The 57,671-nt window shown below is 43.0% G+C and carries 48 protein-coding genes (2 of these 48 cut by a window edge); 36 read left to right on the plus strand and 12 right to left on the minus strand.

Going from position 1 to position 57,671, the window contains the following annotated elements:
• From MKY44_RS13995 to MKY44_RS14020, 6 genes are all read left to right on the plus strand, one after another.
• On the plus strand, nucleotides 1-24 hold the 3' portion of the coding sequence (locus MKY44_RS13995) for a sensor histidine kinase (RefSeq protein WP_341007543.1). Its footprint begins 1,446 nt before the window's first position; only the last 24 of its 1,470 coding nucleotides appear in the window; its start codon lies beyond the left edge, outside the window; the stop codon is at nucleotides 22-24.
• A 6-nt stretch (nucleotides 25-30) separates the two neighbouring features.
• Nucleotides 31-723 (plus strand): response regulator transcription factor, encoded by a 693-nt coding sequence (locus MKY44_RS14000; protein ID WP_047843050.1) that lies wholly within the window; start codon nucleotides 31-33, stop codon nucleotides 721-723.
• A 119-nt stretch (nucleotides 724-842) separates the two neighbouring features.
• A complete protein-coding gene (locus MKY44_RS14005; RefSeq protein ID WP_341007544.1) occupies nucleotides 843-2,351 on the plus strand; it encodes an S-layer homology domain-containing protein in 1,509 nt (502 codons plus the stop codon).
• 10 nt (nucleotides 2,352-2,361) lie between these two features.
• A complete protein-coding gene (locus MKY44_RS14010) occupies nucleotides 2,362-3,066 on the plus strand; it encodes an ankyrin repeat domain-containing protein (protein WP_341007545.1) in 705 nt (234 codons plus the stop codon).
• A gap of 311 nt (nucleotides 3,067-3,377) precedes the next feature.
• Entirely contained in the window at nucleotides 3,378-4,091 is a 714-nt protein-coding gene (gene bglS / locus MKY44_RS14015) for a beta-glucanase (RefSeq protein WP_341009852.1), read from the plus strand.
• Nucleotides 4,092-4,318: 227 nt separating this feature from the next.
• Entirely contained in the window at nucleotides 4,319-5,965 is a 1,647-nt protein-coding gene (locus MKY44_RS14020; protein WP_445670688.1) for an extracellular solute-binding protein, read from the plus strand.
• Between the two features lie 156 nt (nucleotides 5,966-6,121).
• On the opposite strand, the gene MKY44_RS14025 is transcribed toward MKY44_RS14020, so the two are convergent.
• Nucleotides 6,122-7,762, minus strand: a complete 1,641-nt coding sequence (locus MKY44_RS14025) for a response regulator (protein ID WP_017688357.1) — start codon at nucleotides 7,760-7,762, stop codon at nucleotides 6,122-6,124.
• Nucleotides 7,763-7,773: 11 nt separating this feature from the next.
• Entirely contained in the window at nucleotides 7,774-9,483 is a 1,710-nt protein-coding gene (locus MKY44_RS14030) for a sensor histidine kinase (RefSeq protein WP_341007547.1), read from the minus strand.
• 146 nt (nucleotides 9,484-9,629) lie between these two features.
• On the opposite strand from MKY44_RS14030, the gene MKY44_RS14035 reads away from it, so the two are divergent.
• Genes MKY44_RS14035 through MKY44_RS14045 form a run of 3 tightly spaced genes read left to right on the plus strand, consistent with a single transcriptional unit; the run spans nucleotide 9,630 to nucleotide 15,975 of the window.
• Nucleotides 9,630-10,580 carry an ABC transporter permease gene (locus MKY44_RS14035; RefSeq protein WP_017688355.1) on the plus strand — a complete coding sequence of 317 codons (951 nt, stop codon included), beginning with the start codon at nucleotides 9,630-9,632 and terminating at the stop codon, nucleotides 10,578-10,580.
• Between the two features lie 15 nt (nucleotides 10,581-10,595).
• Nucleotides 10,596-11,474, plus strand: a complete 879-nt coding sequence (locus tag MKY44_RS14040) for a carbohydrate ABC transporter permease (RefSeq protein ID WP_076210648.1) — start codon at nucleotides 10,596-10,598, stop codon at nucleotides 11,472-11,474.
• 43 nt (nucleotides 11,475-11,517) lie between these two features.
• A complete protein-coding gene (locus tag MKY44_RS14045) occupies nucleotides 11,518-15,975 on the plus strand; it encodes a carbohydrate binding domain-containing protein (RefSeq protein WP_341007548.1) in 4,458 nt (1,485 codons plus the stop codon).
• Between the two features lie 124 nt (nucleotides 15,976-16,099).
• Here the strand turns inward: MKY44_RS14045 and MKY44_RS14050 are convergent, their stop codons facing one another.
• A complete protein-coding gene (locus MKY44_RS14050) occupies nucleotides 16,100-16,951 on the minus strand; it encodes an aldo/keto reductase (protein WP_341007549.1) in 852 nt (283 codons plus the stop codon).
• Nucleotides 16,952-17,520: 569 nt separating this feature from the next.
• Here MKY44_RS14050 and MKY44_RS14055 point away from each other — a divergent pair.
• From MKY44_RS14055 to MKY44_RS14075, 5 genes are all read left to right on the plus strand, one after another.
• On the plus strand, nucleotides 17,521-18,819 hold the full coding sequence (locus tag MKY44_RS14055; protein WP_341007550.1) for an NCS2 family permease: 1,299 nt from the start codon (nucleotides 17,521-17,523) through the stop codon (nucleotides 18,817-18,819).
• 164 nt (nucleotides 18,820-18,983) lie between these two features.
• Nucleotides 18,984-19,961 carry an alpha/beta hydrolase gene (locus tag MKY44_RS14060; protein WP_341007551.1) on the plus strand — a complete coding sequence of 326 codons (978 nt, stop codon included), beginning with the start codon at nucleotides 18,984-18,986 and terminating at the stop codon, nucleotides 19,959-19,961.
• A 143-nt stretch (nucleotides 19,962-20,104) separates the two neighbouring features.
• Nucleotides 20,105-20,869, plus strand: a complete 765-nt coding sequence (locus tag MKY44_RS14065) for a helix-turn-helix domain-containing protein (protein ID WP_341007552.1) — start codon at nucleotides 20,105-20,107, stop codon at nucleotides 20,867-20,869.
• Between the two features lie 12 nt (nucleotides 20,870-20,881).
• Entirely contained in the window at nucleotides 20,882-21,526 is a 645-nt protein-coding gene (locus MKY44_RS14070; protein ID WP_341007553.1) for a GNAT family N-acetyltransferase, read from the plus strand.
• A complete protein-coding gene (locus MKY44_RS14075) occupies nucleotides 21,519-22,535 on the plus strand; it encodes an alpha/beta hydrolase family protein (RefSeq protein WP_341007554.1) in 1,017 nt (338 codons plus the stop codon). Before MKY44_RS14070 ends, MKY44_RS14075 begins: the two co-directional genes overlap by 8 nt.
• A gap of 110 nt (nucleotides 22,536-22,645) precedes the next feature.
• Here the strand turns inward: MKY44_RS14075 and MKY44_RS14080 are convergent, their stop codons facing one another.
• Nucleotides 22,646-23,998, minus strand: a complete 1,353-nt coding sequence (locus MKY44_RS14080) for an MATE family efflux transporter (protein ID WP_341007555.1) — start codon at nucleotides 23,996-23,998, stop codon at nucleotides 22,646-22,648.
• 136 nt (nucleotides 23,999-24,134) lie between these two features.
• On the opposite strand from MKY44_RS14080, the gene MKY44_RS14085 reads away from it, so the two are divergent.
• Entirely contained in the window at nucleotides 24,135-24,815 is a 681-nt protein-coding gene (locus MKY44_RS14085; protein ID WP_341007556.1) for a TetR/AcrR family transcriptional regulator C-terminal domain-containing protein, read from the plus strand.
• A gap of 119 nt (nucleotides 24,816-24,934) precedes the next feature.
• On the opposite strand, the gene csaA is transcribed toward MKY44_RS14085, so the two are convergent.
• Nucleotides 24,935-25,267 carry a chaperone CsaA gene (csaA, locus tag MKY44_RS14090; protein ID WP_341007557.1) on the minus strand — a complete coding sequence of 111 codons (333 nt, stop codon included), beginning with the start codon at nucleotides 25,265-25,267 and terminating at the stop codon, nucleotides 24,935-24,937.
• A 22-nt stretch (nucleotides 25,268-25,289) separates the two neighbouring features.
• Entirely contained in the window at nucleotides 25,290-26,222 is a 933-nt protein-coding gene (locus tag MKY44_RS14095; protein ID WP_341007558.1) for a DMT family transporter, read from the minus strand.
• Between the two features lie 154 nt (nucleotides 26,223-26,376).
• On the opposite strand from MKY44_RS14095, the gene MKY44_RS14100 reads away from it, so the two are divergent.
• A complete protein-coding gene (locus MKY44_RS14100) occupies nucleotides 26,377-27,258 on the plus strand; it encodes an AraC family transcriptional regulator (protein WP_341007559.1) in 882 nt (293 codons plus the stop codon).
• 64 nt (nucleotides 27,259-27,322) lie between these two features.
• On the opposite strand, the gene MKY44_RS14105 is transcribed toward MKY44_RS14100, so the two are convergent.
• Both MKY44_RS14105 and MKY44_RS14110 read right to left on the minus strand, forming a co-directional pair.
• Nucleotides 27,323-27,724 carry a VOC family protein gene (locus MKY44_RS14105; protein ID WP_341007560.1) on the minus strand — a complete coding sequence of 134 codons (402 nt, stop codon included), beginning with the start codon at nucleotides 27,722-27,724 and terminating at the stop codon, nucleotides 27,323-27,325.
• A gap of 200 nt (nucleotides 27,725-27,924) precedes the next feature.
• Nucleotides 27,925-28,584 (minus strand): helix-turn-helix transcriptional regulator, encoded by a 660-nt coding sequence (locus MKY44_RS14110; RefSeq protein ID WP_341007561.1) that lies wholly within the window; start codon nucleotides 28,582-28,584, stop codon nucleotides 27,925-27,927.
• A gap of 166 nt (nucleotides 28,585-28,750) precedes the next feature.
• Here MKY44_RS14110 and MKY44_RS14115 point away from each other — a divergent pair, with 166 nt between their 5' ends.
• The 7 genes from MKY44_RS14115 (at nucleotide 28,751) to MKY44_RS14140 (ending at nucleotide 35,353) form a co-directional block, all read left to right on the plus strand.
• A complete protein-coding gene (locus tag MKY44_RS14115; RefSeq protein WP_339309510.1) occupies nucleotides 28,751-30,109 on the plus strand; it encodes an MFS transporter in 1,359 nt (452 codons plus the stop codon).
• 12 nt (nucleotides 30,110-30,121) lie between these two features.
• Entirely contained in the window at nucleotides 30,122-30,469 is a 348-nt protein-coding gene (locus tag MKY44_RS31520; protein ID WP_405169641.1) for a winged helix-turn-helix transcriptional regulator, read from the plus strand.
• Nucleotides 30,459-30,818 carry a HesB/IscA family protein gene (locus MKY44_RS14120; protein ID WP_341007562.1) on the plus strand — a complete coding sequence of 120 codons (360 nt, stop codon included), beginning with the start codon at nucleotides 30,459-30,461 and terminating at the stop codon, nucleotides 30,816-30,818. The genes MKY44_RS31520 and MKY44_RS14120 overlap by 11 nt, the downstream gene beginning before the upstream one ends.
• Nucleotides 30,819-30,841: 23 nt before the next feature.
• Nucleotides 30,842-31,129, plus strand: coding sequence for a HesB/YadR/YfhF family protein (locus MKY44_RS14125; protein ID WP_339309512.1), 288 nt, complete (start codon nucleotides 30,842-30,844; stop codon nucleotides 31,127-31,129).
• Nucleotides 31,130-31,325: 196 nt separating this feature from the next.
• Nucleotides 31,326-32,690 carry an MFS transporter gene (locus tag MKY44_RS14130; protein WP_341009853.1) on the plus strand — a complete coding sequence of 455 codons (1,365 nt, stop codon included), beginning with the start codon at nucleotides 31,326-31,328 and terminating at the stop codon, nucleotides 32,688-32,690.
• A gap of 70 nt (nucleotides 32,691-32,760) precedes the next feature.
• Nucleotides 32,761-33,984: a macrolide family glycosyltransferase gene (locus tag MKY44_RS14135; protein WP_341007563.1), complete on the plus strand. Its 1,224-nt coding sequence runs from the start codon at nucleotides 32,761-32,763 to the stop codon at nucleotides 33,982-33,984.
• A 139-nt stretch (nucleotides 33,985-34,123) separates the two neighbouring features.
• The gene (locus tag MKY44_RS14140) at nucleotides 34,124-35,353 is read left to right on the plus strand and encodes a multidrug effflux MFS transporter (RefSeq protein ID WP_341007564.1); all 1,230 of its coding nucleotides are present in this window, start codon (nucleotides 34,124-34,126) and stop codon (nucleotides 35,351-35,353) included.
• Nucleotides 35,354-35,530: 177 nt separating this feature from the next.
• Here MKY44_RS14140 and MKY44_RS14145 read toward each other — a convergent pair whose 3' ends face one another.
• The gene (locus MKY44_RS14145; protein WP_341007565.1) at nucleotides 35,531-36,505 is read right to left on the minus strand and encodes a helix-turn-helix transcriptional regulator; all 975 of its coding nucleotides are present in this window, start codon (nucleotides 36,503-36,505) and stop codon (nucleotides 35,531-35,533) included.
• Between the two features lie 105 nt (nucleotides 36,506-36,610).
• Between MKY44_RS14145 and MKY44_RS14150 the strand changes: the two genes are divergently transcribed.
• From MKY44_RS14150 to cls, 4 genes are all read left to right on the plus strand, one after another.
• Entirely contained in the window at nucleotides 36,611-37,090 is a 480-nt protein-coding gene (locus MKY44_RS14150; protein WP_341007566.1) for a GyrI-like domain-containing protein, read from the plus strand.
• A 177-nt stretch (nucleotides 37,091-37,267) separates the two neighbouring features.
• A complete protein-coding gene (locus MKY44_RS14155) occupies nucleotides 37,268-37,615 on the plus strand; it encodes an S-Ena type endospore appendage (protein WP_341007567.1) in 348 nt (115 codons plus the stop codon).
• Nucleotides 37,616-37,699: 84 nt separating this feature from the next.
• Nucleotides 37,700-38,044 carry a DUF3992 domain-containing protein gene (locus tag MKY44_RS14160; protein ID WP_341007568.1) on the plus strand — a complete coding sequence of 115 codons (345 nt, stop codon included), beginning with the start codon at nucleotides 37,700-37,702 and terminating at the stop codon, nucleotides 38,042-38,044.
• Between the two features lie 210 nt (nucleotides 38,045-38,254).
• Nucleotides 38,255-39,694: a cardiolipin synthase gene (gene cls, locus MKY44_RS14165; protein ID WP_084174617.1), complete on the plus strand. Its 1,440-nt coding sequence runs from the start codon at nucleotides 38,255-38,257 to the stop codon at nucleotides 39,692-39,694.
• Nucleotides 39,695-39,857: 163 nt separating this feature from the next.
• Here the strand turns inward: cls and MKY44_RS14170 are convergent, their stop codons facing one another.
• The 3 genes from MKY44_RS14170 to MKY44_RS14180 are packed head-to-tail and all read right to left on the minus strand — an operon-like array spanning nucleotide 39,858 to nucleotide 43,520.
• Entirely contained in the window at nucleotides 39,858-40,979 is a 1,122-nt protein-coding gene (locus MKY44_RS14170) for a Ger(x)C family spore germination protein (protein WP_341007569.1), read from the minus strand.
• Nucleotides 40,976-42,064 carry a GerAB/ArcD/ProY family transporter gene (locus MKY44_RS14175; RefSeq protein WP_341007570.1) on the minus strand — a complete coding sequence of 363 codons (1,089 nt, stop codon included), beginning with the start codon at nucleotides 42,062-42,064 and terminating at the stop codon, nucleotides 40,976-40,978. The genes MKY44_RS14170 and MKY44_RS14175 overlap by 4 nt, the downstream gene beginning before the upstream one ends.
• Entirely contained in the window at nucleotides 42,057-43,520 is a 1,464-nt protein-coding gene (locus MKY44_RS14180) for a spore germination protein (RefSeq protein ID WP_341007571.1), read from the minus strand. Before MKY44_RS14180 ends, MKY44_RS14175 begins: the two co-directional genes overlap by 8 nt.
• Before the next feature lie 232 nt (nucleotides 43,521-43,752).
• On the opposite strand from MKY44_RS14180, the gene MKY44_RS14185 reads away from it, so the two are divergent.
• The 9 genes from MKY44_RS14185 to MKY44_RS14225 all read left to right on the plus strand — a co-directional run.
• Nucleotides 43,753-46,053 (plus strand): stalk domain-containing protein, encoded by a 2,301-nt coding sequence (locus MKY44_RS14185; protein WP_341007572.1) that lies wholly within the window; start codon nucleotides 43,753-43,755, stop codon nucleotides 46,051-46,053.
• 169 nt (nucleotides 46,054-46,222) lie between these two features.
• Complete coding sequence (locus tag MKY44_RS14190) at nucleotides 46,223-48,508, plus strand: preprotein translocase subunit SecA (protein ID WP_341007573.1); 2,286 nt, start codon at nucleotides 46,223-46,225, stop codon at nucleotides 48,506-48,508.
• Nucleotides 48,509-48,528: 20 nt separating this feature from the next.
• Entirely contained in the window at nucleotides 48,529-49,284 is a 756-nt protein-coding gene (locus tag MKY44_RS14195) for a class I SAM-dependent methyltransferase (RefSeq protein ID WP_341007574.1), read from the plus strand.
• Nucleotides 49,285-49,483: 199 nt separating this feature from the next.
• A complete protein-coding gene (locus tag MKY44_RS14200) occupies nucleotides 49,484-50,431 on the plus strand; it encodes an ABC transporter permease (protein WP_341007575.1) in 948 nt (315 codons plus the stop codon).
• Between the two features lie 13 nt (nucleotides 50,432-50,444).
• Entirely contained in the window at nucleotides 50,445-51,314 is an 870-nt protein-coding gene (locus MKY44_RS14205; protein ID WP_076210617.1) for a carbohydrate ABC transporter permease, read from the plus strand.
• A gap of 65 nt (nucleotides 51,315-51,379) precedes the next feature.
• Entirely contained in the window at nucleotides 51,380-52,966 is a 1,587-nt protein-coding gene (locus tag MKY44_RS14210) for an extracellular solute-binding protein (RefSeq protein ID WP_341007576.1), read from the plus strand.
• Nucleotides 52,967-53,059: 93 nt separating this feature from the next.
• Complete coding sequence (locus MKY44_RS14215) at nucleotides 53,060-54,799, plus strand: sensor histidine kinase (protein WP_341007577.1); 1,740 nt, start codon at nucleotides 53,060-53,062, stop codon at nucleotides 54,797-54,799.
• On the plus strand, nucleotides 54,799-56,409 hold the full coding sequence (locus MKY44_RS14220; RefSeq protein ID WP_341007578.1) for a response regulator: 1,611 nt from the start codon (nucleotides 54,799-54,801) through the stop codon (nucleotides 56,407-56,409). Before MKY44_RS14215 ends, MKY44_RS14220 begins: the two co-directional genes overlap by 1 nt.
• 97 nt (nucleotides 56,410-56,506) lie before the next feature.
• Nucleotides 56,507-57,671: the 5' portion of an FAD-dependent oxidoreductase gene (locus MKY44_RS14225; protein ID WP_341007579.1), read on the plus strand. Its footprint extends 1,067 nt past the window's final position; only the first 1,165 of its 2,232 coding nucleotides appear in the window; it begins with the start codon at nucleotides 56,507-56,509; its stop codon lies beyond the right edge, outside the window.

Raw genomic sequence — 57,671 nt, forward strand, 5'->3', positions numbered from 1 at the left:
CGGCTGAATGAAGAGAGGAACTAATGAGTAATGGCAAACATTTTGATCATTGAAGACGAAACAACGATTGCGGAACTGGAACGGGATTATTTTGAGCTCAACGGATTTTCCGTGGATCTCTGCCATACTGGAGATGAAGGTCTGAAGCAGGCACTGGAGGGGGACTATAATCTGATCATTGTTGATCTGATGCTTCCGGGACTCGACGGCTTCGAATGTTGCAGGCGCATTCGCGAGGTAAAAGAGGTGCCCATCCTTGTCGTTTCCGCGAAAAAGGAAGAAATCGATAAGATCAGGACATTTAATCTGGGAGTGGATGATTTTATTACAAAACCGTTCAGCCCAAGTGAGTTGGTTGCACGAGCAAAGGCTCATTTGACCCGATACGAGAGATTACTTGGCAAAAACAAACCAGCTGAGCAGGATGAAATCCACATTCGCGGGCTTCACATTGACAAAGGATCACGCCGCGTTTTTGTTAATGGAGAAGAGGTGGCGATTACAACGAAGGAATTCGAGTTACTTGTATTTCTTGCGAGTCATCCCAACCGTGTATTCAGCAAATCCGATCTGTTCGAGCGGATCTGGGGCATGGATTCCACCGGGGACATTGCAACGGTAACCGTCCATATTCGCAAACTGCGTGGCAAGCTGGAGACAGACCCCAAAAATCCGGAGTATATTGAAACCGTCTGGGGCGCGGGTTACCGGTTTACTGCATAAGTTTCGTGAAAATTTAGACCCAGTTTATATTTTGTTAATAACTTTGACCTTGGGAGTTTCTTTTTGTCCTCTATTCTATAGATACAGACAACTACAACCTATAGAGGAGGAATTCAACCATGAATTCTACAACCCGCAAAATCGCTACATTTCTAACCATAACTGCATTAGGTACAGCAGTGTTCCCGCTAACTGCGAATCAAGTACATGCAGCTACATACGTTACTAACATTGCGGCAACAACCACACAGCTTAACCAACAACAGATTGAAGCTGCTATCAAGGATCTGAATAGCTTGGGGATCATGAACGGGTATGCAGATCAATCCATGGGTGAACATCGAGCAATTACCCGTGCGGAGTTAGCTTCATTGATTTTCAAAACGTTTAATTTGGACAGCAAGACAGGAGAAATCGTAGAATTGACGGACGTGAATCCGAACGCTTGGTACGCACCTTATGCATCAAAACTTGTTGAACTCGGCATCATGCAGACGAATGATGGACAATTCAATCCCCAAACTCAAGTGTCGGATGCTGAACTCGAACAGGTCGTATCCAAAGCGATGCAGCGTGATGTAAAGTCCGTTCACCATTGGATGAGCGAGTTCTACTCCGAGAACGGTACAGCAACGCGCGGCGAAACAGCAGTGCTGTTGCAAACTGCACACCAAGCTATTCCCTCGGAGCAAGCTCAAATCAAGAGCGTTAAATCTCTGAATGCCATTACGTTAATCGTCACATTCGACAAACCGTTGACAGCAGCGGATGAGGTTTTTGCCAAGGCACAAACGAACTTTGCGTTTAGTGGCGGGCTGACGTTAACTAATATGCCCCGTTTGAAAACAGGGTCAATTGCGACTTACATCGTTCCAACGTCCGTACAAGATGTTGGTGAAGTGTACAACCTGACTTACAAAGGCCAAGACGCTGGTTCCTTTGAAGGCAGTGCCACGAAAATAAACATGACAACGGCTAGTCAAGTAACGAATGATACATTCGAGATTGAAGCACTGCAAGTGAACGGTGTAGTGGATTACGGTTACATCATTTCGGCATACAGCGGTGGTCGAGGAGCTAATGCATTCGTGCTGAATGATCAAGAGCAAGCAGGAGACAAAACGTATCAGATCATCTCTTCCATGCAGGCAAGACAAGTTGTAATTACGCCAGAAGGTGGCGAGCCTATCGTTGCCAGATATGTTCCGTTCACGCAATCCACAGATGGCAAACAAGAACCGAAGTTCCGTTTGCCTGAAGGACAAACGCTGAAATCAGGTGTCACATATACGGTTACTTCGGATTGGGCGAACCTAGAAAATGCTTCATTTACGGCGAAATCGTTTGATGCACTAGTGGTTGCAAGTGCTCAAGCCGTGAGCGAAACCTCCATTGAAGTCACGCTTGACCAGGATCCTGGAGATGAATTGTTCTCTGGTCGAAGTGTAACGTTAACTTCACCTAGCGGGGATGTTCTGACGGCCACTTATAAATATTCAAGTCGAAAAGGTGCGACGGGTGTATTCGACCTAACGAATGATGGGAAGTTGACTCCGGGTACTACGTATACAATAAACCCAGTTGGGGATTGGAGTATCGCTTCTTCGGTCACCTTGACACTCGAGTAAAGGAGGCAGTATGAGTAAAACGCTGATCATCGTTGTCCTGATAAGCAGTATGTTGATCGTTCAAGGTTGCGTGCCTGAAATGAGAAACGACTCTAATGTGGAGGAAAAGGCCATGACTTCAGCAGATGAACAGCTGTTCAAAGCAGTAGAGGACAGCGATACTGAACGCATCGAACAAATGATTCAAGCAGGTGCCAATATCAATGCTCAAGATCAGAGTGGACGAACCGCTACAATGATTGCAACCTACAATAATGATCCAACATCGGCTAAAGTGTTAATTGAAGCGGGGGCAGATGTGAATATACAGGACGATATGAAAAATACTCCGTTTCTGTATGCTGGCGCTGAAGGATACTTGGATATTTTGAAGCTGACAATCGAGGCGGGAGCGGACCCAGCGATAACGAATCGATATGGAGGGACAGCACTTATTCCAGCTTCGGAGCATGGATATGTGGATGTAGTGCAAGAACTACTGACTCAAACTTCGGTGGATGTGGACCATGTGAATCAATTGGGATGGACAGCGCTACTCGAAGCGATCATTCTTAACGATGGCAATGCTCGCCAGCAGGAGACGATGCAATTACTCATTGATCACGGAGCAGACGTGAACATACCGGATCGTGATGGGGTATCACCGCTCAGTCATGCGAAGAATAAAGGCTTTAAAGAAATTGAAGACATTTTGGTACAAGCTGGTGCGAAATAAAACTCTTTTAGGTGAATAAATTAACAAACATGTTGAGATATATGTAAAAATGGTTTTCATGGAGCGCCTGATTCCTTCTATGCTGAAGGGCAGGCGCTTCATTCAAACAATCTTACGTGTATGAAACTGGCGTACTCTTTACATGACATGATTAGATACAAGAACGAAGATCTTAAAAATTGAATATCTCTGCTTTAAAGTTTACTATAGTGTACCACTATGCTTCCAGATAAAATGGAAATACAAACCATGTAAGCGCTATCTATTATTATACTGCTTGTACATGTTGGAATCATTCATGGAGGTGTATGATGAAGAGGAAGTCTTGGTATACTTTGGCGGTAACTGGTATCATCTCTTTGTTTTTTTCGGTAAGCGCTTTCGCGGGTTATGTTTTCTGGGAACCTCTAACCTATTTTAACGCAAGTACGTGGCAAAAAGCGGATGGGTATTCCAATGGGAACATGTTTAACTGTACGTGGAGGGCTAACAATGTTAATTTTACAAGTGATGGTAAGCTTAAGCTTGGTTTGACCAGCTCTGCGAATAACAAGTATGATTGTGGAGAGTACCGTTCCACGAATACGTATGGGTACGGCTTGTATGAAGTCAGTATGAAACCTGCCAAGAACACAGGTATAGTTTCGTCTTTTTTCACATACACAGGGCCCGCACATGGCACCCAATGGGATGAGATTGATATCGAATTTTTAGGAAAAGACACAACCAAAGTGCAGTTTAATTATTACACCAATGGGGTTGGTAATCATGAGAAGATTATCAATCTAGGTTTTGATGCATCCCAAGGTTTCCATACGTACGCATTTGACTGGCAGCCGGGACATATCAAATGGTATGTTGATGGGGTATTGAAGCATACGGCAACCAGCAATATTCCTAAAACACCCGGAAAAATCATGATGAACCTCTGGAATGGAACAGGAGTAGATAGCTGGCTCGGTCCTTATAACGGTGCCAATCCGCTCTATGCAGAGTACGATTGGGTCAAATATACGAGTAATTAAGCAGACTGAAGCAGCCGTTAGTGGCTGCTTTTTTCTATATTCTGGAATTGTATTTATTCAATATATGTATTCAATATCCAATATCCTAAATTAATGCAATAAATGTTGCAATATTAGTATGGGCATAAATATCAAACATTCATTATGATTAACCTGTAAGCAACATTACATAGACTGGGGGAACGAAGTTGGACACAAGTAAAAAGAGACGAGTAGGCAGTTTGGTCATGATCGGTGTATTGGCCCTATCTGCAGCCTTGAGTGGGTGTAGTAACGGGAGCGACAAGAAAACAGAATCGAGTACACCAGCGACAACGTTGGAGCTCAAAAACGGGAAGTATGATCCGCCAGTGTCCATTACGTATTTACGACCATGGGGTCCAGACGTGAAGTTTAAGCCAGGTGAGGATCAGGATAACAACGTCCATACCAAATGGGCCAAGGAGAAACTCGGAATTGAGTTGAAAAACCAGTGGATATCTCCATCCACCAATAATGCATTTGAGACAAAACTGCGTCTATCGCTTGCTTCAAATGCGGACATGCCGGACATTATTTCGTATCGCGGCGAATTCAATCTGGTGCGTGAATTGATTGAGTCCGGAAAATTTGTCGATGCGGGCGAGTTGTTTGAAAAATATGCCAGCGACACATGGAAAGCAGCCGTAAACGAAGATCCTTCCGTATGGTATCCATACATGCAAGATGGCAAAAAGATCGGTATTCCGATTCTGGACTATTCCTATAATGGTGATCCTGTCATGTGGATCCGCGAAGACTGGATGAAGAAATTCAATCTGGAAGCACCTAAAACGATAGATGATCTTGAAGTCATTATGGAAACGTTTACGAATCAAGATCCGGATGGCAATGGGAAGCAGGATACCTACGGACTCACCGTTGGCTTCAAGAACTGGCTGAACACATGGATGTCAGAAGCTGGATGGGTATTTGGTGCTTATGGTACAATGCCAAACCAATGGAATCTGACGGCAGACGGAAAACTTGAATACGGTTCCGTTACACCTGGTGCAAAACAGGCTTTGGCCAAATTACAGAGTTGGATGAGCAAAGGTTATATCCCGGAAGAAGCCGGTGTGTATGACGAGACGAAAGCAGCTGAAGAATTTACTGCTGGAAAAGCAGGTATTGTGGTAGGTCCTCACTGGATGCCATCCTGGCCGTTGGAGGATGTGAAGAAGAACAACCCTGAGGCTGAATACAAAGCCTATCCGATTCCTTCCGGTCCAAACGGTCAAGCAGGAAGACATGGTACGTCGAATGGAAATGGCGTAATTCTGATTAACAAAGACATGAAAAATCCGGAAGCCTTTTTCACCTATCAGAACTATCTCTTTGATCACTATGCAAATCCTAAAGAGGGCGATGAGTTCGAACATGGATTTGCCGAAGGGTACGATTGGGTAATGGTAGATGGGAAACCATCAACTGATGCAAGTCTTACGGGTGGTTATGCTCCAGAGAAGTACACCTTAACGTTTGATGGAGCGCGTATTCCAAATCTAAGCATGACAACACTTGCCAAGCTCGCGAGCGGTGAAGAAGCAACTACACCGTTTGAGAAGAAAATCAAATCAGGTGTACCAGTACCTATGCTTGATGCAGCCAAGATTGTTTTGGATCAAAAAGATATCGTGTTCAATCAGATGTTTACTGGAGCACCTTCAATGACAATGCAGATGAACAATGATATTTTGACGAAGATGGAGAAGGATACCTTCTCTCAAATTGTATATGGTAAAACCTCCGTGGATGCGTTCGACTCATTTGTTGAGAAGTGGAAGTCTTCAGGCGGAGATCAGATTACGAAAGAAGTTAACGAGTGGTATGATTCCGTGAAAAGCGGAAAATAGTATGACGCAGGGCTGGCTGAATTGATTCATCGCGGCCCCATAAGCACCAAAAAGGCATTGCAGGAGATGAACTCCGGCAATGCCTTTTTGTATTCGATATAGAGTAGGGGAAACCGGAGAGATTACTAGAACGTCAATTCTGGCCTGAGTACTCTCTTAAACCGGCAGATTTTCCCGATATTCTTGCGGTGTAAGATCATAAAATTTCTTGAAAACTCGAATGAAATATGCGGTATTGTTGTAACCGACAAGTTCTGCAATCTCAAACACTTTGGCGGTTGATGTTCGCAAATGATAGGCTGCTTTCTCCATTCTTAACCGGTACACATAGGCAGTAAGTGCTTCACCTGTCTCCGCCTTGTATACCTTGGACAAGTACACTGGATGCAGATGCACATGGTCAGCAATTGCAGGCAGTGATACATCACCAGCCAGATGAAGGTCAACAAAACTTTTGACGCTGCGCACAATGGTGCTGTGATTGTCTCTAAGCTCTTGTTCAGCATCATCTCGAATGTAATGAAGTGTACGCACGGACCAGTCCTGTAGCTGCTGCGCAGTGGAATAGCTGGGAGCTTGAAAGTAACGATAGGACTCTGCTGGAATCAAAGAAGAGATTTGTTTGCCATTTTTATGAATGATGTACGCAAACGCGCCCGCAATAGCAAAATACACCTCAAAAGTTGACTCAGCAATATCATGATGTTCATTGGAATGCAGCAGTTCCTCAAAAATGTGCTCGATTTTCTGTTCCACATCCTCAAAGCGACCAGCTTCGAGCAGGCTAATCAACGTTGGTGGCTGATACAGCGACCTGATCGTATGTAGAGGGTTGGCATCCGTTTCATCGGAAGCGGTGACAAACAAACCTTGCACCTGACCCATCCGTTTACGCATGGACATAACCGTTCGCTCATAGAGTTCTCCAATTTCGTGGGGAAACTTGCCCCAACTGGAGACGGAAATGGAGATTGCACCTTTCAGGTATAACTGAACATTGGTTTGAATCTGGGCAGCATACTGCTCAAGCAATGTCTGAGGCGTCTCACTCCTGCTATAACTCATCGTTGTGGAATGTTTCATGCTTACCAGAACAACAATGTAATCATGAACGTCTCGTGTGTGCCAGATATGAAAATGATTATGCATCACTTCACTTATGATATTACATATCGCATATTCCATTAGGGCCAGGTCGCCGTGCGCCATATCGGATAGATGTTTCTCCATACGGATAATCAACATGCCGAGATCTTCTCCTACGGAGTAAGGAAGCTCCAGCAGATCAAGCTTGTCTGCCAGTGTCTTCTGATCATAGACTTTTCCAGTCAGCAACTCATGCAGCATCGTGGATTGAAGCAATGGCAGATGATCCTGAAAGGCGTGTAAGGCTCTTTGATGAGATGCTGCTGTTTCCCACTTTTCTTTAATTCGATGAACAAGACGTTGCACGGATTCGATCAGATCTTCATCGCTTACAGGTTTCAGCAAGTAATCAAAGCTTTCCTGCGCAATAGCCTGTTTGGCATATTCAAAGTCGGCGTGACCTGATAACAGAATCGTCTGCACATGAGGCCACTTTTCGTGAATCGCTGTAATAAGTGCAATGCCTGACATTTCGGGCATACGTATATCCGTAATTACAATGTCAATGTCGTGATTGTCCATAATTTCCAGCGCCACTGCACCGGATAAGGCTTCATGAACTGTACCGATCCCGCAGCTTTCCCACGGAATGGTCTCTGCCAGCGTTTCCACGACGGAACGTTCATCGTCCACTAGTAATATTTGCAGCATGGGTCGTTCACCTACTTGTCTGTATTGTCGTGCCATGTGATGTTAACTTTAATCCCACCCATTGAAGAATGGTCATAGAATAGTCCAGATCCTTCACCGTACAGAAAAGACAAACGCTGATGGACATTCCATGTACCACATCCCATATTCTCATCCAGCGGTTTAAGAAGATTATCTCTCAGATGATCAAGCTGTTTCTCAGACATACCAAGCCCACTGTCCTCCACGATAATCGTGTACACCTCATCCTCGCAGTCCGCATAGATTTTAATCTCACCATCTACCGATTTGGGCTCCAGACCATGAATAATAGCGTTCTCAATAATAGGCTGGAGGGTTAGTCTGGGAACTGTTTTATCTAAAATATCATGGGGCACGTCGATTGTAAAATGCATTCGTTCCAGACGAAGTGACTGGATTTCCAAATAATTTTTGACCATCGTCAGCTCTTCACGAAGCGTGGCTTGATCCTTTTCGGACCTGGTTATGTATCGGTAATACTCTCCCAGATTCAGTGCCATGGCTACCACGGCCTTTTCATTTTTCATTCGGGCCATGTTCTTGATATAGAAAAGGCAGTTATATAGAAAATGCGGATTAATCTGCGACTGCAACTGTTTGAGCGTGGCTTCCCGACTTCGTAATTTCTCCTCATATACATTCTCGATTAATTCCTGAATTCGTTGAGCCATGATGTTGAAACGTGCAAATAACAAGCTGAACTCATTGCGTGCAGAATGATGAAGCCGAACGGAAAAGTCCCCGGTGGACAAGCGATTCGTCCCTTTCACCAACTGTAAGAGTGGAAGCTGCACACTTCGGTAGAGTGTATATAATACAACAACGCTCATCACGATCAGAACGGCAATTGAAGCGTAGAAGAGATTTCGGCTGCTCGTAATCGGTTTCAAAATTTGCTGCATAGGCACATAGTCAACATAATACCAGCCGAGGCTCTTGGATTGAATGTAGGAGACATAATATTCCGTTTTGTTCAACGTTGTACTGAATCCACCGCTGGCCTGCAGTTTTGCTTCTTTCAGGGAAGGCAGGATTGCGTTCAAGGTTTCCTTTCCAGAACTATTGCTGATCAATCCATAATCGGGATGGAACATGAACGGGTCACCTTTATTATTTAACTTGTTTTGATTAAGAAGTGCAGTTAAGTGATGAACTGGAAAACTGATTTGGGTAATCAATCTGGCTTTGTCAGGTCTCGCCATCGCTGTCGTTGGATCGGTAGTGTACCAGATAAACTGATTGTCGGCATAGGTCCAGGATTGCGAGAGAGGCTCCTTAAATTCATCATCCCTGTACGGAATGTAAGCATAATAATCCGTTGATATCACTTTTTGCATCCTTGGGAAGTATAGTGTGATGGTCGAATGCCATTTGCTTGCTGCGTTGTACAGATTCATCTTTTCCAGAATGGCGCTTCCAACTTTCACACGTTCATAGGGAATATCCTTGTAGTCGGGACGTTGATATTCCTGAATACTCGAATCTTGACCAATAGACATCCCATACAATGACAGTTGGTAAATATTGGATTCTACTGAGTCAGCAAATGTCGAGAGATGATTCATCGTATTGTTTTGAATCTCGTGTTCGATAACACGCACGCTTTCCCGGTTCGAGTATGTATAGAGAAACAGCACCAGAATAAGCAGCATCACAAACAACAGTGTAATTTTGGTAAAGACATTCAAGCGTGTGAACAAAGTCCAACCTCCTTAATCTTATTAAAATATTGATATCGTTGTTGCAATATTAGGATATAGATCACAAATTTCCATTGCTATAATTTTAATATACAAGTTCACGATGACTTGTAAAATACAAAATTTAGAACATGGGGGATGCAGGAGTGAAGGAACATACGTTAGAAACGCCGCATAAACGGCGCTCCACCAGGGTTAAACAGCGCTGGAATATGCAACGGAACTGGACCTTGCATATGATGCTCATTCCAGCTGTATTGCTGGCACTGGTGTTTCAGTACATACCGATGGGCGGCATTGTAATTGCTTTTCAGGATTTCAAGCCATACTTGGGATTTTCTGAATCCAAATGGGTGGGTTGGGACAATTTCCGATATTTATTCTTATATCCGGACGTAGGTCAGGTGATCTGGAATACGCTGGTCATTGCATTTTTCAAAATCATCGCAGGACTGTTCGCTCCATTCCTGTTTGCCATTTTGCTCAATGAAGTGCGCTTGACGGCATTCAAGAGAGTAAGTCAAACGCTTGTGTATCTACCGCATTTCCTATCATGGGTTATTCTCGGTGGTATTCTGCTCGATATCCTGTCTCCTCAGGGCGGCATGGTCAACCAGCTTGTCGTAGCCTTTGGAGGAGAACCGATCTTCTTCCTGGGAGACGGTACATGGTTCCGAATAACGCTGATCCTCAGTGATGTGTGGAAAGAATTTGGTTTTGGTACGATCGTATTTCTGGCTTCTCTCTCAGGAATTAATCCTGCACTCTACGAGGCTGCCGAGGTGGATGGGGCCAACCGATTTAAACAGACGCTGCACATTACGATTCCGGCATTAATGCCGATTACAATCGTACTGATGACACTCTCTATCGGCAATATCCTGAACGCCGGTTTTGATCAGGTGTTCAACTTGTACAATCCACTAGTGTATGACAAAGGCGACATCATTGACACCTTTGTATATCGACTCGGGATTCTGAACGGGAAGATGAGTTTTGCCACAGCAGTAGGGTTGTTCAAATCTGTGGTTGCTACCATTTTGATTGTTATATCTTACAGAATGGCTTACAAACTAGCTAATTATCGAGTTTTCTAGAGAGGAGAAAAGGGCTTGTATTATAAAACAAAAGGATACCGCATATTCAGCATCGCTAACTATACTTTTCTTGGGATATTATCGATACTCTGCATTTTACCAATTATTCATATACTAGCTGTTTCATTCAGCAGTATGGCGCCAGCATCATCAAACCTGGTTACCTTCTGGCCCATCGGGTTCACAACCGACGCATATGTGAAAACATTCGGTAATTCAAACTTCATCAACTCCTTGATCGTATCACTTAAACGGACTGTAATTGCGACGATCATTGGTATGGTCATCATGCTCATAACCGCATTTCCGTTGTCAAAGGAAGATATCAGTTTTAAAGGTCGCTCCTTATATACGTGGTTTTTCGTATTTACCATTTTGTTCAGCGGCGGTTTGATTCCAAGTTACATTCTGATTCAGAAGCTTGGCCTGATGAATACAATCTGGGCACTTATTCTGCCTGGCGCACTGTCCGTGTGGAACGTTATTCTCATGATGAATTTCTTCCGCGGTCTGCCCAAAGAACTTGAAGAAGCAGCCTATTTGGATGGAGCAGGTCATATCAAAACGTTGATCCTGGTCTACGTACCACTGTCGCTTCCAGCGATCGCAACCTTGTCCTTATTTACGATGGTGTATCAGTGGAACTCCTGGTTCGACGGCATGATCTATATGTCTGATATTAAAAATTATCCACTTGCTTCTCTATTACAGACCATTATCGTTCAGCAAGATCTCAGCAAAATCAACGTCGATCCTTCCATGTTGGAGAATATCTCGCAGCGAACCGTACGCGCAGCACAGATCTTTATCGGCGCGCTTCCGATCCTGATGGTATACCCGTTTTTACAACGTTTCTTCGTTAAGGGGATCGTTATTGGAGCAGTTAAGGAATAGGCTATGCAAATGCAAGGATAACTAAGCTGAGGGAGGAAGAAGGATGAGAAAAGGACTGGCATGTATGGTGGCATGGAGTTTAATGGCTTCTCTCGTTTATCCAGCAACTGCTGGAGCAGAAAGTGTACAGGGTCAAGCGGAGGTGGGAAATGTGCAGGCGAAAAGCCTGCACTTCTCTGTTCCCTATACAGACCTGACCGGGCATTGGTCACAATCTGCAGTTACACGCATGCAAGACTTGAATTTATTGAAAGGTTATACGGACGGTACATTCAAGCCCAGTCAGGTCATTAGCCGAGCTGAATTCGTGATGATTCTGGATCGAGCCTTTGGTTTCACCGGTAATGCGGCGACTGGCTCATATGCAGATGTGACTTCAGACGATTGGTACTATGACGTCATGGTACGAGCGAATGGTTCTGGCATCATCGAAGGGACAGACCGTGAACATCTGTCACCGCAACAACCGATTACACGCCAAGATGCAGCGGTTATGGTTGATCGAGCTTTTCAACTTTCAGTTGCTACAAATGAAGATAGTGAAGGATTGAAATTTGAGGATGCAGATGATATTTCCAATTATGCAAAGAAAGCGCTTACCTATCTGGTGAACGAAAATATTCTAAAAGGCTTCCAAGGCAAATTAAATCCCAAATCCCCGATTACACGAGCAGAGACGGCAGCAATGTTGTCGGCGATGATTGCTGATGTAAAAAGTGCTCCTGGTATATATGAGTCCCGGGTAGATGGCAACTTGATTATTAAATCAACGGATATCACGCTGAAAAATACAGTTGTCAATGGAAATCTGCTGCTGGCAGAAGGCATTGGCGAGGGTTCTGTTGTGCTTCAGGGCGTAACGGTTACAGGAAGTGTCATCATTAAAGGTGGAGGCAGTCATTCCATCAACATTAGCAACTCCAAGCTGAATCGAGTAGTCGTTGACAAACGTGGGGAACCCGTCAGAGTTGCCATTACGGAAGAAAGTAACATTCAGGAGATGCATGTAAAGCAGAAATCCATTCTGGAGATCTCTTCAAACAGCCTGATTGATTCCATGAATATTCATGCAGAAGCGAGTCAGACTCGAATGGATACCAAAGGTAAGATCCAAAAATTGAGTGTAGACGCCATTGATGTTGTGATCAACGGAGAGAAAGCAAAACAAGGATTACGCACATCCATGGTGGGTGAGGCTCAACAACCTGCTTCAGCGCAGCCTGGTGGTTCAACAGATGTGACAAGCACACCTACACCATCTTCTCCAGACGGGCAATCACCGTCTACACCATCAACACCAAGCAATCCGTCGGGCGAAAAACCGGTCCCAGCAACAACGATTCCGCATGATCAATGGGAGCTGGTCTGGAATGATGAGTTTAACGGGCCTGGGATTGATTCTTCCAAATGGACCGTACAGGATACAGGACTCGTTTATAACAATGAAATGCAATATTACAGCCCGGATAACACTCGCATTACGAAAGATCAGAATCGAAGCGTGTTGCAGATTGAAGCAAAAAAGGGGCCGAAAAACGGTAAAGATTACAGCTCTGGCAAACTGATCTCCATGGGAAAAGGCGACTGGACCTACGGTAAAGTAGTTGTACGTGCAAAGCTTCCGATTGAAAAAGGCATGTGGCCTGCCATATGGATGATGCCAACAGATGAAGCACATTATGGTGGATGGCCTGCCTCTGGAGAAATCGATATTATGGAGTTAATTGGTGGCAAAGAGAGTAATAACAAGGTATATAGCACATTGCATTATGACAGTGTGAAGCCTGACGGCTCCCATGGACATGATCAGGGAAGCCTTACTCTTCCGAAGGGAGAAACTTTTGCTGACGATTATCATGATTTCCAGGTGGAATGGTTGCCGGGTATGATTCGTTTCTATGTGGATGGAAAGCTGCATCATGAAGTGACTAACTGGCAAACGAAGGCCGCGGGCCAACCCGAGTATTATACGTTCCCTGCACCATTTGATCGTCCATTCTATCTGATTCTGAATCTGGCAGTTGGAGGAGACTGGCCGGGGGCACCTGAAAGCAACTTCACTTCCGAAAAGATGAATGTTGATTTTGTGCGAGTATATTCTTACAAAAATCTAGACACATGGCCTGATGTAACAACAAATCCCATCGAGCCTGCGCAACAGCGGGAACTACAAGCCGATGGCAATCAAATCTACAATGATCGTTTTGCGGAAGGGTCTGAAGACAATGGAGTGCCTCTTCAGTGGAAATTCATCACAAATGCTGATGGAGCTGGCAGTGTCAAAGTTGTAACGGATGAGCAGAAAGGGAAAGCAGCAGAAGTTACCATTGATGCATCGGGTACTGAAAACTACTCGGTTCAACTCACTCAGATGCCGATGTACATCAAGAAAAACAAAAAGTACAAGATACAATTTGATGCGAAAGCATCTGCTAACCGTACAATCATGTCCAAACTGAACCAATTTGAAAAAAGTTGGACCAATTATTCGGGTGATAACACCTTTGCACTCACGACAGATTGGCAATCATATGACTATACCTTCAATATGCGGGATGGCACGGATAACAATGCCAGATTCGAATTTAATCTGGGGCTGGATGATACAACCGTTTGGCTGGCCAATGTTAGACTGATCGAGGTGGGTGAGGCTGATCCGTTAACTGTCGAACGAAACGCGCTACCTGATGGCAACTTTATTTACAATGGCACATTCGATCAAGGCAAGGAGCGTCTGGGATTCTGGTCAAGCCGCATTCAGGACAGTGCGGCAGCCAATATTAGTGTAAATAACTTTTCGAAATTCCCGATTATGGAGCGTCAACTGGTTGTTGATGTTACTCAAACGAATGGTGACCCACAGCAAGTTTCGGTAAACCAACCGGAGCTGAAGCTGGAAGCGAATACAACGTATGGTTTCTCCTTAGATGCCAAGGCAGACACACCGCGAAGCATCGACATTGATGTTGTCAGCAGTAATGGGCATACGGTACAGGTTCATCAAGGACAAAACCTCTCCTTGAACCAAGAAATGAAAACATTCACCGGAGAAATCATCATTGGAGATGGAGCATCAATCGCACAATCCGAGCTAAGACTGTTATTTGGCGGTTCTGAAGGTAAGGTATATGTGGACAATGTTCGTCTGACGAAACGCGGAAAACCTCTGTCAGTGAATGGCTACGCACATGTACCTGCAACCGAAGCCTGGATGATGCAGGGCTTACAACTGGAGGACTCCGTAGAAGGAGGAAAACATGTCAGTTACATGGATCAGGGAGATCTGCTGCAATATAAAATCGATGTAGCTCACGACGGAGTATATGTTCTGTCTGCCCGAATGGCCAGTGGAAAAAGTGATTCCAAGGTTCAGTTCAGCATCCAGGATGAACAAGGTACAACCGTTGCACAATCAGACCTGAGTCTCGGAGACACGGGTGGATGGCAAGCTTATAAAACGGTGTATTTTCCAGGGGTCAACTTGACAGCAGGCAAATCCTATTATGTGAATTTTGAAGGAGCAGATTATAATACACGTTGGGTGGATATTTCACAAAACAAAATTCAGAACAGTGAGCTAACAGCTGACCTGAATCATTGGGAGCTAATTCCTAATCATCTGACAGCCTCACATGAAGAGGGCGAAGGATTAACGATTAATTTGCCTGGTACAAGTGAACAGTGGTGGGATGCTTTGTTGCAACAAGATGAGATCAAACTTGATGCAAACAAAACGTATCGACTTACCTTCGAGGCATCTGCTTCAAGTCCTAAATCCATGCAAGCGGTTCTTTCTCAGAATGCAGGGGATTTTGTGAAGTATTTTGAAGAAGAAGTGGAATTAACCGCGGATCAAAAGTCGTATAGTTATACCTTCACCATGGGAGATACCTCGGATTCGGCAGCTATGCTTGCATTTGGATTAGGATATCCGCTATCTACAGGTGAACACTCGATTCACATCAATAACGTCCAGTTATATGAAGTTAATCCGAATGCAGATCAAGGAGGTCAGCCAGCTCATGTAAACCTTATTCCCAATGGAGACTTCTCCAAAGGTAAGGACGGCTGGTTTACCCATGCGGACGGTAATGCAGCGGACCTTGAGATGCAAGTTAACAATCAACAGCTTCAAGCCAAGATTGGTCATGCAGGGCAGCATCCATGGGATCGTCAAGTCATCAATGAAGGATTTGGCATACAGCAAGGTTTTAAATATAAATTGACGTTTAAAGCCAAAGCAAAGACGTCCAGGAAATTGGGTTTGGGGATTGGATGGGTTGATGCAGCTGCCAACTATGAATGGCATGGTTTCTTTGGGGCACGAGTTGATTTGACTCCAGAAGAACAGGAGTTCACGTTTACTTTTGATGCAACAGAAGACAGCTATGGGAATACTCGAATTTCATTTGATCTGGGTAACATTGATGGTGTGCAAGATGGCAACACAACCGTCTCATTATCCGAGGTCAGCTTGATTAATCTGGGTACTGCCAATTAACTTCTGAATTCTCTATATTATTGAGGTTACAATAAATGAAGAATCCGATTCCGTGATGCCGGAATCGGATTTTTTGATCTCTCCGTGAAGAGAAGGAATAGATAGTTAAATTGGATAGATAGGCTTAAATATCTAGTTTGCGATTACTGATCCATTTCACCATTTCAGGATCATTATGGGAGAAGAATAGGCTCTGTTTGGTATCTAGTGCAGTAATCGACTCAATATCTGCTTGGCTTAATTCAAAATCAAAAATATTGAAATTCTCAATAATTCTTTCTTTACGCACCGATTTTGGAATTACAACGACTTCACGTTGTGTTAACCAACGCAAAACCACTTGAGCAACCGATTTGTTGTACTTTTCACCTATAGATACCAATACCTCATTTTGGAACAAGTCATTTTTTCCTTCAGCAAATGGTGCCCAAGATTCGATCTGAACATTATTTTCTTTCATGAATTGTCCAGTTAAAATCTGCTGGTTGAAGGGATGAGTTTCGACCTGGTTTACAGCAGGGGTTACTTCGTTTTGCAGAATCAAATCCATCAGACGATCCGGTTGGAAGTTACTCACTCCGATTGAACGTACTTTTCCTTCACGGTACAACTCTTCCATAGCACGCCAAGAGCCATGTACATCTCCAAAAGGTTGATGAATTAAATATAAATCCAAATAGTCCAATTGCAATCGTTCCAAAGATTTTTCAAATGCTTGTTTGGTACGTTCATAACCCGTATCCTGAACCCAAAGTTTCGTCGTGACAAATAATTCTTCTCTGGCCACGCCACTACGTTTGATCGCTCTGCCCACAGCTTCCTCGTTTAGATAAGAGGCAGCAGTATCAATGAGACGATACCCAGCCGATATGGCATCCATAACACTTTGTTCACATTCGTTTGCATCTGCAATCTGAAACACACCAAAGCCGAGAATAGGCATCTCAACACCATTATTTAAAATTACTTTGTTCATATATTAACCTCCAGTTGTGGCATGTCTATATTATTGCATTCCTGCTCTAAAAACCGATATCTAATTTGTCTTATATGCTTGCCTAATTCTCTTATTACCTATGCATGCAGAATAAAGTTGTCCAGGAATGACAGCATCCCCATGGCAAAATCAAATCGCTAAAAGAATTATCCAGCGAATATGAAGAGAAACCTACTACGAATTAAGCAAGAGACTGTCAGTAAACATTGCTGGCAGTCTTTCTTCATATATTGCAGACATTGAGCGATACGTACTTACTCTATTCTAAAAACGAATGAATACAAGATATAATGTCTGAATAGTTCGTAAATAACTGTGAACAAATCGTTAATTCATTGACATTGCATGTGATTTTAATTAGAATACGAAATGGACTTCAGGTTGAAAACAGATATGAGTATCTTTATGTTTAGTTTAGAGCTTAGCTGTTGAATCTTTAAATCCTAACAACGAATATAGGAGCGACAATATTACAATCCTATATGAAGATTAGGATTTTTTGTTTTTAGCTTAGGAGTATAATTTGAAAGTTGGAGGCTGGCTTTACCATGGACAAATGGTTCAAACTTAAAGAACGAGGCACGACCATCCCCACAGAAATTATCGCAGGGGTTACAACATTTTTCACAATGGTATACATAGTTATCGTAAACCCAGGAATACTCAGCAGCACAGGCATGGACTTTAACGGAGTATTCATAGCAACGGTACTGGCAAGTATTGTGGGAACTCTGATTATGGGGCTATGGTCCAATTATCCAATCGTCATCGCACCGGGTATGGGTCTGAATGCATTCTTTGCCTATAGTGTAGTTGCCGGATATGGCGTGACTTGGCAGGTTGCACTGGGAGCTGTATTTATAGCAGGGATTTTGTTTATTATTTTATCGCTTACTTCATTCCGTTACATGTTGCTTGATGCAATTCCCGTAAGTTTAAAACATGCAATAACAGCAGGGATCGGATTGTTTATTACAACGGTAGGTTTGCAAAATGCCGGAATTATTGCCGATTCAGAATCGAATTTGATTACGATCGGGAACTTGGCTGAGCCAATGGCTTATCTGACCATTATCGGATTGATTATTACCGTTGTGCTGATGGCTTATAATGTGAAAGGTTACCTGTTCATCGGAATGGTGGTAACAGCGATACTTGCCTGGATCATGGGACTATTCCAAATGCCGGAATCGATTGTATCCATGCCACAAGGCCTCGCTTCAACGGCTTTGCAACTGGATCTGGCAGGGGTATTCTCGAATGGCTTATATACAATCATATTTACCTTCTTGTTGATCACGCTGTTTGATACGACGGGCACGATGCTCGGCGTTGCTGAACAAGCAGGATTGCTGAAGGAAGGTAAATTTCCACGCTCGCGTGGCGCATTATTGGCAGATGCCGTAGGAACAACCAGCGGTGCTTTGCTCGGAACAAGTCCAACATCGGCTTACATCGAATCCAGCACAGGGGTAGCTGCAGGGGGAAGAACGGGACTGACAGCTGTAACGGTAAGTGTGCTGCTTGCGCTGACCTTGTTCTTCACACCGATCGTAAGTGTAATATCAAGCATTCCAGCGATTACTTCTCCGGCACTGATTATTGTTGGATACTTTATGATTAACGTTATCAGCAAAATCAAATGGGATGATCTCGAAGAAGCATTTCCTGCTTTCCTGATTATCATCCTTACTCCATTGACGCATAGTATTGCGACAGGCATCGGCGTAGGTTTCATCTTCTATCCGGTACTTAAGCTGCTTCGCGGAAAAGGTAAAGATGTTCATCCAATCTTCTACATTTTTGCGGTATTGTTCTTCATTCAGCTTGTGTTCCTGGACCACTAAAACTGTCTTATCCTATGGAGAACTGCTTTCAACAAGCAGCTCTCTTTTTTTTGTAGTTCATACTCCGTTCATATTCCCGTCACGAAGGGGACATCTTCCATGGTTACACTATACCTATGTCGCAAGAGCGGCTCTACAGATATAAAGGACAGGAGAAGATGGATATGGCAGAAGCAGTGGATGTAACAACAACGGGGACTAAGGGCCGTAAAAAACGGTACTTATGGTTGAAAATAATAGGTGGTATTGTCGGCGCGCTGGTGCTGTTCATGGGCATCACGTTTGTCGTTCATACGATAAGTAATGGGGCAGAGAAAAAGAAAATTGAATCGTACGGCCAATATGTCAATGTTGATGGGAAAAATATGAATGTATCCATTCAAGGTAGCGGCGAACAAACCATCGTGCTACTTCCCGGACAAGGAACACCGTCACCAGTACTTGATTTCAAATTGTTAATCGATGAATTAACTTCTGATTACAAAGTTGTGGCGATTGAGCCTTTCGGTTATGGGTTAAGTGACCAAACCGAAACGGAGAGAACCACCGAGAATATTGTTAGTGAAATTCATGAAGCTGTACAGCAGCTCGGTATAGATCGTTATATTCTGATGGGGCATTCCATCACGGGACTGTACGCGGCGACTTATGTGAACACGTATCCGGATGAAGTCTCTGCTTTTGTCGGGATCGATAGCAGTGTTCCGAATCAACCTGGCATGGATGTTAAATTACCTTTGAACTTAATGAAATTCCTTCAAAAATCAGGCTTAATGAGAGTACTCAATAAAGTGAGTGGTGATTCATATGCATCACTTGCCTATGATGAACATACCAAAGAACAGATGAAGTTGATTTCGAATCAAGTCTCGACAAATCCGACATTAGTAGATGAGCTTAAACATCTGGGTTCCAATTTCAAAAATGGAGAAAAACTCACGTATCCTCGTGATCTGCCGATGCTGCTCTTCGTTCAATCCAATAACGAGCAAAATCCTCAGTGGATTCCGTTACATGAGGAGCAAGTGAAACAATCCGCACAGGGAAAAATGATTCCGATGGAAGGTTCACATTACCTGCATCATACGAAATACAAAGAAATCGCCGAGGAATTCAAATCTTACATGAAACAAATTCAATAGCATGATTGATTAATAAACTGCGGTACCGAATCTGGTGCCGTGGTTTTTTTTGTTATCAGGAGAGACTAAAATATAGACTTGACCTTAGGTCAGACCTAAGGTTTATGCTAGTAATATGAAAAACAGCAAAGGTGGTGAATTGGTTGAGTGATGAAATTACGATTAGCGAGCTGGCAAAGCTGATGAAAGTCTCTGTACATCAAATTCGATACTTCGAAGAAAAAGGGGTGTTGAACCCTGCTTATATAGCAGAAAACCAATACAGGATGTATGGGGTAGATGAAATTTACCGTCTATCTCATATACTGTTGCTTCGCAAAATGGGACTATCTGTTCAAATGATCAAGGAATGTTTGAGTAATCTGACATCCGATCAAATTACAGTATTATTTCGCCAAGCGTTGGCAGACACGGAAGCAGCTATCACTCAGCTTCAGCACACAAAGCACCTTATCAGCAAGTTGTTGCATGAGAAAAAGCATATCCCACTTGAGGATCAAGTGACTTATTATATTGTTACTCGTGAGGAGATTCACTTATCCCTGTGGTTTCATATGGAAGCGCAAGGGTACTTGCAAGCAAGGCAACTGACCCAACATAAAGAAAACATTCCCAATTTATTTGAAGCCGACATCCATTATGCGTACGATGAGACGGAAACCGTAGGAATTTATACACAAAAGGAGGGAGCGAACGATTTGGTTTTGCCTAGAGGAAAATACCTTTCTCGTCATGTATATGTACAAATTGAAGCTGAACTCAAAGAACATATCAACGAATTTTATGCTTATGCAGAACACCAGGGCTATCCGTATCACGGTCCACTTATTATGGTAGAGAAATCTTATTTATCTTTATTCACACCAGAAAAGCTTCATTATGAGCTATTGTTACAAATGATCGAGTAGGGGAGGCACACAGTGACAACTTCCATTCAGATAGAACCCGTTTGTCCACAGTTTCATCAAGCTGTTGCTGAACTCATGGCTTATGGTTTTGGACACAAATTTCAAAAGATCACTTCATTGTCCACTTATGATCTGGCTTACGTATTCGAACAGTTGCTCAATCATCCGCCCATGGAACAAAGTACTCTTCGAGTCATTGCTCGTGAAAATGAGGAGATTGTTGGCACCATGTGCTTGAAATGGCAGGAAGCAGATAACAGAGCAGCAATAACAAGCGTTCGTGCCAATCCTCATTGGTGGAGCCAGTGCAATAGAGTTGGCATGTGGAAACTGCTTCAGTTAATAACTGGTCTACATCTGCTGAAGCATACTCCTACATTAGGCGAATGTTATGTGGAAGATCTGGTTGTACATCCACAGCACCAAGGCAAGGGAATTGGTACGCAGTTGCTTCAATGGGCACAGAAATATATGTTGCAATCCAAATCAATGTCATTTCTTAGCTTGCATGTGGCAAGTCAGAATTATCAAGCGATACAGTTATATGAACGCTATCAATTTCGCAAGCAGTATAGCACAAACAGTTTTCTGACCGGCCTACTATTAGGCGAAAAGCAATGGCATTACATGATTTACAAAGGAGATTCTTATGTTTAAATGGAGAAAACAATACATCTCAGTTATTATGGCAATCTTATTGATGGTTGGTGCAGGACTGTACATAGTCGATCAAAATCATTTTGACATGGTGGAACAATCCATTGAAATTCAATCTCCACAGGGCAAGTTAACAGGTACACTGACTGTACCCAAACACCATTCAGGCAAGCTAGGTTTAGTACTGTTTATTCACGGTGACGGTCCGATAGACTCTACTCATGGTGAGGGATACAAACCGTTGTGGGAGCGACTGGCATCGATCGGGTATGCATCCTTGTCGCTAGATAAACGGGGAATCGGGGGTTCAGAGGGAAACTGGCTAGATCAAAGCATGGATGATCGTGTTGTGGAGGCACAGCAAGCTATTGCATGGGCGAAAGAACAATCCATCATTGATGATTCCAAAATAGGCGTATGGGGTGCCAGCCAAGCAGGCTGGGTCATTCCTAAGCTTGCTGGCAAAGAACAACTTGCCTTCAGTATCTTGGTATCACCCGCGATAAACTGGTTGGAACAGGGAGAATACAACACACGCAGCCAAATGGCGAAAGATAGTTATTCCACGGAGGAGATTCAAAATCAGGTCGATTATGAAAACCAGATTAAAGAGATTTTAAAGAAACATGGCACATATGAAGAGTACACCAAGATTGCTCGAGAGGATGATCTGATTTCCAAAGAACGCTGGAACTTCATAAAGAAAAATTTTGCTTCAGATGCCACGGCGGATTTACATCATTTCAAAACCCCTGTACTACTTCTGCTTGGAGAAGATGATGTGAATGTGGACATTGTTGATACAGAGCAAGCATACCGTAAAGGAATTCAGCCATCTTCCTTGCTTCATGTGAAAATCTTCTCTAATACAGAACATTCGATGTTACCAACCTCTATTGCAGGCTCGGAATGGAAACAATCACTACGATTTCTGTTTGCTCCGAGAAGTATTACAGTGGATGGGTATATGGATGAAATAGAACATATGTTGACCAAGCTCTCCTTATAACAGTTACAGTTATAGTTTCCTAGTATCGTTAGATAGATAATTGTCATTTCGAAATGAAAGAGCAGGGTCAGGGAGCGCCCTTATCCTGCCTTTTGCGTGTTATACGTTAACTACTGTGCCAAATGTTCCAGATCCGGCTGCAATTTGGTCCGCAAAACATATAACATGATGGCCCCAACTAGGAACGCCACGGCATCCGCAATAACGAGTGACCAGATCACTCCATGAAAGCCATTCATTTGATTAGCGATATACAATACAGGAATTAACGTAACTCCTTGAATGATGGACATAACAAACGCGGCGGTTCCTTGGGCTGTTGCTTGGAAAATCCCCATAAACAAAGAAGTCATTCCTGTAATGAACAAGGATAAAAAGGTTACATGAAGAATGTAGCTACCCATTTCAATTAATTGCGGGTCAGTCGTAAATAAACCAATCAAGTGGTCGGAAATCAGATAGACGACAACCCCAAACAGGATGGCTAACCCCAAAATAGATTTGATCGTGAATCCAATCGTTTGTTTCATGCGTAATTTGTTCGCTGTGAATGAGAAGGCAATCAACGGCACAACTCCCTCGCACAAACCCATCAGAATAAACTCAGGAAATTGCAATAAACGTGATGAGATTCCATACCCAGCAACGGCCTGATCCCCATATTCGACAAGAAAAAGGTTAAGAATAAGCGACATTGCACCCAAGAAGACACTCATCACAAAGACGGGAACACCGATTTTGAACACATTACTCAGGATGTCCTTCGTCACCTTGAACCATTTCAGGGAGACGGTTAAGAATTGACTCTTATAACTCATATGGAATGCGTAAAATGCACTCGCAACCAAGTTGGAGATGACGGTAGCAGATGCAACGCCAATCACGCCCCAATGGAAGACAAAAATGAATAGTGCATCGAGGATAATATTTATAACAACACTGAGAATCATACCGGTCATAGAAGTCATTGCTGAACCTTCTGAGCGCACGATATTCTCCAGGGTGAAGAATAAGATGACGAAGGGTGAACCCATAAGCATAATCGTGACATACTCTTTCGTAAATCCGAAGGACTCTGGCGTTGCTCCCAGCCCATGAACGATTGGTTCGATCAAAGGAAGGCCAACAGCTATTACAATAAGTCCAAGAACTAAACTACTGTAAAAGGCGAATGAAGATACATGCTTCAATTCATCGACTTTTTTCTCTCCCAGCAAACGGGAGATGAATGTACCGCTGCCTATACCAATTAAATTACCAAGGGCCATGATGACCGCGAATAAAGGTAAAGTTAATGCGAGTGCGGTTAACATTGCCGTATTACCCAGTGTGCCAAGGAAATAGGCATTCAAGATGGAGTAAATAACACTCATTGACGTGCCTAGCATCATCGGGACAGCAAAGTGAGCTACAGCTTTGGCGATTGGTGCTTTTTCAAAGTAATGGAGGTTTTCTGCATCCATGTGGATCACTACTTTCTTCGTTAATATTGATCTAATCTAACACCGTTAGATTGAACCTTACAGTGTTAGATGTTATCATGAACTTATGAACCTGTAAAGCATAAACTTACACTGTTAGATTAAAGGGCGGATACCGATGAAAAAACAACAGCCTCAGATTTCGGAAGATAAGATTTTGGAAATTTCGTGGGAGCTTCTCGGGGAAGAGGGCATCGAGAAATTCAGCATGAGACGCTTGGCAGACAAGTTGGGGATTCAGGCTCCATCGCTATACTGGTACTTCAAGAGCAAACAGACGCTCTACCAGCGTCTGGCCAACCAGATATCGAAAATAATTCTGGACGAGTTTCACACTGAAGGGGACTGGAAGGAGCAGATGGCGGGGCTTGCGGTGACGGTAAGGAGTGTGCTCAGCCGATATCCCTGCTCCACACAGCTCATGATGATGACGCTACCTCATGAGCCGGATATGATCCGGTTCACCAACCGTATGTTGCTCTGCATGGAATCAACGCCATTAGAGCAAGAACAGAAATTACAGGCGGTTCTTACACTTGTAAACTATGTATTCTATTTTGTTCTGGACGATTATCAGCATCAGCGCAATATATCTGCTGTTCTTAAGGACCAGGAAGCACTTCAGGGTGAAGAGATGATCCACCTTCTGGATTCTATGAGTGAGAAGGAAGCTGGACTTTTCAGCAGGATGTACAAGAATGGTCTGTTTGAGGTGATGGGAACCGACGGAGCTTTCGAGTTCGGCTTGAAACTTATTTTGCTCGGGATCGAACAAGTCATAAAGGAACAAGAGAAGTAGAACGCCACGATCTGAGTAGATTAAACTCAACGATGTAGGAGAAATATTAGTTCTATATAGAACTAATGTTTTAAAACAAGAAACCCACCGAGTATAAAACTCCAGTGGGTTTCTTCTTATCATCCGATCACAGTACCGTTGGGTAGCTCGAGTTCAGGTTTCAACAAAACAACATCTCCCTGTTCGGGCAGCCCGCCAAGCACCAATACTTCTGAATTGAATCCGGCTATACGACGCGGAGGGAAATTAACTACACCTATGATCTGCTTACCGACAATAGATTCGGATGAGTACCTTTTCGTGATCTGCGCACTGGATGTTTTCAATCCAATTTCGGGTCCAAAATCAATCTCAAGTTTGATAGCGGGTATTTTCGCTTTTGCAAAAAAATCGGCTTTGGTGACCGTGCCGACACGCAGATCTAATTTTAAGAAATCATCAAAAGTTGCCATTTTAAATTCACTTCTTTCTTTATTATCCTAATTTCCTAAATCGATTAAAGCGCAGGAACTTGGACAGTTGAACATGGTAAGATTTCAGCCCAAAGTACATCAGCATGCCTAACAATGTAATTAATCCGCCTACGAATTGAAAAGCAGAGATGGTTTCTCCCAACAGTAGATAAGCCAGCATAATGGCCAGAACGGGTTCACCGATAATGCCTACAGAAACCGTTGTTGCACCAATGGATTTGAGCAGCAGATTAAAAATATACTGACCAAAAATGGTGGGTATGATCGCAAGTAGCAGGAAATACATCCAATCGGATGAGTCGTAATGGGTCAACGAAAAGTTATTCAATAAACTGTAGACCAGCAGGACACTTCCGCCAATAATAAAGACAACAGCACTATATATATTAGCGTCGATTTTTCGACTGACTTTCTGTCCCACCAGCATATAAGCCGACACCAGTATGGTTCCTATTAGTGACAGGCCGTCACCGATCAAAGCCTCTCTTGAAACGCCAATATCTCCCCAGGCGATGATCACCGAACCGAACAGGGCGGTAATCAAACATAGAATGGTAGGTATACTCGCTCTTTCCTTAAACATAAAGTATGACCCGATCATCACAAACAAAGGTTGCAGCGCCAGAATCACCATGGAACTAGCCACTGAGGTATACACCAGCGATTCCATCCAAAACAAGAAATATAGACCTAGTAGGAGGCCAGCCAGAAAAACTGTGCTCCAATCCTTTAAATTCATTTTTAAGAATCGGATCGTCTTCCAAGGGATAAACGGAAGCATAATAATGGCTGATATATACAACCTGTACATACCGGCTATAGCGGTCGGAGTATCCGAAGATTTGATCATGATTGAAGAGACGGATACCGACAAAATGGCGATAAACAGCAATACATAGGGATGAAAAAGCAGCGATAATTTATTTTCTTTCACAAATAAGCCTCCAAAGTTCTTATCCGGTCGTCTGTGCACAGGCTATTGTGATAAGTCTAAGATTTGATATAATAATATCATTATTTTTGTGGATTTCGTGCAATTAAATCGCTGTATAATATAGATATATCGTCAAAGAAAGGAACGTCATAACATGGTGAAACAGCTTTATGAGGATATTTTGTATTCCGATCTTTCGTTTCCCTATATCATGTACACACATACACGTCATACAAGTATCCCCGAAGGCAGAGGGTTCAACGATCTGCATTGGCACGAGGATCTACAGATCACTTTAGTCACAAAAGGCAAGCTGGTTATTCAGATAAACGGAATTGATCATACATTGGAAACAGGTCAGGCAATCCTGATCAACAAGAGAATTCTTCACATCACAACAGAGCTGACACAGGATGGTCAATATGTTAGTTTCAATTTTCCCGAAAAGCTATTAGCCTTTCATGTAGACAGTGCAATGGAAAAAAATTATGTATTGCCTTATACCAATTCTTCTTTGGTTTCAATTGTAATTACAAAAGATTCGGAGTGGGAAACGCAGATATTAGACATGCTTTGGGGAATGAGGGAGACGTTCAATTCGGAGAAAACATGGGGATGGGAGTATGAAATTTCAATTAAAACGGTACAATTATGGTTTGTATTAATATCCAATATTTCAATTCCTTCAGGTGAAACTCCAAGAAGCGAGAAGCGTCAGCAGGAAAGACTACAGTTAATGCTCAGCTTCATCCATCAAAATTACGCTCATCCGGTTACGCTTCGTGAGATTGCTGATGTCGCACATTTGAGCATTTCAGAGTGCACCCGATGTTTTAAGAAAACGGCTCATATGACGCCATACGAGTACTTGATCAAATACCGGATTAAGAAGAGCAAAGATCTCTTATTATCGACGAATGATACAGTAACCGAGATCGCCGAGAAAGTAGGCTTTAATCACGTGAACCACTTTATTCAGTCTTTTAAAAAGCACGAGGAAAAAACACCAAAAGAGTTTCGTAACTCAAGAAGATGATACTGAGATAGCAGAGACTATAGAAAAACGCCAGTGACCTTAGACAAGGACCGGCGTTTTCATATTAGTTCTTAGGCATTTTGCTCTCATCCATATACAACAGGTTCCAGCGGTGACCGTCCAGGTCGGCAAATCCCGCGCCGTACATCCAGCCGTCTATTTCACCCGGCTTGCCAAAGATGGTTCCTCCAGCTAACTCGACTTTTTCAATAAAAGCATCAACTTCTTCTCTGCTGTCAGCACCAATCGAAAATATCACTTCTGCGCTATGGGAAGTATCTGTGGTTTTGGCACCTGTAAATTTCTCAAACGTTGCATCCGGAAACAGTAGAATCGTTGTTGAGCCTATGACAAGCTGGGCTCTCTCGTTGCCAACATTCTCCCCATGGAATCCAATCTCATTGAAAAAGGTAGTGGATTTCACAACATCTTTCACCGGCAGGTTCATCCAGATTTTTTGTGACATGGCAGTAGCCTCCTAGAGTATATTTTCGACACTCTTACTATACTCTACCTAAATTCAAAATTACATAATCGGGTACATACGATTATGAAAGAGTTAGAAATAACTAATATAATGAAGGATGATTTAGAGAAATCCGAATCGTTCTAATCAGTTCAGAATCCAAACCAAAAGAGCAATCTCCAATGAGGTTGCTCTTTTGGTCATGGCTTATTTTGTCTAACGGTGTATACACAGTTTCTTCCTCCGGCTAAAAGGTATTCTCCCCGTTCAATATGAACATTATCGCCTAGAACTGTTTTGAATAAATGTAACTCATTCTTGCATAAACCGGTACATACCGCGGCCGCTTCACAGATCGGACAATGCTTCTCAATAAATAGAAGACTGCCATCATCCTGCTCCTTAACCTCGGCCATATAACCTTCATTGGTACGAATTTCGGCCAATTTCTCCAATCTCTCTCTAACTCCTGATGAATCGCCAAGATGCTGAAGATATTGTTCTTGCATATTTTTATTTCGAACATCCAGCAGCTTGTCCAGCCCTTCAGTACCAAAAGCTTCTTTCATCGAATTGATGAGGCTAACGGATAAATCCGAATATCCACTTGGAAAAAAACGATTAGCCGCGGGAGTTAATATCCATAGCTTGGTGGGGCGACCCATGGGACGGGCCTCTTCCACAGTGGTAACCAATCCTTCTTCTTTTAGCGCATTCAGATGTTGCCGAATAGCCATTCCGGATAACGAAAACTGAGTGGAGAGTGCCATAACATCCATTCCCCCGCGCTCTTTTAACAGATTAATAATTGCTCTCCGGGTACTGGTCGAGGCATCCTTTTTGGTTTGATTTCCGCTCATGGTGCACCTCCTTTTGAAACAACTGAATCTTCATGAATAACTACATTTTAAACAAAAATGTTGACAAAGTCAAAGCCGAACTGTAGCTTAGACATTATAAACAAAAATGTTTACTAAGTATCCGGATACGATGTATACATAACAATTTTCTTGGAGGTCACATTTCATGTCGTCTAATCATCAGAGTATTTTCAGCCCGCGTTATTTTGCATTATCCATAGGAATCATTTTGTCAGTGATGGCCGTTGGATTCGAAGGTCTATCCGTCACCACCATTGCTCCTTCAATTGCTGGAGACTTGAACGGTCTTAGCCTGTTCGGGTGGATATTCAGTACGTATCTGCTTGCGCAGATTATCGGGACGCTGGTCGTCGGTCGAATCATTGATAAAAGAGGACCTGCAGCACCGTTCACTTTTGCACTTCTGTTGTTTATTGTAGGGCTGATCGCTGCCGCAACCGCAGGCGACATGTATACCATGATAGGATCACGGGCTCTACAGGGTTTGGGTGCCGGAGCTATGATGACTTGTGTATATACGGCTATATCCTTAAGTTACCCAGATGAGTTACGTGCCAAAATACTTGGAGCATTTGGTACAGCCTATGTTCTTCCGTCTATGCTCGGTCCATATGTAGCCGGTCTTATCGCAGATCAGTGGTCCTGGCGCTTTGTTTTCTGGGGGATCTTACCTGTGCTAGTGGTTTCAGCATTGCTTAGTTTACCTGCCTTTAGGAAATTAAAAGTGCAGAAGACGGGAGTGGATAGCGGATCTTCATCCACTTGGATGGCGTTACTCTTAACGTTAGGTACAGGGATTTTCCTGGTTGGTTTAAGTATGCTTCCGAGCATTATGGGATTTGTTTTAGTCGTGATTGGCCTAGTATTGATGTTATTTCCGCTTCGTAAATTACTACCGAAGGGAACACTTACGTTGCGAAGAGGTATGCCAGCAATTCTGGCAACACGTGGGTTGTTCTTCGCTGCCTATACCAGCACACAGAATTTCCTGGTATTAGCTCTAATCGACGTGAAAGGAATTACACCTTCACAAGCCGGATTAATTGTCGCGAGTGCTGCATTAAGTTGGTGTATCATTGCGTATCTGCAAGGACGGTGGGATGCGGCAGATCAGGGCCGTGGACGTCATATGAGAATTTTTCTTGGGGTATTACTGCTTGCGATAGGGATTGCCATCGTATTTTGGGTACCTGTTGTGACCGTTACCATCGCAGTTCTTGGTCAGATCATTGCAGGAGTTGGTATTGGATTGGCGCATCCGATTAGCGGTGTTGTCGCATTTTCCCAAACGGGGGAAGAAGGCGTGGGCCAAACCTCGGCAAATCTGCAATTTGCAGATTCTTTTACACCTGGTGTAGTGATCGGCATTGGTGGTTCCATTCTTGTAGTGTGTCAGGCTGGCGGTATGTCACTTCAATCCGGCTTAATTGTAGCCATGGGTTTCCATCTCTTGTTAATCGTCACGAGTATCATTGCCAGCACTCGGATCTCACCACGCGGATGAATAAGAAAGTGGGTGTACAGACCATTGCTCACTGAAGACCCGAATAAACTATTTACAGCTTATCGCATCATCGGAACGAAATGGACGATCCATATTTTATGTACTCTGTCTCAAGGCCCGAAGAGATTCGGTGAAATATTCGATAACATTCCTTCCATTTCCGAAATGATCCTCTCCAGACGTTTAAAGGGTCTTCAACATGATCATTTGGTCAAAAAAACAATACTGACACGCCCTACACAAATTATTTATGAACTTACGCCAAAAGGAGCTGCTCTTGCAGCATTCATACCCTGTCTAATGGACTGGGATACCAAATTTCAAAATGATACCACCGGGAGGAATAAAGATGATCATTGAGGTCAGTGATACAGCATCGGACAAAATCGTTGAGATCTTATCAAGTGCGGATATCCAAAATGCCTTCCTTAGAGTAGGCGTTGATGAAGGGGGATGCAGTGGTTTGTCTTATACCCTTATCGTGGATGAACAGCAGGCAGAAGAAGACATTGTGTTAAATAAAAAGCAATTCAAAATATTGGTGCACGCGAAAAGTATTCCATACATTGATGGTCTTGAGATTGACTATGAAGAGAGCGGAATGTTAGGTGGATTCACCATGAATAATCCAAATGCCAAAGTTTCGTGTGGATGCGGAGCCAGTTTCAGAATGGCCAATTATCGTGGCGAAGTGAAAAAATGTGACTGAAATGAAGGAAGGAGTGCAGAGCAATGATCTCATTTGTAGTATCTGAACAAGCAATCGATTCATTTAAGAATGAATGGGGATTGGAAGAGGACCAATATGTAAGGATTTATGCAAAATATGTCGGAGGAGGCTCCGATGCCTTTACAATTGGCATAAATGCGAGTGCTACACCGGTCGATCCCGCATTGGTTCAATCGATTGGAGGATTTCATTTCTTTGTTGAAAAAACAGATGCCTGGATCCTGGAGGATGAACTTCTCCAAATTGACTGTAATGAAGATGGCATATTTTCAAGCAAAATCTCCTATTGAACATGAGTACCCTATTCTAGACCATGATCTCACTTTTTAAACATTTAACTTTACAAAGTGTAACACTTCATGTATATTCAGGGAGTTAAAAGGTTTAATTTACCATAATAACCATCTAATTACGGAGGTGTGGAAGACAAACAACAATCAGATTGGGATTTTTGATGCTCAGTACAGGGCGACTACAATTGGTATTATGCTGGTTCTGGCAACCGTAGCTTTCGAAGGACTGGCTATCACGACGATTGCCGCGAAAATGGCACAAAGTTTAGAGGGCATTCATTTATACGGTTGGATCTTCAGCGCATTTTTGTTATCTCAGCTTGTTGGAACCTTGGTTATGGGGCAACAGATTGACAAGCGCGGTGTTTTTACATCCATGCTGATATCTTTTAGTGTTTTTGTGTTAGGAACTGTGGTCTCCGCTGTCTCTTTCGATATGCATATGCTTATTGCCGGAAGAGCCCTTCAAGGTTTTGGAGCGGGGGCCCTGATCACATGCATTTATACCTGTGTGACGTTACATTATCCAGATACACTTCGTACTCAAATCCTGGCCGCATTCTCTATGGCATTTGTCCTACCAACCTTAATCGGACCTTATGCAGCAGGCCTTATTGCTTCCTACATCTCGTGGCGATATGTTTTCTGGATCGTTTTACCCTTGATTGGAATAGCGTTGAGTCTCACATTCCGTTCTTTCCGTAATTTGCAGCTTCAGCAAGATCTGTCAGGTCCAGCGCGAGCAACCGACTCAAAGATTATGTATGCGATTCTGCTTGCCGTTGGAACGGGGCTGTTACTCACAGGACTTGGTATGATAACCGATTGGAAAGGTATAGTACTCACTTTGGCTGGATTAGTCGTCATGATCCAACCAATGCGTAAATTGCTGCCTGTGGGGACTTTTTCGGTAAAAAAAGGATTGCCTGCTACTTTGGTATCGAGGGGTCTATATGTTGCTTGTTATTTTACTACGGAAAGTTTTGTGATCTTGGCACTAACCGAAGTGAAGGGGTTATCAGCTGACCTTGCTGGTCTCATTGTAGCAGCTGGTTCCCTAAGCTGGTCCGCCGCAGCGTGGTTGCAAGCCAAGCTTGACGCACGAGATCAAGGTCGTGCCCGAAAGGGCAGAGTCATGACCGGCATTGGGATTATGATCGTTGGAACTGTACTTGTGATCCTGGCTCTTATTTTGACGGACGGCGGGATTATACTCATCCTTCTCTCGCAAATGATTACAGGGTTCGGTGTTGGATTGGCTAACCCTACAACGGCAGCCATTGCTTTACAACATGCCTTGCCCAGAAAAGAGGGAGAAATGTCTGCGAATCTGCAATTTGTGGACTCCTTCTATATGGGAGTAAGCATTGGCCTTGGTGGCGCTCTGATTGCCTTGTCCGAAACTTTACAGTGGGGCATATCGACAGGTGTTTTGATCGTGTTAACACTGCAATTACTATGGGTCTTGTTAAGTTTCTTAGCATCACTACGAATTACCAAACTCGTTCATCAAGAACATCATCCAATCAGCCAAGTGAAGGATAACATCTCCATGTAACGGATGACGACCGCGTCGTTAAATACATCATGAAGAACGGGGGGACTAATTGCATTGGGAGGTGGGTAAGATGGCACGTGTATTAGTAGTCATTACTCCAGCTGAAGGGCATGTGAATCCATCGTTAGGATTAGTTACTCAGTTGATAGACAATGGTGAGGAAGTCATCTATGTGTGCACGGAGGAGTACCGTTCCCGAATTGAACAAACCGGTGCCCAGATCATTACCTATCCGTTTCCACAAGATGCCTTCTCTCATGATCCGGTGTTGAAACCCCAGGAATATACGCATTCTTATCAGTTCATTTATATGATGGTAAGCGGTATTATCCGGAGGATCATCCCCAATGTGCTACAGGTGATCGAGGATCAAAAGTTCGATTATATGATCTTTGACTCCCTGATGGGATGGGGAGGGACTATTCTTGCAGAAAAACTGGGAATTCCTGCGGTGTGCTCGATTGCATCCTTTGCTTTTGTGGAGCCTCTGGGGTCTAGCTCAGTTCTGAATGAGACGGAGACGAAGGAGCTTTATGAGGCTACGATGAAGATCACAACGGAGTTAGCTGAAGAGCTTCAAGTGAGTATTCCAGCCATGGAAGAGATTCCGGCACATGCAGGTCAGTTAAAGCTCGTGTACACCAGCCGTTATTTTCAGCCGCAGGCAGAAAAGCTGGATGATCGTTTTATTTTCACGGGTCCTTCGATCATAACACGTCAAGATGCTCCGACCTTCTCGTTTGAGGTGCTTCGTGAACGGTACCCGCAAACCGTGTACATTGCTATGGGTACGATTTTAAATAAAAATTTGGATTTCTATCAGCTTTGCTTTGAAGCATTAGGGGATCTACCCGTGAATGTTGTTCTATCTTCAGGAAAGTACACGGACATGACGCCGCTGGCGGATCAAGTTCCTCCTAATTTTATCGTCAAGCCATACATTGCCCAGTTAGACATACTGCAGCATACCGATGTTTTTATTACACATGCTGGAATGAACAGCACAAGTGAGGCGTTATATTACAACGTTCCGATGGTGATGATTCCATTAACATCGGATCAGCCTCTTGTCGCCAATCGGGTACAGGAGTTGGGCGCGGGTATTACTTTAAATAAACATAATCTCAGTGCAACTAATTTGAGAGAGGCATTAACAGAAGTACTACACAATTCACTTTATAGACGGCAGGCTTACCTCATTGGTGAATCTCTAAGGCAGGCAGGCGGTTACAAGCGAGCTGCCGAAATGATTATGAGTCATATGGGTTCAGATCGGAAAAGTTACACAATTTAATGGTTTTCCATTCAAAGTCGCTTAATAAGCGGCTTTTTTTGGTTTTAATAAACCTAAAGACTTGACCTACAGTTAACTCTATGTCTTATACTCCGATTAGGCTTGCAAATTATATAAGGAATTGGAGATTTTATTTATCATGGCGAAGAGCACGAATTGGAATGTTTTTGGACTTGCAGTACTACTAGGTTTATTTTCTACATTAGGTCCATTTACGATTGATATGTATTTACCGGCTTTTCCGGAGATTGCACAAAATATGAATACAACGGCATCACTTGTACAATTTAGCCTTACTGCCTGTTTATTAGGACTCGGTGTAGGACAACTCGTTATGGGTCCTTTGAGTGACGCGTACGGTAGACGTAGACCACTGCTAATCTGCATGGCAGCCTACATTATTTGTTCCTTGGCATGTGCTTTTGCTCCGAATATCGGACTATTGATTTTGTTTCGTTTCACGCAAGGATTTGCGGCATCCGCTGGAATTGTCATTTCCCGTGCGATAGCTAGAGATCTATATAGCGGACATGAACTCACTAAATTTTTCTCGTTGCTGTTGCTCGTAGGGAATTTGGGGCCTTTGGCAGCACCGATTGCGGGAAGTGGGGTTCTTTCCTTCACAACATGGGTTGGTGTGTTTATCTCTCTTTCATTCTTGGGGATTTTCTTATTAATCATGACAAAGTGGAGCTTAAAAGAAACACACCCCGTCGAAAGGCGTATGGTTCCCGACTTCAAACAGCAATTGGGCAATTACAGAATGCTTCTGCGTGACCGCAAGTTTGTTGGTTACATGCTGGCACAGGGAATCATGACGGCAGGGGTCTTTGCTTATGTGGCGGGAACACCATTTATTTACCAAAATATATATGGAGTCACACCCACAGTATTTGCTATACTGTTTGCTTCAAACGGTATCAGCTTGATCATCGGATCTCAAATCGTGGGTCGATTGGCCAAACGTATCCCTGAGCAGACGCTGCTATTATCGGGACTATGGCTTGCTATAATAGCAAGTGTGGCTGCTTTGGTGGTAACTCTGGCTCATGGTCCACTTTTCGCGTTGGTTATTCCATTGTTCTTCTTCGTATGCTCGATCGGCATTACGTCTACAGCGGCATTCCCACTTGCCATGGAGAGTCAAGCCAAGATGGCCGGAAGTGCAGCAGCTCTGCTCGGCGTTGTCCCTTTTCTTCTGGGTGCACTGGTTGCTCCTTTGGTCGGCATCGCAGGTGAGGACACTGCCGTCCCGTTAGGACTCACGTTATTAATGACCAGTATCATTGCGATTGTTACTTATTTTCTACTCGTTAAAAAAATCCCGCAGCATACACCTAATCATGCCCAGTCTAATGCTGACTTTTAGTATAGAAGGAACAGCTCGCCAAGCATTGGCGTGAGACATGAATTAATATGAATATGAATATGATTCCATCACAAGTCGCTGCAATAGCGGCTTTTTTTGGTTTTCCGTACTGAACGCTCAGCCAGAATTCAGGTAAGGCATTGTTAGAAAATGGAGAGACTAGGTAGGAGGGGCTGCTCACTGCTTCATTTGGTATAAGCTTAATCTCTCTTGTACAGCATTCAGGACTTCTTCCGGAATCTCCTTCACCTTGATATCTTCTCCTAGAAAAAGCAACCAATTGGTGATTTCGGTTAACTCTTCTGAGTTATGAACATTCATAAATGCCTTTAGGAGAGCCGTAGTTTGATATGGATTTGTATAGGCAATTGAAAACTTTAAAGGATGGTATTTTTTGAATTGCGCAATCGCCTTTGGGCCAAGTTCCAGGACAAGGTTGATAACTTCTTCCTGTGTATTTCGTTTGAGTTGTTCTACAATCTTTTTTGTACTCAATCTTTTTTTCGCCGGGTATACATCAACTTGGATGAGGTTGTCAACGGATACGATTCGTCTTTTTTCTTCCTCCAGGTCCAAACCTTCAATGATCCAATGGCCTTTTTGATGATGAAGGTGCAAGAGAACGATGGGATAGGACTTTGTTTTCTTCTCTTCTTGGACAGTAACTAACAAATAACGTTCTATAAGAAGAATTTGGATTAGTTTTTCCAAGGTAGGGTGAGGCAGGTCTGATAGATCAAGCAAGTCTGGATTATGGGGATTGGTCCCTTCAAAAAGCAATATTTGATTCAAATGCACCAGGTCATCTTGCTGATTTTCTGAAATAAGGCCCAATAATTTTTCAGCCAAAGATTGACGACTCTTCAGATAAGGAAGTTGTTGATTTCTTGTCGCCATAAAGGCAATGAATAACGCTTTGATTTCATTATCGGTAAACCGGACCGTGGGCAGGAGGGAGTTGTTCATGACAAAATAACCCCCGTCCCGCCCAACTTCAGCGACAAGTGGCATTCCCATGGCTTCAATTTCTCTGATATCTCGAATGGCTGTTGAACGAGAAATATTAAATTCTCGCATGATTTCAGAAATAGTAAAGTGGGCACGATTATTGATATACCGCGTGATGATATTTATGCGTTCAACTTTTTTCATTGGGCCCCCTAAACAGTATCATATTCTGACATGATTTAAGGTTATTATAAACCTATCAAGTGAAAACACAAATCAATTGAAAATTGAAAGAGGACGGTGTAAACCATGAGTAATTATCATTTCGAAGAAAAAGAGAGCTTTATTGTTTTAGGTATTGGAACGGATCTTAAGAGCGACTATACAGACTATGTTGGCATCAGTAAGGAGAAGGCGGATTTTTGGTCCACGGTGAAAGAGGATGGAAGTCTGGACAAACTAAAGTCTCTGGCAACAAACGACTACATTTTTGCCGTAAACGAAGCAGTGAATAACCAGATGATGCATTATGCTGGTGTCATGACAGAAGAATCTCTGCCAGAAGCAACGAGAGTAATCCAATTTCCTAAGGGAGAATACCTTGTTGTGAAGGGTGAAGCAGAGACGGCTGATGCGCTCAGTAATATGCTTACTGGCATTGCCTTTGGTCAAGCTCTCCCCATAGAAAAGGATTATGCCTATGTTGGCGGTCCGAATACAACAGTTGAAATGGGAGAGAAAAACGGTTTGGTTTATGGTGAAATGTGGATTCCTGTTGTAAGGAACTAACGAGCAGGGGAGATTGGATAGTCGGTCGTATATCGTTTAAAGTCATGAACATAGTACTATTAAAAGCCGCTAATGTAGCGGTTTTTTTGTTGTTCATTAGGAGCATAATCATACATGAAAACAACAGATCACTAATAAAATAGATGAAAGGAAGAATTATGGAAGGGAGCAGTCTGAGTGAATACTCGTCTCGCTGAAACAACCATTTGTGGGGAGTTCCATATTAATTCAGCAACCATAACAGAGGTTTTAACCCTGTGGTCAGCATCTTCAACCTTAAACGTGCATGGTACAGTAAGTATTTATAATCATAAACAAAGTAATTCATCTGTCTTTTTGAACATAATACATAATGAAGGAACGTGTTCGCTTCCTGTTCTACCGGGTAACACCTGTGCTTTTAGCTGTGCCGGAATGCATCATATTGAAGTGGAGATTGAAAAGAGCTTGAACAATATTGCAAGCGGCACATTTGGAATAGATATATACTATCAGGTTCTAAATGAAGAAGAGGATGAGGAATAAATGGAAACAAAGTTGGAATAGCCCGAACCACTACTATTTCCCCACATATATTTATAGAAAGAGTATTTTTAAGGAGGTTCATTAATGGCTCAAATTGGTAATTGTAATAATACGGTTTCTCCAGCGGTGGTAAACGATGCCGTATGTACTACGATAAGTTTGTCAGATACGGGAGGGACACCAACAATTATATACGAAAATTCCTCAACGTTTCTGATAAACGGAACTATTCTAATTGAGAATAACGGAGTGGGGGCTTCACCCACCGCTGCTTTGCTTATTGACGGTGTTCAAATTCCTGGTTTTGTCGTAGCCCCAGGTAGCAGTAGATCTTATACTGCACCAACAATTAATTCTATAAGTCTCATTGGAGCCGGTTTGGGAACAACAAGTATCAAAATTGCGTTCTCTTTGAATTACAGATTCTAAGTATAGGATATTCAATGTGAAAGAATCCCTTCTTTTATAGGAAGTGGATTCTTTTTAGTTCGATGTCTAGTGATTATCATTTAATAGATTTAGTATTCCTCAAGTATGTTATCATATTCTTTGTGATGAAGGCTTCATTCGAGAACAGCTAAGTAATAAGCATTTTTTATTATTTACATAAAGTCAATGGAAGGCAGGAGATATAGCAGTATGGTCACGCTGATACTTTCGCTCGTTATGATTATAAACATATTACTCTCAGCGGTATTTTTGTTTTTTGAAAGGAGAGACATTGGTTATACTTGGGCCTGGCTCATGATATTTTACTTCATTCCTATTTTAGGTTTTATCGTTTATCTCTTTCTGGGACGTAACCTCAAAAAGAAAAATTTCTACGGACTTTCAGCTGAAGAGAGAAACTCCCTAAAGTTAATTGTCGAGAACCAGTTAGTGACATTGAAGGAGCAACGTAAGGAAAACAACCCCCTGCTCATGAAATATGCTGACCTGATTCAATTGAATCTCACTTCATCCAATGCAATCCTAACCAATGACAATGAGATATTCATCTTCGATGATGGACAAGAGAAATTTGATTCTTTATTTGCTGATATCAAGGAAGCCAAGAAAGAGATTAACATCCAATATTACATCATTCAACCGGATTCCTTAGGGAAGAAATTACGAGATGAATTAACTATTAAAGCTAAAGAAGGCGTAAAAGTGCGAGTTCTCTATGACGAAATTGGTTCAAAGAAACTTTCATTGAAGTTTTTCAGAGAACTGATCTCTGCCGGTGGAGAAGTAGAGGTCTTTTTCCCGTCACTGATTAGACCATTAAATTTCCGTATGAATAATCGAAATCATCGAAAACTTTGTATTATTGATGGGGAGATTGCTTATATTGGCGGATTTAATCTGGGGAATGAGTATCTAGGCATGGATAAAAAGTTTGGATACTGGCGTGATACACATTTTAAAATGCACGGAGATGCCGTTAATCATATTCAAGGAAGGTTTATTTTGGATTGGAAACACGCCAGCAAATCGGATCAAGTAAGTTACGAACAATTCTCCTTCAACACAGCAAAGCTTGATGGTTCAAGTCCAGTTCAGATTGTGTCTAGTGGTCCTAACTCACAGGTGGAACACCTGAAGAATATGTACATCAAGCTTATAGTAAATGCCAAAAAGAGTGTGTATATTCAAACGCCTTACTTTATTCCTGACAGCACTTTTATGGATGCATGTAAAATTGCACTCCTATCCGGGGTGGATCTGCGCATTATGATTCCCAATAAGCCCGATCACCCGTTTGTATATTGGGCGACTTGGGCGTATGCTGGTGAATTATTGGACTATGGAGCCAAGATTCTGTTATATGATAATGGATTCTTACACGCAAAGACCATTGTAGTAGACGAAGAAGTCGCTTCAGTAGGGACGATGAATATTGATTCCCGGAGCTTTAGGTTGAATTTTGAGGTGAATGCAATTGTATATGACGAGCGAGTTGCGAAACAACTTCAAGAATTGTTTCATCAAGATAGCCAGTTAAGTACAGAACTTACTTCTGATCGTTATAGAAATAGGTCCCTTATTATAAAATTTAAAGAAGGAATATCACGTCTTCTTTCACCTATTTTATAGCTCAGCTTCGCTGCCGATGTTATACTCAACCAGGCACGATAAAACTTTTCACTGTAGTGCTTCTTAACGACTAGAGTATTAGCAAATCCTTCTTTTTAAGTCAACAGTTAAAAGCTCTCTTCAAAATGGAAGAGAGCTTTCCCAATTGCACGACAGCATGTTATTAATTTAAAACGCCGCTGCCGACTATTGTAACCTTTACTTCCGGGTGAAAACGAACTTGGGCATATTCTTTATTCCAGTTTAGACTTTTCCATAAGTCCGGGTAATGGGCAATTAAATGTCTGCCAATACCGAAGGAATCACAACCACTTTGCTGAAGTGTCTTGATAATTTGTTCTGCGTCCTGAGTCATGTCATCGGATAACTTGCGGTTCAGACGTTCAATTGTGTCTTTTTCCTGAAGATGATTCATTGCATACTCAACGATCGTTACTGGAAGTTCGATACGGAGGTTCACATCAATTTGGCTATCACTTGCCACCTTTACCGCAAGTTTGCGCTTAATTTGTGCGATATTTGCTTCATAAGTGACATAGTTCCGCGGGTTGTTGGAAGGCCCTGGGTGGACCTTTTTGACAAAACGCGCTGCTTTATTCCATTTCCCACTCATAATAATGTATAGAGGAGCCTGTTCGGTAGTAAGACTCCCATTGAACCTTTGCCCATGAAACAGGGCGATTCCCCGAGCATCAATCTCCTCTCCATCCTTATATAGATAGGGCAGTGTAAAATCCTGTCCCGGATCCAGCATGGGAGGGAGAAGGGTCTCTAACGTCATTTCCGGAAAAATACATAATTCCTCCAGACTCTTAATTTTTTTCGTAATAAAATCACCAATCAATATGCTGCCAACTTTTTTTTGGTGTAACAGATTTCCGGCATCGCCATCCACAATCGCAATTTTCACATGTGAGGTCGGGTAATCGGGTTCCCGATATAAGACGTCCAGGTAGGGGTAGATATCATTTTGTGCGAGTTTGTTGCCGTATAAGATCATCCCATATTTGAAAAACCGGATATCACCAGTCACTTTAGCGCGAATTCTATCTGTACTTTGACGGACGGATCTCCCGGTGCCTGAGTGGACTTCATTACCGCTGCTCCCTTGTTGACTCTCAGAATCATCGACAATTTCAAGCGTCTGTTTAATTTCACCCTCTGAGGTGATGTCAAACGCCGAAGCATTAGCCAGTCTTGCATCTTTTAAACTATCCTGATCCCAACATCCCGTCATCACCATGAGCAGGGTCAGCAGGATGAGGATTTTCCCTCGGTTACTCATATCATCTTCTCTTTTCGTTTCATTATATAAGATAGAACCAACAGGAGCAGAGGCAGGATCATGAGAAAAAAGTATGCCGATCTGTTGGCTATCGTACTAATTAACTCAAGTTTTTCCTTCTGTTGTGGCAGATACGCAATTATGCAAGAAGCAAGAACGACATAAGGCACCGCTTTTTTATGGTGTTTTTGTTTGAAGAGATAACTTATACCATAGGATGCCGTATAGTAATAGCCACATATGGCCCCAAAAATGGAAATTAACCAGATAGGGAGGAACAGGAAATCGGCCCGATCCATTGTTCCGAGTGGGATAGAGCGGAGCAGATATATGACCGGTTCAGGCATTAAGTCAAGTTGCTGGGGGCTGAACGCCGTTGAACAAATGGACACGGTGAATGCATACAACACCACGACTACAGCACTTGCTAAAGAAACAGACTTGAGTTTGCCACCGCTGCTACCTTCAACCATAGGAAACACAACGAGAAAAAACTCGAATCCGAACATAGCCATTAATGTTTCGGTTGATCCACTAATGATATTGGGCCATCCCGCTTCGGTTAAAGGCAAAAGATATAACAGATTGATTTCCTTGAGTCCATAACTGATCAATACCATCATGGGCAAGACCAAAAAGGAGATGAGTACAAGTACTCGGGCAATGATTCGTAATTTTTGCCGAACCAAATAGATACTGCTGAACAAGAAGAGGGCTAATATAGCCCATCGAGGCGTATCCTGCAGCATCCAACGGTTAATCACACCGTAACCGTTCACCAGAACAGAAGTACCCATTAACAGGAAATATCCAACGTAGGCAATGATCAGCAATTTGCCAATCCATTTACCCGTAATCAGCGTTACAATGTCATAAATGGATGAACTCGGGAATCTTCGCATCAAAAGCCAGCACAACAATATGACAAGTTGGATCAGGAACCCTCCAAGGAATACAGAGATCCACCCACCGCCTTTAGAGAGAAGGTGTATACGGTAAGGGAGGGACAAGATATCTACACCGATTTCAAATTTCATAATGAGCAAAAATAATTGTCCCCGAGTGATTGTTGTTTCCTTATTCACGTTTTTTCCAACTCCTAGAGAACTTCTGCTGATTCAGCCGCTGCGGGCGGGCATCATGAGGACGCCCGCGAAGCGCCCAGATGGGAAATCGAATCCATACATCCTTCATGTCAGCTAATCGGAAAGGGGCCACTGGAGCAAAATAAGGCGATCCGAAGTTTTCCATCTTACAGAGGTGAATGGTTAGAATCACCAGACCAAATGCGATGCCGATATATCCAAAAAGCGCCGCTCCAATCATCATTGGAAAGCGGAGAATACGGACTGCCGAACTCATCTCATGCGAAGGCACCAAAAACGACGAGATAGCGGTTAGTGAAACCACAATAATCATTGTATAGGATACAAGTCCCGCACGAACGATAGCATCTCCGATAACCAAACCGCCAACGATGCCGATGGTCTGGCCCACTCGGCTGGGAAGTCGGACCCCGGCTTCTCTTAATACTTCAAAGATCAATTCAAGCAACATTGCCTCTACAAGTGCAGGAAAGGGGATGTTCTGCAATGATTTCTTGATCGTGTGTGCCAGTTCGATCGGTAAAATAGCGGAGTGAAAAGAGATGGTTGCAATATAAACAGCAGGTAATGTAAAAGCAATGACAAAACTCATCATGCGAATTAACCGTAAAAAAGAACTGACAATCCAGCGACCATGATAATCATCCGGACTTTGATAAAAAGCAAAAAACGTAACTGGAGCGATAAGAGCTGAAGGACTTCCTTCGGCAAGTATGGCGACACGTCCTTCCATCAAGTTGGCAATAACCCGGTCAGGTCTTTCTGTATTGAGCTGCTGGGGAAACAGAGAGAAGGGGTTATCCTCCATAAACTCTTCAATAAAGCCTGGTGCGAGCACCATATCTGAAGATATGGACGTGATTCGCTCTTTTACTTCGTTCACTAACTCCGGATTGGCCAAGTCCTGAAGATATACAACTGCAATTTTGGTATGTGTCTTCTCGCCGACGTTAAAATATCGAACGATTAAGGATGGACTAATAATTTGTCTACGAATCAGATTCAAATTAACCGAAAGCTGCTCTACGAATCCATTGTGCGGCCCTCGAATAACGCCTTCGTTTTCCGGTTCGGTTGTGCTACGGACATACATTTTCTCGGTAGAAAGAATGTAAAACTCCGGGTACCCATCGATTATGTAAAGACATTTCCCTTGAATAAGTGAATCTATTCCACGTTGCAGATCCGTATCTTTTCGACTTTCTAAAGTGGTGAACGATGGGTAGATTTCCGAATGAGCTTGGCCATTCAGTGCTGTTAAGACATGTGTTTGAATGATCTCCTGATCTACAAGTGAATCGATATAGAGAAGCACACTCTGTACACCATTAAGTAAAAGCTGTTGTTGTTTCAAATCGTCTGTACAGTAGAGGGACTGTTCCACATAAGAAATATTCATTTTTAATTCAGAAAAAGCCTGATTGGTTGGGGTCATTGATCCACCTCTTTATAAAATGCGACATGGATTATCTTGTGCAAAATCAAGACTATTATGCAATAGGCGCTTCTTATTCAAAGAACTTATAACCAAACATTGAAAAAATAGTTGCACAAAAATCCATAATTTACAATTCAATTAGAAACTTTTTCCTAAATCTAGCGTCTAATATTATGACTTTTTGAGGGGTTATAAATTACTAGAGAGTAGAAGGAGCCAAAGACAACACATGAATATGAAGAAGAAATTATCCATTTTTACCGCTTTAGCTGTTTTTCAAGCATTTGCAGTCGGTTCTGTGAGTGCGCAATCAGTACCGCAAGGTGACACCGCGTCAGTAAACACAGCCAATGTAGAATCAGTTGAGGTGTTAAAACAAGAGCAGCCGATTGCAGAGCGTGAAGTGAAGACGGAGAGCAATAACAAATCTATCAATACTCCGCCCACTGAAGCCAAGGACACTCAAACCTCAACCGGTACTGAGGCAACACCTATAACAGAGAGCGAGAAACCTGCATTGGATGGGGGAGAGACCCCTGCAAACGAAACGGGTACAAAACCTGTAGTTCAAGAGGAAACCCCTGAGAAGGTTGAAACGCCAGCTACGCCTGCTCAGATAGAACAACCATCCGTTGATGGGACGTCTCCTACAGTAGCAGGTGGGAACCTGACGTTGTACATGAATAGCAACAAAATGGAGCAGGATGGAAAAACGTATCTTGCTGGACAGCCAATGGCTGTGAAAAACGGTGTATCCTATGTTGCAATCCGTGCGCTGGTTGACCGTGTGGGATATGGCGTCAAATACGATAACAAAACCAAGGAAACCATCATTATTAGTGGTGAGGATGAACTCCGATTCAAAACTAACAGCAAGGACTATACGGTAAATGGAGAGACCAGAACGATGAAAGGCCCTGCATATCAACAAAAAAGTACATTCATGGTGCCGTTAACTTCCATTACTCAAGCTCTGAACATCACCTATAAAGTGAATCAGTCGGCTAAAACGGTTGTGTTGAATCTTAATACAAAACCTGTTGCAAGCTTTACCATTTCCCAAAAGGAAATCTTTGCGGGTGATCAAGTGGACTACGTGACTTCTTCCAGTTCACCCAATGGAATGGATATCGTTGACGAACGCTGGACTGGTCGCCAGGATTCATTTGATCAAGCAGGTACATATACGATTTCATATCAAGTACAGGATTCCAATGGTCAATGGAGCGATCCCTATTCAACTACGATTGAAGTTTTGGCTCCTAATCTTCCTCCTGTAGCCATGTTCGCCACCGATAAAGAACAGTATAAAATGGGCGAAAAAATAACATACACAGACCAAAGTACAGATGACGAAGATAATATTGATAAAGCGGTATGGGAGAATAATTCACTTGCGTTCTTTGAACCGGGTCCAAAAACGGTGACACTTACGGTTACTGATAATCACGGCGCTACGAACACGTACTCCAAAGTCATTACCATAACGAATGAGACCTTATATTCATTTACCGACTTCAATTTACTCTTCACGCCGGTAGGACAGAAGTTCACCTTTAACGGCGGCGAAGTGACTACCATGGAGAAAGTGCCTTATACGTACATGGATGAGCCAAGTTTACTGATCCGCAGTAACAGTCCGGAAACTGTGAATACGGAAGGCATCGTATACAAAGAATCATCTTCGGGGCAGACCCGTTTCATGATTCACCACGTGAACAATACAGGCAAAAGAGTAAAAATGTATGTGATTGCAACCAATAACAATCCAAATCCGGCTGTATTCGAACAACAAAATATGGGCTTTGCCGGCCCTACACCCTATGCTACCGTAGCTGGGAAATTGTCTATTGATAAATGGTTTAAGTCGATTCAGACTGGAGCGGATCAAAAGAAAGAGTACCTTCAACCTGGGGAAAGCAAATTGATTTTGACAGAACTTAATAAAACGCCGATGAAAGAAGGACAAGTCATCTCTCTCTATTCGGACGCTTATAGTGATTATTCCTTAGACTATAACGTTATTCTGGTGGAAGAAAATAAAGATCCGTTCGAATCCTTGCCATTGCTTCCCGTGCTTGATCGTGACGGAGTGCACAACCGTGGTACGTACCCGAATGCGACTCGCATCATAAAGTACGATGAGCACGTGGGAATCAAACCTGCCCGTCTGCCACTTGGTGACAATTCAAGCGATCCCAATCTGGTAGGAACAGATCCGATGGCTTACACAGACGCATCCAATGCGGGTAATTTCGGTGTATTGTACAAAATCACGCTGACCAATGTTGCACCGCGTACGCTTATCTCCTTTAACCCTCGTGGAGGGAAGTATTCCGGAGTAGCTCTGGTGAACAATCAGTTGGTATCGATTGCCGAAGGTAACGTTGCGGTTGCCAATTCAAGTGAACAAAGCGTTCTTTACCGCACCGGGTTAACTGGAGAGAGCGTAACGATTCTATTCTCTGCCGCACCAGGAAGTAACCTGCCGGTGAATCTGCTCTTTACACCGCTCCCATCGGAGAAGTAATGTAGTTATCTCTTATAACAAATGGTTTGGTGACACGCTAATCATCGACAGAAAAGACTCCATATGGAGTCTTTTCTTTTCATAAGGCAATATGAGGATGTACGCAATGGATGCAGCTAAAAAAGCCATATATAGCACCGCTATTTCTACTTAGGAGGAATCAATTCCGATGAATGTAGTCGTCAAGTTGATACGTGAATTCAAAGAGCGCGATACCCGGCGTTTGTTGAAAGATTATCGAGACAAAGTGGAGCTTATAAGGAAACGTAATTTGGAAACTTGGGACGATCAGCGCCTGCAAGCGGAATCCCTTCGGCTGCAAGAAGAAGCAAGATCAGGCACGCCTTTGGATGATCTGCTTGTAGATGCTTATGCTCTAGTCTGCGAGGTTGCGAAGAGAACACTCGGATTACAGCCTTACGATGCGCAAATTATGGCTGCGATTGCTTTGCACGAGAGATTTTTGATCGAGCAGCATACCGGTGAAGGAAAAACACTCTCTGCTGTTATGCCTGTTTATCTCAACGCATTGACAGGCAAAGGCGTTCATGTACTCACATTTAACGACTACTTGGCAAATCGAGATGCAGCGTGGATGGGACCGATCTACCGTTTCCTCGGGTTAACGGTAAGCTCGGTCCAAGCGGGCATGAGCCTGTTCGAGAAACGGGAAGCTTACGCCAAGGACATAACCTATGTTACGGCTAAAGAAGCAGGGTTCGATTATTTGCGCGATACAATCGCATTTAATGAAGCTGATACCGTGCATCGTCCTTTCCATTACGTCATCGTCGACGAAGCAGATTCATTGCTTCTTGATGAAGCACGGGTGCCGCTAGTCATTAGTGGCGATTCGAGTGCTTCCAAGAGTGATGGCGTTCTTTTCGCAGATGTGGCCCGGCAGCTGCAGCCAGGAGAGCATTACGATTTTGACGAGTTCCAACGAAACGTTTACTTGAATGAAGCGGGTGCTGCGAAAGCGGAGTTACTGCTGGGATGTGGCAATCTGTACGATAACCATAACAGTCATTGGTTAACGTCATTGAATTGTGCGCTGCATGTGGAATCGTTATTAAAAAAAGACGTTGATTACATTGTCCGGGACGGTGTAATCGAGCTAATCGAAGAACACACCGGACGTGTGGCCGAGAACAGGTATTTACCGGACGGGCTGCAAGCTGCGCTGGTGGCAAAAGAAGGGTTGCAGTGGAAGGCCGGCGGGAGAATTCTCGGTACGATCACGATTCAGCACTTTATTTGCCTGTATTCGGGAATTTGCGGAATGACGGCTACGGCGTACGCTTCAGCAATGGAATTTGAGGATATCTATGCGTTACAGGTCGTGCAAATACCGCCAAACCAGCCAAACATACGGATCGACCACAAGCACCGAATTTACACACATAAAGAAGCCAAATATAAGGCGCTTGTACAAGAAATCTCTTCCGTCCATAGGGTGGGACGCCCCATTCTTATTGGTACGTCAAGCGTCGAGGAATCTGATATGCTGGCGGAGGCGCTTGCCGCTGCTAGCGTACCTTGCCAGGTTCTGAATGCCAAAAACGATGCAAAAGAAGCCGAAATCATCGCTAAAGCGGGAGAAATAGGCGCGGTAACGGTATCTACGAATATGGCAGGGCGCGGCGTCGACATTCGTCTCGGTGGCGGTAATCCCGCACAAGCAGAAGTGGTTGCCAAACTGGGCGGATTATACGTTATAGGTACATATGTGAACGAAAGCATGCGGATTGACGACCAGTTGCGCGGACGTTGCGGCCGCCAAGGTGACCCTGGGTCTTCCGTATTTTATATTAGCCTGGAGGACGAGTTGATGCTTCGCTTTGGCATTCATAAACTTTTTCGCGCTCCAAATCAGGACGAGGTTCTTGATGATCCGGCGCTCCGCAGCAAAATCGAGCATATTCAGCGCGTTATTATAGGTCAAAACTTCGATATTCAGCGGGAATTGAACTGTTATTCGGATATGGTGGAGGATCAGAGGCGAATTCTATATGAAGAACGGTTCGGAATTTTGAAAGCTGAGAGACTGATGAGTCCATCGGAGCGGCGTGTACGGCTTTTTTATATCGACGAGTTCTGGGCTGACCATCTGGCATACGTTTCTTACATTCGTGAAAGCATTCATCTCGAGAGCATTACCAGTCGTAACCCAATCGACGAGTTTCATACGCAAATCACCCAAGCATTCGAGCAAATTCCGGCTAAAATAGATCATGAGTCGGCAAATATGCTTAGAAAACTCGGAGGTTCGAATGATCCGACCAAATGGGAACAGTTCGGTCTGAAGAGTCCTATTTCGACTCGGACCTATATGATCAACGATCAATACAGCCAAGATAAGCGCAGCTCATGGACCGGAACGACGGTATTTGCTTTTTGGGGGAGTAAGATTTTGAAGCTATTACTGAAGCCAGTATATAGGATGTCAAAATAGTGATGGGAGCGTGACGATCGATGAACAATAGAGAACGATTTTCGAGTCGGGTCGATTCGTATTTGAAATACCGCCCGAGTTATCCCAAAGAGGCTATTGACCATTTGTACGACGTCGTCGGTTTACATGCGAACAGTACCATATCAGACATCGGTTCAGGTACTGGCATCATCTCAAAACTACTTCTGGAACGCGGAAGCTATGTAATCGCGGTCGAGCCAAATCAGGCAATGCGGGAAGCCGCCGAGCAAATGTTAGAACGTAATCCGAAATTCCAGAGTATAGCAGGTTCCGCAGAATCTACTGGATTACCTGATCAGTCGGTTGATTTTATTGTCTGCGCTCAGGCATTTCACTGGTTTGATCGCTCCGCAGCCCAAATCGAGTTTCGCAGAATTCTACGGCCAGGTGTGAGAGTAATACTGATCTGGAATTCACGTCTTACAGACGGTACTTCATTTCGTGAAGAGTACAATCAACTGCTCCATACATATGGAACCGACTATGAAAAAGTTAATCATAAAAATATTTCTCAGGCGATATTGCTCTCTTTTTTCAAGGAAGGTTCAATGCATGAAATGCGATTCAGAATGAGTCAGGAGTTCGATTTCGAAGGATTGAAAGGCCGTTTGTTATCATCTTCTTACAGTCCTGTACCCGGGCATGCAAATTACGATCCTATGATGACAGAACTGCGGAATTTATTTGATAAAAATAATCAAGAGGGTACTGTTGAATTCGATTATGAAACTGAGATTTTTTGGGGAAAAGTATAAATACGGCATGGAAAGTCGCTACTATAGCGGCTTTTTTTTATTTTAGTGGAACAAGTTTTTATCTCACTTGCCGGGATTAGCTGTTGGAACGAGCCCAGGCACACTTCCTTAAAATCTTATAAGAAATTCTTGATATTTCAGAAATTTATCCGATAGGCGGGTGCTATTATACAAATACAAACAAAGACGAGGTGATGAAATGCAAGCAAAGTTGGCAGCGGACGCCATTCCCATCTCCAAAAAGCGAAAGACATGGATAAGGACGATCCAAAAGTACAAAGTGATGTATGCTCTCTTATTACCAGCCTTAATTTACTTTGCGGTATTCAAATACATTCCTATGGCGGGAATCATGATTGCTTTTAAAAACTACAACCTTGCTTTGGGACTATGGGATAGCCCATGGGTGGGATTCAAAAATTTTACGGATTTTATGAACGGCGTTTATTTCTGGGACATCATGAAAAATACGATCATCATATCGCTGTATAAGTTATTGTTCGGTTTCTCCGCACCCATCGTACTTGCTTTACTCCTCAATGAAGTTTATAGCCAATGGTTTAAGAAGATTGTTCAGACAATCACCTATTTGCCTCATTTTCTGTCATGGGTCATTGTGTATGGAATCATGGTAGCATTACTAGCCCCAGGCGATGGTCTCTTTAACATGATTTTGAAGGATTTTGGTTTTGAACCCATCTCGTTTCTTACGGAACCTGCCTGGGGCAGAATGCTGATCATCTTATCTGAAGTATGGAAGGATATTGGATGGGGGGCGATTTTGTACCTTGCCGCCTTGGCAGGAATCGATCCAAGCTTATATGAAGCGGCTCGAATGGATGGTGCATCCAAATGGAGACAGCTCTGGCATATCACGTTACCTGGCATTCGAGGCGTCATTATTCTGATGCTGATTCTTAAATTAAGCCATATCCTGGATGCGGGTTTTGACCAAATATTCATGTTTGCCAACACCTTTAACCAAGAGAAGATCGATATTATCGACACATGGGTATACCGGGAAGGGTTGGAGCGTCTTAAGATCGGTTTGGCTACTGCTGTAGGATTGTTTAAAGCTGTCATCGGATTTGCTTTAGTGTTGGCAGCGAATAAGCTCGCCAAAAAATTCGATGGGCAAATCTGGTGAGGTGGTCTTTAAAATGATCCATATGACAATCGGGGAAAAAGTCTGGCAAACCGTCGTTTATGTAATTCTTATTTTATTATCCCTACTGTGCGTGCTACCCTTTCTATATGTGGTTGCTGTCTCCGTAACGCCAGAATCGGAAGTATTAAGAAGAGGGATTGTGATTATACCAGAATCCTTTACCTTTCTGGCCTATAAAGAAGTATTCATTTCTCATGGGATCTGGCAGGCGTATAAAATTACGTTGTTTCGAACAATTGTAGGAACTGCGTTAAATGTGTTTTTTACGGTAATCGCGGCCTACCCGTTATCCAAAAAATATTTGCCCGGAAGAAGTCCGTTTTTACTCTTCATTGTGTTTACCATGATGTTCAGTGGGGGGTTAATTCCGACATATTTACTAATCCGCTCTCTGGGATTGTTAAACAGTCCTTGGGTATTGATCATTCCAAATCTCATTAGTGCATTTAATCTCGTGATCATCAAAGGCTTTTTTGAGCAATTACCTGGTGAAATCGAGGAATCAGCGAGGGTAGACGGTGCGAGTGAGCTTCAGACGTTATGGCGGATCATTTTACCCTTGTCCTTACCCGTACTTTCTACCATTTCCCTATTTTACGCAGTCGGGCATTGGAACAGTTATTTTGATGCCATTGTATATATCAATGATTCCAACTACATGCCACTTCAAGTGATTTTGCGCAACATCCTGCTTAACGTTGCAACTCAAAGCGCTGATTCGCTCGCCAATTCCGGGGCTGTCAGTACGTTCGCTGTACAGATGGCTACAGTTGTTGTAACTACAGTTCCGATATTGATCGTTTATCCATTTTTGCAAAAGCATTTTACCAAAGGTGTACTCCTGGGATCCGTTAAAGGATAAAAGATGTTCCAACCTAACTTATTACGGGGAAACCGTGATAATATACAAGCAAAGGAGAGGTCAATATGCAGCGTAAAAAGATTTCATTTGCTATTTTATCGGCAATCTTAGGACTTGGAACGCTATTGTCAGGATGTGGGGGAAATGAAGAAGTTACATCGACAACTTCGAGTAATTCGCAAGGCCAGTCTGGCCAGTTTGCCACCAAAATGAAAATCTCAATGTTTAACCAAGGCACTTTTAACGCTGCTGCTCCGGTACCTCCACGTGATGAAGATATTCAACGCCAAATGTTGGAAGAAGAGATGAATATTGACTTGGAGATGATGATTCCTCAAGCGGGTCAAGCAACAACCAAGCTGAATACACTCATTGCAGGCGGGGATATTCCAGACTTGATCTTCTTGAAGAGTCGTGCTGATCTTGCGCAATATTACGACCAAGGTGTTCTTGCGGATTTGACACCGTATATGGACCAATTCCCTGAATTACAGAAACGATTTGGCACCGACTCCTGGGAGGCGATGTCCTATCAAGGAAAAACGATTGGAGTTCCAGGCTATGATAATGTAAACGGTATCAGTCGAAGCTTCTTCATCCGTAACGATTGGCTGAAAAAGTTGAATATGGAAGTACCAACGACACCTGATGAGTTGTTCGAAGTTATGAAAGCCTTTACAGAGAAAGATCCGGACGGGAATGGTAAAAACGATACGTACGGATTCATCGGCGGTATGAATAAAGAAGGCAATCTGCAAACCTACGGCTTTGATAGCTTGATGTGGATGTTTGGCGTCAATCCTCCTTCGGCCGTTGAGATAAAAGATAATGAACCGGTATTTCTGTTTATTGATCCCAAAATGAAAGAGGCGCTTGCTTACATTAATAAAATGATGGCATCCAAGGTGGTTGACCCAGACTGGGTGACGATGAATTCGCCTGATCTGTTGGACCAAAAGATGTTTAAGGGTAAAGTTGGCTTCATGATCAGAGATGCTCGTAGACTGGAACCGGATTATCAACAGAAAATGAAAGAAATTAGTGGCGAGGTGCCCGAATGGATCGTTATTCCTCCGATGAAAGGTCCTTACGGGGATCAAATTGTAGAGAGAAAATCATTCCAAGGCAATTCATGGGCCATATCCGCAAAAGCGGACGAGGATAAAATCATTCGGATCTTGTCCATGCTAAATTATCTCTTTACGGATGAAGAAGCCTATCCGAACTTTGCATACGGAATTAAAGGCATCCATTGGGATGTCGTAGACGGCAAGATCAAAAATAAAACCTCCGAGTTATCAAAGGAAATGAAAGAAAAGTACCTGTGGGTTGATCATTATAGAATGCCGCGCCGTGGTGATGATGCAGAGTACTTCAGCTTCCAGAATCCAAAGACGGCGGAAGCTTTCAAGGACAATCAGCAATATGTGGGGCCAACGTTGCCCGGAAATTTATTGACCCCAGACCCCAGCGATACCTTGGATGCTGACCGCACACGTTTCATTAATGAAAGCTTGGTTAAATTTATGACGGGCAAAGAGCCTCTTTCCAACTGGGACAATTTCCTCCAGACGCTGGATACCAAGTTTGACATGCAGAAATATAAGGAAACCGCAATCCAGCAATTTAAAGAAGCCGGCCTTATCAAGTGAAAATAAACGAAGAGAGAGTGGCTATTCGTAGCCCCTCTCTTTATTAGCATATGCTATTCTTAGTTTAAAACGGAACTAAAAGGAAGATGATGGATGCGAAGAAGAATCAGCTTGCCTTTAAAATTATTTTTTATCGTGTTTGCCTTTGTATTAGGCTGCATCATCTTGATAAGCCAATTGTCTTATCGCTATGTTCAAAAGGAAATAAGAACCAATGACATTTTTTACACCAATCAAATACTAGACAAGGTTGACCAGTATTTCACCGTTAATTTTTCCTCCTTCCAGACGATTCTCTTCTCAGTTGAAACATCAGTGAAAGCCAACATTAACAATACCGAAGTGATTAAAAAGCAATTAAGGGAGCTGTATGAACTCAACAGTATTTATGTCAGTAATATTTATTTGATCAAAAGCGATTTATCCATTTTGGGTGGAAGTACACCTACTCGAATATTCGATGAACCTTTATCTGAAAGAGCACCTTTATTTGATGCGGCTGACAAGAATAGAAGGACTACCTTTGTTAGTGAACCTTACAAATCGAAGTATTCCGGCTGGACCGTTACGATGGTTCGATATCTGAACGGTGCTCCGTTTCCTATGGCCATCGCGGTTGATTTAGATCTAAATGCCATTGAAGAAACCTTATTCAAGATTAATAAACAGGAACAAATGAATCTGGCTCTGATCACTGCGTCAGGTAAGATCATTGCCGGATTTTCTGAAAATAAAGGACCTCTGAATATCCAAGATCATTCTTTTTCGATCGGAGAGACGTCAGCGGAAGAAATTCTGGATACAACAGAAACAAATCTTCAACTGTATACCAACGATGGTATTCCGGTCTCCCTTTTGAAAAAACCAACGGAGAAGTTCAACTGGACCATCATCTCGATCAACGATGAATCACGCTTGAAAGCAGCGTTGTCCAGATTGGAAACCTATTACCTCGAGCTTCTCGCTGCAGGTTTTCTTTTAAGTTTGTTCATTTCTTTTTTGGTTGCCAAATATATAAGAAAACCACTTTATACGCTCAAAACAAAAATGAAGCAGGTGGAACAAGGTATCCTCACAACGACTATAACGATTAATCGAAACGATGAGTTTGGCGATCTTTCACGGGCATTCGATCGTATGCTTCAGCAAATTGTTGAACTGATTCGCCGAGCTGAACTTCATAATGAACTTGAGCGGAAGTTGGAAATCCAGGTGTTACAGTCTCAAATTAACCCACATTTTCTGTATAACACACTTGGTTCAATCAGCAATGTGATACGTCTCGGACAAATAGAGAAAGTAGATGTGGTGATCGGATCGCTCATTTCATTATTGGAGTACGGGATAGACGACGCTTCAGAGAAGGTTTCCCTACGCCAGGAATTACGCAATGTAGCAGACTATATCGAGATCCAGAACATCCGGTATAACCGAAACTTCAACTTGATTGAAGATATCGAAGCAGGACTGATGGATTTTCCAGTTTTTCGAATGCTGTTGCAGCCCCTTGTAGAGAATAGTATCTTCCATGGTTATAACGGAGGGGGAATTGAGGGCCCTATTACGATTCATGCCTACAGGGAGGACGACATCGTCATCATCGAAGTTATTGATCAAGGTGAGGGAATTCCAGCTGATAAAATAAAACATATTTTAATCTCAGAACCGAGTGAAGAGGAAGTAAAAAGAAAAAGAATCGGGCTGAACAATATTCATGGACGAATAAGACTCCACTACGGAGATCAATTTGGGCTGGATATCATTAGCATACCTAAGGAAATAACCCGTATACGCGCTGTATTCCCGGCAGAATTGCCAAAAGGAGATGCATAATGGGGAGAGACTATACCTGCTTCATTGTTGACGATGAAGACCTGATCATTCAACGATTGGAATTGTTTTTTAATGAACTCTCTCACAGGGATAGACGTTTTGTTCTGGTGGGCAAAGCGAATAATGGGCTGAATGGGATAGAGGAGATCATAAAACTTAAACCGGATATCGTTATATCTGATATTGTAATGCCGCGAATGGACGGCATCTCCATGATTGAGCAGCTCAAGGCGGAGCTCCCCCATACCCAATACATACTGCTGACCGCCTATTCATCCTTCGAATACGCTCAGCGAGCGATTCAAGCCAACGTATTGGAGTACATTGTAAAGGTTCCGTTGAGGGAAGCCGATTTGAATCGAGCGTTGGATAAGGCAGCCGGAATTTTAAATGAGTTTGAGAAAAAAGAGGCGGAATTTCACTCGTTAAACGTATCCGTGCTTGAAAATAAATACAGAGTCCGCAAGCAATTTTTTAACGAATTGATCCGAGGTGAAATTCCTTCTCATCGGGCATCGGATTTTGCTAATCGCATGCAGTTTCATTTCTTTCAAGCGAACTATTGCTGCTTCATCGTTGAAATGAATACGTATGAAAGTTTCCGAAACGAATACGCGGCCGCAGATCAAAACATCTTGAAGTATGCGATTACAAATATCATCGAAGAAACGGTGATGAATGGTAGCAGTGGGGTAGCTGCGGATCTGTCGGATAATCGTTTTATTGGTTTTCTATCTTGGGAAAATAACCGCAGTGATATGGAAACGGAATATGCTTGCCTATCCTTGGGAGGGCAGATCATCTCTCATTTGCATCAATATTTGAATAAAAGGGTATCTGTCGCTTTTGGAAGTCCACACCGAGGCTGGGAATCGATCAAACAGGCGTATACGGAAGCTAAAAATGTAAGTGAGGACTTCTATTATCATACCGAAAAAGTCGTAAAAACACCGATGCATCGGTTCCAATACCATAATGACAAAAAAGCAGACTTTCAGCAGAAGCTGGCTGATTTTCTTATACGCCTGAAGCGAAAGATTTCCAAGGAAGAGCTGGACAATGCACTTGCCGATCTGTCGCAATTTGTTACCGACCATAAAATTCACAAGTCTATCATGGCGCCAATGATTAGAGACTTGTACAGAGACATTACCGTGAAATTTAAATCGGGGAACAAGATGGCCACGGAAGTTCCAGACTTCCCCATGGAATTTATGGCTTTTCAGGAGCAGCTCGCCTATATTGGCGACTTCACATTCGAATACGTGCATGCGGGCCAACTCTTGCATCGTGCAGAGATCATGAGTGCTATGCATTATATAGAGACAAACTTGAAACAACGTTTAACGTTGGAAGCAATTGCGGAGGAAGTGAATCTAGCGCCATCGTATTTTAGCAGCTTATTCAAAAAAACAATGAACGAAGGCGTGATCAGCTACATCAATCGTAAAAAAATCAACCTCGCTCTCGAGCTGTTAAATGTGAAGGATTATTCTTTATTGGAATTGTGCGAGGAAGTAGGCATCGTCAATGAAGGGTACTTTTGCAAACTTTTTAAAGAATATACGGGGGATACACCTAAGCAATATCGGATAAAAATGACACGGTAGGAATTCAAATAAGGATACAAAAAAATGTATGATTTTTTCGCGAAATCCTGTAAAAAAAAAGGGGTCAAAACCATTACCATGATAGGAGCATCTAATCATGGAGGTTATCAAAATGGAGCTTATGAAATCAGATGTAACCGTCATAGGTGGAGGAATTGCCGGGATATGCGCTGCCATTGCTGCCGCACGCCAAGGGTTGCAGGTTTCACTTATTAATGATCGACCGGTGCTTGGGGGAAATGCGAGCAGCGAGGTCAGAGTTCATATTAACGGTTCGGCATATCTCGGAAACAGTCCATCCTATTATGCTCGCGAAGGCGGGTTGGTGGAAGAACTCAAACTGAAGATATTTCATTACAATCCGTTATACAACAAAAAGCTTATGCTTTCACTTTCGGATACGGTCTTGCTTGACATGGTTTATGATGAGCCCAACATTTCTCTATTCCTTAACACATGTGTGCATGAAACAGGCGTGGAGAACGGCAGAATCAAGTGGGTGGAGGGCCTTCAATTGGCTTCAGAGAGAAAATTTCGTTTTGAAAGCCCAACCTACATTGATTGCTCCGGGGATGGAATTGTTGGATACCAAGCTGGTGCTCACTTCCGATGGGGAAGAGAGGCGAAGCATGAATACCAGGAGGAGCTCGCTCCAGAAGTGGCGGATCATTACACCATGGGTGATACGATTCTGTTTCAAGCCCGTGACGTAAACTATTCCGTTCCTTACAAAAGGCCAGGCTTTGCGTATGATATTACGAAGCTGGAGTTTTTTGATAGTATCCGAAAAGGATTAAACCATCGGTCTTTTCCAAGGAAAATCAACGGGCTTGGCGGATTGTGGTGGCTGGAATACGGCGGACATATGGATATTATCAAGAATAATGAAGACATCGCATTGGAACTGCGGAAATTGGTGTACGGGATATGGGATTATATCAAAAATAGCGGCGAGTTTGATGATGTAGACCATCTCATCCTGGATTATGTATGCCCGATTCCGGGAAAACGGGAGTCGAGACGGTTTATAGGGGAACATATGCTGTCTCAGAACGATCTTACAGTAAAGCCTCATTTCGAAGATGCGGTATCCGTCGGAGGCTGGTATATGGATCTGCATGCAAATAAAGGCATCTACGATGAAGGACCGGCTACAGCGTGGAATTTTGTGCCGGGATTGTATAATATCCCTTTCCGCAGCTTATTTTCACGTAATATTCCAAATCTCATGTTCGCTGGCCGTAATATAAGCGCTACCCATG

The organism is Paenibacillus sp. FSL R7-0026 (genome assembly GCF_038004485.1).
Taxonomy (GTDB): domain Bacteria; phylum Bacillota; class Bacilli; order Paenibacillales; family Paenibacillaceae; genus Paenibacillus; species Paenibacillus xylanexedens_A.

What these genes read in the sequence shown, in the direction of transcription:
- MKY44_RS14000 (WP_047843050.1), top strand. Translation starts at nt 31, where the DNA reads ATGGCAAACATTTTGATCATTGAAGACGAAACAACGATTGCGGAACTG.
- MKY44_RS14005 (WP_341007544.1), top strand. Translation starts at nt 843, where the DNA reads ATGAATTCTACAACCCGCAAAATCGCTACATTTCTAACCATAACTGCA.
- MKY44_RS14010 (WP_341007545.1), top strand. Translation starts at nt 2,362, where the DNA reads ATGAGTAAAACGCTGATCATCGTTGTCCTGATAAGCAGTATGTTGATC.
- bglS (WP_341009852.1), top strand. Translation starts at nt 3,378, where the DNA reads ATGAAGAGGAAGTCTTGGTATACTTTGGCGGTAACTGGTATCATCTCT.
- MKY44_RS14020 (WP_445670688.1), top strand. Translation starts at nt 4,319, where the DNA reads ATGATCGGTGTATTGGCCCTATCTGCAGCCTTGAGTGGGTGTAGTAAC.
- MKY44_RS14025 (WP_017688357.1), bottom strand. Translation starts at nt 7,762, where the DNA reads ATGCTGCAAATATTACTAGTGGACGATGAACGTTCCGTCGTGGAAACG.
- MKY44_RS14045 (WP_341007548.1), top strand. Translation starts at nt 11,518, where the DNA reads ATGAGAAAAGGACTGGCATGTATGGTGGCATGGAGTTTAATGGCTTCT.
- MKY44_RS14050 (WP_341007549.1), bottom strand. Translation starts at nt 16,951, where the DNA reads ATGAACAAAGTAATTTTAAATAATGGTGTTGAGATGCCTATTCTCGGC.
- MKY44_RS14055 (WP_341007550.1), top strand. Translation starts at nt 17,521, where the DNA reads ATGGACAAATGGTTCAAACTTAAAGAACGAGGCACGACCATCCCCACA.
- MKY44_RS14060 (WP_341007551.1), top strand. Translation starts at nt 18,984, where the DNA reads ATGGCAGAAGCAGTGGATGTAACAACAACGGGGACTAAGGGCCGTAAA.
- MKY44_RS14075 (WP_341007554.1), top strand. Translation starts at nt 21,519, where the DNA reads ATGTTTAAATGGAGAAAACAATACATCTCAGTTATTATGGCAATCTTA.
- MKY44_RS14080 (WP_341007555.1), bottom strand. Translation starts at nt 23,998, where the DNA reads ATGGATGCAGAAAACCTCCATTACTTTGAAAAAGCACCAATCGCCAAA.
- MKY44_RS14085 (WP_341007556.1), top strand. Translation starts at nt 24,135, where the DNA reads ATGAAAAAACAACAGCCTCAGATTTCGGAAGATAAGATTTTGGAAATT.
- csaA (WP_341007557.1), bottom strand. Translation starts at nt 25,267, where the DNA reads ATGGCAACTTTTGATGATTTCTTAAAATTAGATCTGCGTGTCGGCACG.
- MKY44_RS14100 (WP_341007559.1), top strand. Translation starts at nt 26,377, where the DNA reads ATGGTGAAACAGCTTTATGAGGATATTTTGTATTCCGATCTTTCGTTT.
- MKY44_RS14105 (WP_341007560.1), bottom strand. Translation starts at nt 27,724, where the DNA reads ATGTCACAAAAAATCTGGATGAACCTGCCGGTGAAAGATGTTGTGAAA.
- MKY44_RS14110 (WP_341007561.1), bottom strand. Translation starts at nt 28,584, where the DNA reads ATGAGCGGAAATCAAACCAAAAAGGATGCCTCGACCAGTACCCGGAGA.
- MKY44_RS14115 (WP_339309510.1), top strand. Translation starts at nt 28,751, where the DNA reads ATGTCGTCTAATCATCAGAGTATTTTCAGCCCGCGTTATTTTGCATTA.
- MKY44_RS14120 (WP_341007562.1), top strand. Translation starts at nt 30,459, where the DNA reads ATGATCATTGAGGTCAGTGATACAGCATCGGACAAAATCGTTGAGATC.
- MKY44_RS14125 (WP_339309512.1), top strand. Translation starts at nt 30,842, where the DNA reads ATGATCTCATTTGTAGTATCTGAACAAGCAATCGATTCATTTAAGAAT.
- MKY44_RS14130 (WP_341009853.1), top strand. Translation starts at nt 31,326, where the DNA reads ATGCTGGTTCTGGCAACCGTAGCTTTCGAAGGACTGGCTATCACGACG.
- MKY44_RS14135 (WP_341007563.1), top strand. Translation starts at nt 32,761, where the DNA reads ATGGCACGTGTATTAGTAGTCATTACTCCAGCTGAAGGGCATGTGAAT.
- MKY44_RS14140 (WP_341007564.1), top strand. Translation starts at nt 34,124, where the DNA reads ATGGCGAAGAGCACGAATTGGAATGTTTTTGGACTTGCAGTACTACTA.
- MKY44_RS14145 (WP_341007565.1), bottom strand. Translation starts at nt 36,505, where the DNA reads ATGAAAAAAGTTGAACGCATAAATATCATCACGCGGTATATCAATAAT.
- MKY44_RS14150 (WP_341007566.1), top strand. Translation starts at nt 36,611, where the DNA reads ATGAGTAATTATCATTTCGAAGAAAAAGAGAGCTTTATTGTTTTAGGT.
- MKY44_RS14160 (WP_341007568.1), top strand. Translation starts at nt 37,700, where the DNA reads ATGGCTCAAATTGGTAATTGTAATAATACGGTTTCTCCAGCGGTGGTA.
- cls (WP_084174617.1), top strand. Translation starts at nt 38,255, where the DNA reads ATGGTCACGCTGATACTTTCGCTCGTTATGATTATAAACATATTACTC.
- MKY44_RS14170 (WP_341007569.1), bottom strand. Translation starts at nt 40,979, where the DNA reads ATGAGTAACCGAGGGAAAATCCTCATCCTGCTGACCCTGCTCATGGTG.
- MKY44_RS14180 (WP_341007571.1), bottom strand. Translation starts at nt 43,520, where the DNA reads ATGACCCCAACCAATCAGGCTTTTTCTGAATTAAAAATGAATATTTCT.
- MKY44_RS14185 (WP_341007572.1), top strand. Translation starts at nt 43,753, where the DNA reads ATGAATATGAAGAAGAAATTATCCATTTTTACCGCTTTAGCTGTTTTT.
- MKY44_RS14190 (WP_341007573.1), top strand. Translation starts at nt 46,223, where the DNA reads ATGAATGTAGTCGTCAAGTTGATACGTGAATTCAAAGAGCGCGATACC.
- MKY44_RS14195 (WP_341007574.1), top strand. Translation starts at nt 48,529, where the DNA reads ATGAACAATAGAGAACGATTTTCGAGTCGGGTCGATTCGTATTTGAAA.
- MKY44_RS14200 (WP_341007575.1), top strand. Translation starts at nt 49,484, where the DNA reads ATGCAAGCAAAGTTGGCAGCGGACGCCATTCCCATCTCCAAAAAGCGA.
- MKY44_RS14205 (WP_076210617.1), top strand. Translation starts at nt 50,445, where the DNA reads ATGATCCATATGACAATCGGGGAAAAAGTCTGGCAAACCGTCGTTTAT.
- MKY44_RS14210 (WP_341007576.1), top strand. Translation starts at nt 51,380, where the DNA reads ATGCAGCGTAAAAAGATTTCATTTGCTATTTTATCGGCAATCTTAGGA.
- MKY44_RS14215 (WP_341007577.1), top strand. Translation starts at nt 53,060, where the DNA reads ATGCGAAGAAGAATCAGCTTGCCTTTAAAATTATTTTTTATCGTGTTT.
- MKY44_RS14220 (WP_341007578.1), top strand. Translation starts at nt 54,799, where the DNA reads ATGGGGAGAGACTATACCTGCTTCATTGTTGACGATGAAGACCTGATC.